The 55,782-nt window shown below is 62.7% G+C and carries 55 protein-coding genes and 2 pseudogenes (1 of these 57 only partly in view); 21 read left to right on the forward strand and 36 right to left on the reverse strand.

The window, feature by feature from the left end:
- Positions 1–329: 329 nt before the first annotated feature.
- Positions 330–458: a hypothetical protein gene (locus tag ACODNH_RS16035; RefSeq protein ID WP_306705901.1), complete on the reverse strand. Its 129-nt coding sequence runs from the start codon at positions 456–458 to the stop codon at positions 330–332.
- Positions 459–680: 222 nt separating this feature from the next.
- On the opposite strand from ACODNH_RS16035, the gene ACODNH_RS16040 reads away from it, so the two are divergent.
- The 3 genes from ACODNH_RS16040 (at position 681) to ACODNH_RS16050 (ending at position 3,648) form a co-directional block, all read left to right on the forward strand.
- Entirely contained in the window at positions 681–1,931 is a 1,251-nt protein-coding gene (locus ACODNH_RS16040) for an alanyl-tRNA editing protein (RefSeq protein ID WP_434530559.1), read from the forward strand.
- 116 nt (positions 1,932–2,047) lie between these two features.
- Positions 2,048–2,965 carry a GAF domain-containing protein gene (locus ACODNH_RS16045; RefSeq protein WP_434530560.1) on the forward strand — a complete coding sequence of 306 codons (918 nt, stop codon included), beginning with the start codon at positions 2,048–2,050 and terminating at the stop codon, positions 2,963–2,965.
- Entirely contained in the window at positions 2,962–3,648 is a 687-nt protein-coding gene (locus ACODNH_RS16050; RefSeq protein WP_434530561.1) for a DUF7504 family protein, read from the forward strand. The genes ACODNH_RS16045 and ACODNH_RS16050 overlap by 4 nt, the downstream gene beginning before the upstream one ends.
- A gap of 11 nt (positions 3,649–3,659) precedes the next feature.
- Here the strand turns inward: ACODNH_RS16050 and ACODNH_RS16055 are convergent, their stop codons facing one another.
- The 4 genes and pseudogenes from ACODNH_RS16055 to ACODNH_RS16070 form a co-directional block, all read right to left on the reverse strand.
- Complete coding sequence (locus tag ACODNH_RS16055; RefSeq protein WP_306707472.1) at positions 3,660–4,583, reverse strand: DMT family transporter; 924 nt, start codon at positions 4,581–4,583, stop codon at positions 3,660–3,662.
- 41 nt (positions 4,584–4,624) lie between these two features.
- A pseudogene (surE, locus tag ACODNH_RS16060) lies at positions 4,625–5,401 on the reverse strand (5'/3'-nucleotidase SurE); the annotation flags it as partial.
- Positions 5,402–5,437: 36 nt separating this feature from the next.
- Complete coding sequence (locus ACODNH_RS16065; protein ID WP_306705911.1) at positions 5,438–6,898, reverse strand: small ribosomal subunit Rsm22 family protein; 1,461 nt, start codon at positions 6,896–6,898, stop codon at positions 5,438–5,440.
- Positions 6,895–7,629 (reverse strand): prephenate dehydrogenase/arogenate dehydrogenase family protein, encoded by a 735-nt coding sequence (locus ACODNH_RS16070; RefSeq protein ID WP_434530562.1) that lies wholly within the window; start codon positions 7,627–7,629, stop codon positions 6,895–6,897. Before ACODNH_RS16070 ends, ACODNH_RS16065 begins: the two co-directional genes overlap by 4 nt.
- Positions 7,630–7,792: 163 nt before the next feature.
- On the opposite strand from ACODNH_RS16070, the gene ACODNH_RS16075 reads away from it, so the two are divergent.
- Positions 7,793–8,566 (forward strand): fumarylacetoacetate hydrolase family protein, encoded by a 774-nt coding sequence (locus ACODNH_RS16075; RefSeq protein WP_306705915.1) that lies wholly within the window; start codon positions 7,793–7,795, stop codon positions 8,564–8,566.
- A gap of 24 nt (positions 8,567–8,590) precedes the next feature.
- On the opposite strand, the gene ACODNH_RS16080 is transcribed toward ACODNH_RS16075, so the two are convergent.
- Complete coding sequence (locus ACODNH_RS16080) at positions 8,591–9,409, reverse strand: halocyanin domain-containing protein (RefSeq protein ID WP_306705918.1); 819 nt, start codon at positions 9,407–9,409, stop codon at positions 8,591–8,593.
- A 316-nt stretch (positions 9,410–9,725) separates the two neighbouring features.
- Between ACODNH_RS16080 and ACODNH_RS16085 the strand changes: the two genes are divergently transcribed.
- Together ACODNH_RS16085 and ACODNH_RS16090 are read left to right on the forward strand one after the other, a co-directional pair.
- The gene (locus ACODNH_RS16085; protein ID WP_306705920.1) at positions 9,726–10,088 is read left to right on the forward strand and encodes a winged helix-turn-helix domain-containing protein; all 363 of its coding nucleotides are present in this window, start codon (positions 9,726–9,728) and stop codon (positions 10,086–10,088) included.
- Positions 10,085–10,387, forward strand: a complete 303-nt coding sequence (locus tag ACODNH_RS16090) for a DUF7521 family protein (RefSeq protein WP_434530563.1) — start codon at positions 10,085–10,087, stop codon at positions 10,385–10,387. Before ACODNH_RS16085 ends, ACODNH_RS16090 begins: the two co-directional genes overlap by 4 nt.
- Before the next feature lie 22 nt (positions 10,388–10,409).
- Here the strand turns inward: ACODNH_RS16090 and ACODNH_RS16095 are convergent, their stop codons facing one another.
- Positions 10,410–10,982 (reverse strand): halocyanin domain-containing protein, encoded by a 573-nt coding sequence (locus ACODNH_RS16095; protein ID WP_434530564.1) that lies wholly within the window; start codon positions 10,980–10,982, stop codon positions 10,410–10,412.
- Between the two features lie 170 nt (positions 10,983–11,152).
- Here ACODNH_RS16095 and ACODNH_RS16100 point away from each other — a divergent pair, with 170 nt between their 5' ends.
- Entirely contained in the window at positions 11,153–12,679 is a 1,527-nt protein-coding gene (locus ACODNH_RS16100) for a cryptochrome/photolyase family protein (RefSeq protein ID WP_434531447.1), read from the forward strand.
- A 34-nt stretch (positions 12,680–12,713) separates the two neighbouring features.
- Here the strand turns inward: ACODNH_RS16100 and ACODNH_RS16105 are convergent, their stop codons facing one another.
- The 3 genes from ACODNH_RS16105 to ACODNH_RS16115 form a co-directional block, all read right to left on the reverse strand.
- Complete coding sequence (locus tag ACODNH_RS16105; protein WP_434530565.1) at positions 12,714–14,468, reverse strand: ABC1 kinase family protein; 1,755 nt, start codon at positions 14,466–14,468, stop codon at positions 12,714–12,716.
- Positions 14,469–14,520: 52 nt separating this feature from the next.
- A complete protein-coding gene (locus tag ACODNH_RS16110) occupies positions 14,521–17,157 on the reverse strand; it encodes a heavy metal translocating P-type ATPase (RefSeq protein WP_434530566.1) in 2,637 nt (878 codons plus the stop codon).
- Between the two features lie 129 nt (positions 17,158–17,286).
- On the reverse strand, positions 17,287–17,877 hold the full coding sequence (locus tag ACODNH_RS16115; RefSeq protein ID WP_434530567.1) for a winged helix-turn-helix transcriptional regulator: 591 nt from the start codon (positions 17,875–17,877) through the stop codon (positions 17,287–17,289).
- Between the two features lie 154 nt (positions 17,878–18,031).
- On the opposite strand from ACODNH_RS16115, the gene ACODNH_RS16120 reads away from it, so the two are divergent.
- Genes ACODNH_RS16120 through ACODNH_RS16130 form a run of 3 tightly spaced genes read left to right on the forward strand, consistent with a single transcriptional unit; the run spans position 18,032 to position 20,894 of the window.
- Positions 18,032–19,117, forward strand: coding sequence for a metal ABC transporter substrate-binding protein (locus ACODNH_RS16120; RefSeq protein WP_434530568.1), 1,086 nt, complete (start codon positions 18,032–18,034; stop codon positions 19,115–19,117).
- Positions 19,118–19,119: 2 nt separating this feature from the next.
- Complete coding sequence (locus ACODNH_RS16125; protein WP_434530569.1) at positions 19,120–19,923, forward strand: metal ABC transporter ATP-binding protein; 804 nt, start codon at positions 19,120–19,122, stop codon at positions 19,921–19,923.
- Positions 19,920–20,894: a metal ABC transporter permease gene (locus ACODNH_RS16130; protein ID WP_306705951.1), complete on the forward strand. Its 975-nt coding sequence runs from the start codon at positions 19,920–19,922 to the stop codon at positions 20,892–20,894. Before ACODNH_RS16125 ends, ACODNH_RS16130 begins: the two co-directional genes overlap by 4 nt.
- A gap of 74 nt (positions 20,895–20,968) precedes the next feature.
- Here the strand turns inward: ACODNH_RS16130 and ACODNH_RS16135 are convergent, their stop codons facing one another.
- The 13 genes from ACODNH_RS16135 to ACODNH_RS16195 form a co-directional block, all read right to left on the reverse strand.
- Positions 20,969–21,106, reverse strand: a complete 138-nt coding sequence (locus ACODNH_RS16135) for a hypothetical protein (protein WP_434530570.1) — start codon at positions 21,104–21,106, stop codon at positions 20,969–20,971.
- An 18-nt stretch (positions 21,107–21,124) separates the two neighbouring features.
- The gene (locus ACODNH_RS16140) at positions 21,125–21,367 is read right to left on the reverse strand and encodes a hypothetical protein (RefSeq protein WP_434530571.1); all 243 of its coding nucleotides are present in this window, start codon (positions 21,365–21,367) and stop codon (positions 21,125–21,127) included.
- A gap of 64 nt (positions 21,368–21,431) precedes the next feature.
- The gene (locus ACODNH_RS16145) at positions 21,432–22,139 is read right to left on the reverse strand and encodes a TMEM165/GDT1 family protein (protein WP_434530572.1); all 708 of its coding nucleotides are present in this window, start codon (positions 22,137–22,139) and stop codon (positions 21,432–21,434) included.
- Complete coding sequence (locus ACODNH_RS16150; protein WP_434530573.1) at positions 22,136–22,828, reverse strand: metal-dependent transcriptional regulator; 693 nt, start codon at positions 22,826–22,828, stop codon at positions 22,136–22,138. The genes ACODNH_RS16145 and ACODNH_RS16150 overlap by 4 nt, the downstream gene beginning before the upstream one ends.
- A gap of 82 nt (positions 22,829–22,910) precedes the next feature.
- Complete coding sequence (locus ACODNH_RS16155; RefSeq protein WP_004515676.1) at positions 22,911–23,060, reverse strand: hypothetical protein; 150 nt, start codon at positions 23,058–23,060, stop codon at positions 22,911–22,913.
- A gap of 129 nt (positions 23,061–23,189) precedes the next feature.
- The gene (locus ACODNH_RS16160) at positions 23,190–23,438 is read right to left on the reverse strand and encodes an MTH865 family protein (protein ID WP_306705958.1); all 249 of its coding nucleotides are present in this window, start codon (positions 23,436–23,438) and stop codon (positions 23,190–23,192) included.
- Between the two features lie 155 nt (positions 23,439–23,593).
- A complete protein-coding gene (locus ACODNH_RS16165) occupies positions 23,594–23,764 on the reverse strand; it encodes a hypothetical protein (protein WP_306705963.1) in 171 nt (56 codons plus the stop codon).
- 2 nt (positions 23,765–23,766) lie between these two features.
- Positions 23,767–23,994 (reverse strand): zinc ribbon domain-containing protein, encoded by a 228-nt coding sequence (locus tag ACODNH_RS16170; protein ID WP_306705968.1) that lies wholly within the window; start codon positions 23,992–23,994, stop codon positions 23,767–23,769.
- Positions 23,995–24,176: 182 nt separating this feature from the next.
- Positions 24,177–24,767: a DJ-1/PfpI family protein gene (locus ACODNH_RS16175; RefSeq protein WP_306705970.1), complete on the reverse strand. Its 591-nt coding sequence runs from the start codon at positions 24,765–24,767 to the stop codon at positions 24,177–24,179.
- Positions 24,768–24,833: 66 nt separating this feature from the next.
- The gene (locus ACODNH_RS16180) at positions 24,834–25,628 is read right to left on the reverse strand and encodes an HAD-IIA family hydrolase (RefSeq protein WP_306705975.1); all 795 of its coding nucleotides are present in this window, start codon (positions 25,626–25,628) and stop codon (positions 24,834–24,836) included.
- A 36-nt stretch (positions 25,629–25,664) separates the two neighbouring features.
- Entirely contained in the window at positions 25,665–27,050 is a 1,386-nt protein-coding gene (locus tag ACODNH_RS16185) for a response regulator (RefSeq protein WP_434530574.1), read from the reverse strand.
- An 80-nt stretch (positions 27,051–27,130) separates the two neighbouring features.
- Positions 27,131–27,805, reverse strand: a complete 675-nt coding sequence (locus ACODNH_RS16190) for a DUF2071 domain-containing protein (RefSeq protein ID WP_306705985.1) — start codon at positions 27,803–27,805, stop codon at positions 27,131–27,133.
- 21 nt (positions 27,806–27,826) lie between these two features.
- Positions 27,827–28,531 (reverse strand): YqjF family protein, encoded by a 705-nt coding sequence (locus ACODNH_RS16195; protein ID WP_306705987.1) that lies wholly within the window; start codon positions 28,529–28,531, stop codon positions 27,827–27,829.
- 119 nt (positions 28,532–28,650) lie between these two features.
- Here ACODNH_RS16195 and ACODNH_RS16200 point away from each other — a divergent pair, with 119 nt between their 5' ends.
- The gene (locus ACODNH_RS16200; protein WP_306705989.1) at positions 28,651–29,151 is read left to right on the forward strand and encodes a macro domain-containing protein; all 501 of its coding nucleotides are present in this window, start codon (positions 28,651–28,653) and stop codon (positions 29,149–29,151) included.
- A gap of 7 nt (positions 29,152–29,158) precedes the next feature.
- Here ACODNH_RS16200 and ACODNH_RS16205 read toward each other — a convergent pair whose 3' ends face one another.
- From ACODNH_RS16205 to ACODNH_RS16225, 5 genes are read right to left on the reverse strand one after another with little or no spacing between them, the layout of a single operon-like run.
- Complete coding sequence (locus ACODNH_RS16205; protein WP_306705991.1) at positions 29,159–29,452, reverse strand: hypothetical protein; 294 nt, start codon at positions 29,450–29,452, stop codon at positions 29,159–29,161.
- A 57-nt stretch (positions 29,453–29,509) separates the two neighbouring features.
- On the reverse strand, positions 29,510–30,487 hold the full coding sequence (locus tag ACODNH_RS16210; protein ID WP_306705994.1) for an aldo/keto reductase: 978 nt from the start codon (positions 30,485–30,487) through the stop codon (positions 29,510–29,512).
- A gap of 43 nt (positions 30,488–30,530) precedes the next feature.
- A complete protein-coding gene (locus tag ACODNH_RS16215) occupies positions 30,531–31,619 on the reverse strand; it encodes an ABC transporter permease (RefSeq protein ID WP_306705999.1) in 1,089 nt (362 codons plus the stop codon).
- Complete coding sequence (locus ACODNH_RS16220; RefSeq protein ID WP_306706001.1) at positions 31,612–33,486, reverse strand: PrsW family intramembrane metalloprotease; 1,875 nt, start codon at positions 33,484–33,486, stop codon at positions 31,612–31,614. The genes ACODNH_RS16215 and ACODNH_RS16220 overlap by 8 nt, the downstream gene beginning before the upstream one ends.
- Positions 33,487–34,389, reverse strand: a complete 903-nt coding sequence (locus ACODNH_RS16225; protein ID WP_306706003.1) for an ABC transporter ATP-binding protein — start codon at positions 34,387–34,389, stop codon at positions 33,487–33,489. It abuts the gene before it with no gap.
- 60 nt (positions 34,390–34,449) lie between these two features.
- Between ACODNH_RS16225 and ACODNH_RS16230 the strand changes: the two genes are divergently transcribed.
- Entirely contained in the window at positions 34,450–34,881 is a 432-nt protein-coding gene (locus ACODNH_RS16230) for an SRPBCC family protein (protein WP_306706005.1), read from the forward strand.
- A gap of 20 nt (positions 34,882–34,901) precedes the next feature.
- Here the strand turns inward: ACODNH_RS16230 and ACODNH_RS16235 are convergent, their stop codons facing one another.
- From ACODNH_RS16235 to sucC, 5 genes are all read right to left on the reverse strand, one after another.
- Entirely contained in the window at positions 34,902–35,972 is a 1,071-nt protein-coding gene (locus ACODNH_RS16235; protein WP_306706007.1) for a sensor histidine kinase, read from the reverse strand.
- 262 nt (positions 35,973–36,234) lie between these two features.
- Positions 36,235–36,471, reverse strand: a complete 237-nt coding sequence (locus ACODNH_RS16240) for a hypothetical protein (RefSeq protein ID WP_004593153.1) — start codon at positions 36,469–36,471, stop codon at positions 36,235–36,237.
- A 245-nt stretch (positions 36,472–36,716) separates the two neighbouring features.
- Positions 36,717–37,709 (reverse strand): ATP-binding protein, encoded by a 993-nt coding sequence (locus ACODNH_RS16245; RefSeq protein WP_434530575.1) that lies wholly within the window; start codon positions 37,707–37,709, stop codon positions 36,717–36,719.
- A gap of 43 nt (positions 37,710–37,752) precedes the next feature.
- Positions 37,753–38,625: a succinate--CoA ligase subunit alpha gene (gene sucD, locus ACODNH_RS16250; RefSeq protein ID WP_434530576.1), complete on the reverse strand. Its 873-nt coding sequence runs from the start codon at positions 38,623–38,625 to the stop codon at positions 37,753–37,755.
- Positions 38,622–39,770 carry an ADP-forming succinate--CoA ligase subunit beta gene (gene sucC / locus ACODNH_RS16255; protein ID WP_434530577.1) on the reverse strand — a complete coding sequence of 383 codons (1,149 nt, stop codon included), beginning with the start codon at positions 39,768–39,770 and terminating at the stop codon, positions 38,622–38,624. Before sucC ends, sucD begins: the two co-directional genes overlap by 4 nt.
- A 229-nt stretch (positions 39,771–39,999) precedes the next feature.
- On the opposite strand from sucC, the gene ACODNH_RS16260 reads away from it, so the two are divergent.
- Positions 40,000–40,782, forward strand: a complete 783-nt coding sequence (locus tag ACODNH_RS16260; protein ID WP_434530578.1) for an NAD-dependent protein deacylase — start codon at positions 40,000–40,002, stop codon at positions 40,780–40,782.
- 15 nt (positions 40,783–40,797) lie between these two features.
- Here the strand turns inward: ACODNH_RS16260 and ACODNH_RS16265 are convergent, their stop codons facing one another.
- Positions 40,798–41,223 carry a DUF5793 family protein gene (locus ACODNH_RS16265; protein ID WP_434530579.1) on the reverse strand — a complete coding sequence of 142 codons (426 nt, stop codon included), beginning with the start codon at positions 41,221–41,223 and terminating at the stop codon, positions 40,798–40,800.
- A 102-nt stretch (positions 41,224–41,325) separates the two neighbouring features.
- On the opposite strand from ACODNH_RS16265, the gene ACODNH_RS16270 reads away from it, so the two are divergent.
- The 7 genes from ACODNH_RS16270 (at position 41,326) to ACODNH_RS16300 (ending at position 50,542) form a co-directional block, all read left to right on the forward strand.
- The gene (locus ACODNH_RS16270) at positions 41,326–41,826 is read left to right on the forward strand and encodes a TIGR04206 family protein (protein WP_306706023.1); all 501 of its coding nucleotides are present in this window, start codon (positions 41,326–41,328) and stop codon (positions 41,824–41,826) included.
- Between the two features lie 133 nt (positions 41,827–41,959).
- The gene (locus ACODNH_RS16275) at positions 41,960–43,582 is read left to right on the forward strand and encodes a type II/IV secretion system ATPase subunit (protein ID WP_306707474.1); all 1,623 of its coding nucleotides are present in this window, start codon (positions 41,960–41,962) and stop codon (positions 43,580–43,582) included.
- Between the two features lies 1 nt (position 43,583).
- A complete protein-coding gene (locus ACODNH_RS16280; protein ID WP_434530580.1) occupies positions 43,584–46,031 on the forward strand; it encodes a type II secretion system F family protein in 2,448 nt (815 codons plus the stop codon).
- Positions 46,032–46,069: 38 nt separating this feature from the next.
- Positions 46,070–47,734 carry an ATP-dependent DNA ligase LigA gene (gene ligA / locus ACODNH_RS16285; RefSeq protein ID WP_434530581.1) on the forward strand — a complete coding sequence of 555 codons (1,665 nt, stop codon included), beginning with the start codon at positions 46,070–46,072 and terminating at the stop codon, positions 47,732–47,734.
- A gap of 64 nt (positions 47,735–47,798) precedes the next feature.
- Positions 47,799–48,545 carry an MBL fold metallo-hydrolase gene (locus ACODNH_RS16290; protein WP_306706030.1) on the forward strand — a complete coding sequence of 249 codons (747 nt, stop codon included), beginning with the start codon at positions 47,799–47,801 and terminating at the stop codon, positions 48,543–48,545.
- Between the two features lie 98 nt (positions 48,546–48,643).
- A complete protein-coding gene (locus tag ACODNH_RS16295; protein ID WP_306706032.1) occupies positions 48,644–49,123 on the forward strand; it encodes a hypothetical protein in 480 nt (159 codons plus the stop codon).
- A gap of 135 nt (positions 49,124–49,258) precedes the next feature.
- Positions 49,259–50,542, forward strand: a complete 1,284-nt coding sequence (locus ACODNH_RS16300; protein ID WP_434530582.1) for a PQQ-binding-like beta-propeller repeat protein — start codon at positions 49,259–49,261, stop codon at positions 50,540–50,542.
- 27 nt (positions 50,543–50,569) lie between these two features.
- Here the strand turns inward: ACODNH_RS16300 and ACODNH_RS16305 are convergent, their stop codons facing one another.
- Together ACODNH_RS16305 and ACODNH_RS16310 are read right to left on the reverse strand one after the other, a co-directional pair.
- Positions 50,570–51,676, reverse strand: a complete 1,107-nt coding sequence (locus tag ACODNH_RS16305) for a DNA topoisomerase IV subunit A (RefSeq protein ID WP_306706036.1) — start codon at positions 51,674–51,676, stop codon at positions 50,570–50,572.
- A 1-nt stretch (position 51,677) separates the two neighbouring features.
- Positions 51,678–54,069 (reverse strand): annotated as a pseudogene (locus ACODNH_RS16310) (DNA topoisomerase VI subunit B).
- 138 nt (positions 54,070–54,207) lie between these two features.
- On the opposite strand from ACODNH_RS16310, the gene gyrB reads away from it, so the two are divergent.
- Positions 54,208–55,782, forward strand: the 5' portion of a protein-coding gene (gene gyrB, locus ACODNH_RS16315) for a DNA topoisomerase (ATP-hydrolyzing) subunit B (protein WP_306706040.1). 354 nt of this gene lie beyond the right edge of the window; 1,575 of the gene's 1,929 nt are visible here — the first part of the coding sequence; it begins with the start codon at positions 54,208–54,210; the stop codon falls past the right edge of the window.

The raw sequence follows: 55,782 nt of genomic DNA on the forward strand, positions 1-55,782 counted from the left end.
GTTTTGAAGACGGAAACAAGCAGAATGGCCGGCCGAGACCGCGGTCAGAGGTCGTACCGCACAATATCACTGGAGCCACAGGCCGGACAGGATGTTCCGTCCGTTTCGAGGGTGGTTCCACAGCGTCGACACTCCAGATGTGACTGCTGTCGAGTCCCTACGACCCGGCGTAATCGCTCCATCATATTGCCAGACAGAACACCGAGACTCTTATAATCGGCTAATTCACGGTGAAAGTGAAAACCGCACGACTCGACGCCGACACTGATTGCCCGTCAGCCGAGCGTCAGACGCACCGGTCACACCGTTCGGCTTGCACAGGCACTCACTTACGCGCGGGCCTGCTCACGCCGGTCTCGCCTGCCGGACGCGTACAGAAGCGCCAGAAACAGCCCAACTGCGAACAGCCAGCCCACCACCAGCCAGAGCAGTATCGATTGGACCCCACTCCCAAGCATGAACTGTAAGCGTCACTGTCCGTACTTAATTAGTAGCACTATATCGGGAACGGATACAGTGACACACAGTGGATTATGCCACCGATAACTGTGAAGGCGGCGTCAGTCACCCACTACTGATTCGATACACACGAGGGCTGCGCGCTTGTCGGCCGGTTGGCCCCAGACGACCGTCCGGGGTTCGCCTAGACGTTTTTGTGCACGCCGACGTAGCCACGCCTGATGACGGGAACAGCCGCAGCCGAGCCCACTGTGACGAACTTCACGTCGACCGTCGACCGCATCGAGACGACTGCCGTCGTGCTAACGGAGACGTACTTCTACGCCGAAGGCGGCGGCCAGCCGGCGGATCGGGGAACTCTCGGTGGCGTTGAGGTCGTCGACGTCCAGCATCGAAACGGCGATATCGTCCACGAACTGGCCGAACCGCCGGCCTTCGACCCGGGCGAGACAGTCGAGGGTCAGATCGACACGGCGTTTCGAACGTACTGCATGCGTGCCCACACGGCCAGTCACGTCCTCTATGGCGCTGGTCGCCGGCTGCTGTCGGATCTCGGCTACGGCGGCTTCGACATCAGCGCGACGGTTCCAGAAGACGCCGGTGATGACGACTTTGGGCCGGCTATCACTGGGAAGGTGCGGGTAGATTTCGAAACGACGACCGAAATCGACGACGAGACACTCACTGAACTCGAGCGGCTGGCCAACCGCGCCGTCTGGGAATCTTACGACGTGACCTGGAAAGAAATTCCGCGCGACGAGGCACTAGGTCGCGACGATATCGCGTTCAACACGAAGACCGAAGAGGGAACCGAGGGCGAGACGGTCCGTGTCGTCACCATCGAAGACTGGGACGTAGCCGCCTGTGGGGGGACACATGTCAGGAACACGCGAGAGATCGGGCCGGTGACAGTCCTCGGTCGGTCCAACCCCGGCGAAGGCCTGACGCGCGTTGAGTTCGCTGTCGGGCCGCGAGCGATCCGCCAGCGCGCGACTGAGCACGAGCGGGCGATGGCTGCCGCCCAGTCGCTGGATACGAACGTTACTGAACTCCCGGATGCTGTCGACGCACTCCAGTCGGAGTGCGACGACCTCCGGAACACGGTATCGGACCTTCAGGAGCGTCTGGTCGATTCCCGTCTCGCGGAACTGCGTGATGCTGCCGTCGAAGTAGACGGACAGCGATGGCTCGTCGGGACTGTGGCCGGCCTCGACGCAAACGCGCTTGCTGACCGGGCGGAGTCCGCCGTCGACGACGACATCGACGTGGCCGCGCTGGTGGACGCCGATGGCCAGTATCTGGGTGTCGGTACGACCGGCGGCGTCGATGCCGGCGAGGTGGTCGATCAGGTGACCACAGAGTTCGGTGGCGGCGGTGGCGGGCGACCAACAGTCGCACAGGGCGGTGGACTCAGCGCTGATGGCGATAACATCGTCGCTTTTCTCAAAGACATCCCTGGAAACGTGGATTGACGGGTGAAACAGGCGTCCAGGCCATTCGCTTCGCAATCGGCTCTGCTCCCGTTTTCGCGGTTGATAGCTGGGCCAGTACGTACATCCCTGCCGGCAGGAATCTCACACCAGATACGATGGTACATCGCATTCTCTGTGTGGACCCGGACGAGGACGTCTGCGAGGAGACGGTCGACAAGATCCAGTCGGAGTTGGCGGACCAGGACCTCCGCTTCGAAACGGCTGGGTCGCTGGCCGACGCAGAGGCCGAGCTGACAACGGACACTGCGGCAATTATCACCGAGTACGAGCTCCCCAACGGCACCGGGTTTGACCTCATCGGGGCGGCACAGACGGCCTGTCCAGACGCCGGGTGTATCCTCTACACCGACACCGACCCGGACACCATCGATACTACGGAGCTTCGTGGCTCGATTACGGAGTACGTTGGTAAGAATTCGATTTTTGGATCGGAGCGCCTCTCGCAACTGCTGGGGAAGACTATCGAGACGCGGGTTCAGGCGACGTATCCCGTCCCACAAAACGAGACCGAGCGGTTGGCGGCGCTCCGGTCGTATGACCTCGACAGCCCGGATCTGCTGGCATCGCTGGACCGAACTACCAACCTCGCGGCTGACCACTTCGATGTTGATCGGGCCTCGATAAACATCATCAACGAACACAGCCAAGATTTCTTGGCCTGCTACGGCGACGCTCAGGACTGGGAGTCGATGGACCGCGAGGACTCTATCTGCACGTTTACCATTCTCGAAGACGATGACGTGATGGCCGTCGAAGATGTCACGGAAGACCCTCGCTTTGAGACCCGGAGCGAGACGCTCCTCAGCATGGGTATCCGGGCGTACATGGGAGCAAACCTGATCACGTCGAATGGGCTGGTCATCGGGCCGCTGTGTGTGTATGATGACAATCCACGGGAGTTCTCGGCAGCCGACAAGGCGTACCTCCGTGATCTCGCCGATGTCGCGATCGACCTCATCGAACTCCACTCGCGGCTGGATAGCGTCGCCGGCGACACGGGGGGAGCGCAATGACCACAGAGACTGGTGGTGATTACGAATTCGCCGACGGTATCCCAATCAACCCGATCGATCCGGGGACCATCGTCCTTGTCGCTGGGCCGGCCCTCAGTCGGGCGGAGGCCGTCGCACGAACGCTCGTCGCCGGCGGGAGCGACGCCGAGGAGGGGATGCTATACATTTCGACGAATATGACCGCCGAAAAGCTGTTGAACGCCTGTCGGCAGACCCAACCGTCGTTTGACGACACCAGAATGGGGGTCATCGACTGTAGCGGGCAAGACGCCGCGCAGTCCGTGCTGGGCGAGCGCGTGAAGTACGTCTCGACACAGAGTGATCTGACCGGCATCGGGATGAAGTTCTCGGCACTGTACGAGGGGCTGTACGGCACCGTCAAACACGGTCGTGTCCGGACTGGGCTGATAAGCCTCTCATCGCTGTCGATGTACGTCGACCTGCGGGCGCTGTTCCAGTTTGCACAGACCGTCTCAGGTCGCATCGACAGCGCCGGGGGCCTCGGTGTGCTCGCTATCGATCCGACGACCCATGACACGAAGGCGGTTAACACGCTGAGCCAGGTCGCAGACGGGCGTATCGAGGTCAGAGAGTCCGAGAGCGGCACGGGTGATGGAGAACTCCGGGTCCGCGGTTTGCCAGACCAGCCCAGCGGCTGGCAGCCGTTCACCCTGTCCGAATAGCAACGCGGGACTCAATCGCCCCGGTTCGGCGTCCCGTTGAACCGTGCAACCTCGTTTCGCAGTGCGTCCCGTTTCAACAGCCCGAAGCCGATGAGAATGCAGATAAATCCGACACCCGTGTAGACCGTCGGCGTCTCGCCGAGGAACAGCAGTCCGGTGGCGGCGGCGACGACCGGTGCGGCGTAGGAGACGAGATTGATCTCGATGGGGCCCAGCCGCTCCAGAAGGTCGAAGTAAATGAGGAAGCCGAGCGCACTGGCGACGACAACCAGATACAGCAGGGCCAGCACGGCTTCAGCAGTCCACTGAACATTGGCAACCGATTCGGAGACACCGAAACTGATGCCGTGCATGAGCACCGCACCGAGCAGCATCGACCACGCCTCCATCGTCTCTATCTCCAGGTTGTCGTCGAACCGGCGGGTCAGCACGCTCCCGAGGGCAAAGGACGTGGTCGCAAGGAAGACCAGAAACAGCGACACAGTTCGGGGGTCGAGGAGGTTCCCCGGGTCGGGGTTGCTGAGAACGCCGACACCGACGAACCCGACGAGGAGACCAACGATGCCCAGCGTTGTGAGCCGTTCATCCGGGAGGAACGCACGCGCGAACCCGGTCGTAAGAATCGGTGAGAGGCTGACGACGATAGCGGCAGCGGCACTGGTGGTTCCCTGTTCACCGACGAACAGGAAGATGTGGTACGCGGCGATCAGGAGTGACCCACCGATACCCACGACGATCCAGTCGGTCCGGCTCTTCGGGACCCACTGGTCGGTAGCGTACACCGCGTAGCCGAGCATCAACAGGCCGGCGAGGTCGTACCGGAACGCCGCAAACAGGATTGGTGGAAAGTACTCTAGCCCTGCCTTGATCGCGGTGAAGGCGCTGCCCCAGGCGACTGCGAGCGCGACGAAGAGGATGGCGTTGCGGAACCGCATCGTCCGCTCGAGTCAGCCGCCCCACTGTCGTCGCCCGGTTCGTACGTCTCTGCGATGGCGTCGAGTGCTTCGTGGTGTTCCGTCGTGTGGGGGGCGGTCAGCGGCGAGACGCTGATCTTTCCGTCGACGACGGCACGGCGGTCGGTCCCCTCGGGGTCGGGGATGTCGCCCTCGGCCATGTGTTCCCAGATCCGGTCGTGGAGCGTTACAGCGTCACCATCCTGCACAGCGTCCATCTCGTAGAGGTGGGACGGTCGTGTGACCGCCATCTGTGCGTCGCCCCACTCGGCAACGGGGGCGTTGATGTTCAGGTAGTCGCACTGCTCGAACACACCGGCGTCGACAGCGTGGTCGGCCAGGTAGGTCGTCGCTTTTGCTGCCTCGTCGTAGCTGTCGCCGTTGGCTTCGATATCGGCGAAGGCGGCGTCCTCGCGGACCGGGATGTACATCGAGACGGCCATTGCCGGCACGTCGAAGAAGGTGGCCTCAACAGCGGCGCTGACGGTCCCTGAGCGGCCGAGAACGTACGCGCCGAGGTTCGCCCCGCGGTTACAGCCCGCGACGACGAGGTCGGTGTCGGTGACGAGCGCTTCGAGCCCCGCCACAACGCAGTCCGAAGGCGTCCCCTCGACGGCATAGCCGAGTTCGTGCTCGTGGACGGTCACTTCGTGGGAAATAGCCCGACCAACCGCGCTCTGGTCCTCCGCCGGGGCGACAGCGGTCACGTCGCCGACTGTCGAGAGACCATCGTACACCGCCCGGAGGCCGGCGCTCTCAATGCCGTCGTCGTTCGTCAGCAGAATCGTCGGCTCGTCCATACGCTCCGTGGGGCCGTCTGCGAGAAAAGCCCACCGCTAGCGGGCCCGGTCGACGACTGTCTCGCCGTCAACGACGACGTTGTACGCTTCCTCGTCGTCGTTCCACAGCACCAGCGCGTTCTCGAAGGACAGCAGGTCGCCGTAGTCGGCTTTTCGGATGTCCTCGTTCAGTATCGACGCCTCGGTGAGCACGGCGAAGTGATCGACCTTCTGACTCCCGTCCCCAAGCAGATACAGCGGATTTGCGCCCTCCCGCTCGGCGAGGTCGTGGCTGAGTTTGACGCCGAGGAAGTTCACCCGGTCAGTGACGTAGTTCTCGGCGTCGGCCATCGGTGCGTGGATGCCCCGGTCCGGCGTCACGTCGTGCTCTCGCTTGCCGTCGGTTCGCAGAACGCTGTAGGCGAACTGCACGTCCGTGTTGACGAACTCGCCCGTCCCGCCCGCGGGGTCATCGAGACGTTGCTGCATGGTCGGCACCTCAATGTCCGGTTTCCGGTCGAACGACCACGACTCGCTGTCGGGAGACTGGTGGGGCCAGAGCCGCACCGTCGGCCCGTACACCGTCGCCGGGCCGCCGTCAGCCACCTCGCGCTCGACGGTTCGGAGCTGTATGGCCGTGTTCCGGTCGGCCGGAGCCAGCGCCAGCAACGTCCCGTCGTCGGCAAGCGCCTCGACGTACCGGTAGAGGGTCGCCACCGCGTCGTCGAGTTCGCTGAGGACGTTGCCGAAGATGATGAGGTCGTAGCCCTCGGTGTCGGTGTCGCTGTCATCGGCACCGCCACCGCTGTCGTCGCCGACAAGTGGCGACGACGGGTCGAATTCCTCGGCGAGCGTTCGGTGGATCTCCCAGCGGACGTTCTGGCCGCTGTCGTCCAATAGGCTCTCTAGCACGTCCGCAGCGGCACTCGGCTCGACGGCGTGGTAGTCCAGCAGGGCGTCGTCGGGGAGCAGGTCGCGCAGGGCGAGCGCCGGGCCACCGACGCCGGCCCCCACGTCCAGCACTCGGAGCTGTGACGGGAGCAGGCCGTCAGCGGCGAGGTCTGCGAGGACGTACTTCGCCACGGCGTAGTAGTCTGGCAGGTGGTAGACGGCGTAGCCAAGCGCGCTCAGCTCGTCGTATTCGACGGCTTGCCCCTGCAGGTACCGCTCCTTGATGTCGCGGATGCGTTCCCTGAGTTCGTCACCGCTGTCACCGCTGTGCCACTCCAGCCCGCCCCACTCTGTCAGCAGGTCGATGACCTCCTGTTCGTAGCTGTCGGGGAATTGGTCGACGCCGTCGAAGTCCACCGAGAGCCGTTCCTCGGGCGCCGGGACGAAGGTTCCGTCTTCCTGTTCGACGATGCCAAGGTCGAACGCCTCCTCTCGAAGTACCTGCTTGACGACGGCGGGGTGGGGCTGGCCCTCAACATATTCGTGTAGCTCCTCTGGGTCCAGCGGCCGGACGTTCCGGAGGTACTGGGCGTTGTCGCGTATCTGCTGGCGTGTGTCCTGGTTCATGAGAGTTGCTCGTAGAGCCGCTCGAAGGTATCTGCGTCGGCGTCGGCGAGTTCGCTGGCGGCGTCGGCGACCGCGTCCGCGCCGTCGAATGTCCGCTGAATATCGGAATACACCCGCGGGTCGCCGCCGGTGACCTGCTCGACGAGGTCGAACAGGCCTGCCGAAATCGGCGTCTGAAACCGGTCAGGCACGTCGGCGGCGGCCATCGCGAACGCGAGTACGGCGGCATGGGCGCTGGCCTGTACCGTTTCCATGGCTTCGTCGTGCTCTGCCGCCGTCGTCTCGAAGCAGTTGTTCCCGGCTGCGGTGAGTGCGTCGACGACAGCCTCGGCGTCGGGACCCGACGCGTCGGCGACGACGGCGACGTTCCCGGGCGCATTCTCGGGGGCAAACAGTGGGTGCAGGCTGAGTCGTTGGCCATTGGGCATCGCGTCCCGCATTGCTGCGACAGGGCCTGCCATGCTCCCCGTTACGTCAACGATTGCATCCGTAGCACACGGCGCGAACTCGTTGATAGCCGTCTCGGCGACGGGCATCGGCACCGCGATACAGACAACATCGAAAGTCTCAGCCGCGTCGCTGGCGACAGCGCGCCCGCCGACCGCGTTCGCAGCGGCTTCAGCGGCCGACTGGTCAAGGTCGGTGAAGGCGACGGTCACGTCGGCGTGGGTTTGGACCGTACGTGCGAACCACTGGCCCATCGCGCCGGCGCCAACGACGAGGACGTTCATCGGCCCAGCGTAGCCCGTCCCGTCTCAAAAGCCGTTCGGTCACACGCCTGCTCGCCGCGACACCGCAGGTGACGATAGTCGGGTAGACAGCCGTCGAACAGCCCGCTGTGGTCCGGTTTCCCCCTCCTAAACGCTTATCCGTCGGCCCTGAGAGAACGGTGACATGAAGCGCGTTCGATTCCGTGATACTGGGGGGAACGTTCGCGGCGGTCGCTGGACCGTCGAGGACGGCGAGCCCGTCGTCACCGCCGCCGCCGGACCGTACGGCCGTATTGCGTTCGGCGACGAATCCTATGACCCCGACGAGGTAGACATCCTCCCGCCCTGCGAGCCGACGAAAGTCGTCTGTATCGGGCGCAACTACGCCGACCATGCCGAGGAGATGGACTCGGACGTCCCGGACCGGCCGATGCTGTTTCTCAAAGCCCCGAACGCCGTCGCGTCCCACGGCAAGCACCTCACGATGCCCTCGGGGAAGGAACGCATCGACTACGAGGCCGAACTCGGCGTCGTCATCGGCGAGCAATGCCGGAACGTCAGCGAATCGGGCGCGATGGACGTCGTCGCGGGCTACACCTGCGTCAACGACATCTCCAACCGCGACGACCAGCGGCGGGAACAGAACTGGGTCCGCGGGAAGGCCTTCGACAACGCCTGCCCGATCGGCCCGCTCGTGGCCACACCGGAGCACGTCCCGGAGGACGCCAGCATCGAACTCCGACTGAACGGCGAGACGAAACAGTCCTCCTCCCGCGAGCACCTCATCTTCTCCGTCCCCAAGCTAATTGCGGAGATAACTTCGTACATGACCCTAGAGCCCGGCGATGTCATCGCCACAGGGACGCCAGAAGGGGTCGGCCCGATGGAGGACGGCGACAAAGTCGAAGTCGAAATCGAAGGTATCGGGACGCTCAAACACAGCGTCAAAATTCCATAGGCGGCCAGTCGGTTGGTTCCGACGCTATTCCACGACGATTGCGCCTCTCATCCCCAGGCCCTTATGCGGTTTACACGAGTACAGGTGGGTTCCAGTTTCCTCGAAGGTGTGCTCGTAGGCACTCCCCTCGTCGGTGACGAGTTCCGAGTCGAGCGGGCCATCGCCTTTCGAGACGATATTGTGAGGACCACCGTCACCTGTCCAGTCCCAGCGGACGGTCGTCTCAGTTGATATTTTCAGGGCAGGGGGGTCGAATGCGAACTGACCACCATTACCCTCGGCACCGACTGTAACAGTTGTAGTATCAGTGTCGGTACGGTCGGCAATGGTGCCATCGAAGTTACTCGCCGCTGCGAGCCACTCGTCGACAGTGTCGTTACCTGAGGACGGTGGCTCTTTCACAATAATCGCACCCTTCATCCCATCGTCGCGATGGGGTTCAGAGACGTAGCGATACTCGCCGGTCTCCTCGAAAATGTAGTGATACATTGTCCCGGACTGCGCGTTTGTCCGGCCGCTGTCGAAGGTACCATCGAGTGCGACGACGTTCTGCTGGCCACCGTGGCCAGTCCAGTCCCATCGAACTGTTGTCATTGGTGGAACCTCAATGACAGGCGGGTCGAACGCCAGTCCGCCGTCCGTTTCCTGACCAACCCAGATCGTTGGCCGGGACTGGGGGCCGAACCTGCGGGGTTCGCCGTCGTAGCCGTTGGCATCATCAAGCCAGTCGTCAAGCGACTCGGGCGTCGATTCAGGTGTTTCGGTTGGTGTCGCAGTTTCAGTTGCCGTCGCGGTTTCGGTTCCGGTTTCGGCTGCTGGTTCTGAACTACTTCCCGAAGACACGCACCCGGCGGTAACGGCAAGCGCTGTCAACCCTGTGCCTGTAAGAAACTGTCTGCGAGTGGAGGGCCGTTGCATAGCAAGCTAGTTGTTGTTATTCGGTGATAGAAAAGTGGGTGTGCCCTTTCCAGATTCTGGAAACAAACAGTCGCCCTTTATCTAAGGGTAGTTTATGTTTCCGACACTGACTGGAAGCGGCTGTCGGGGCACCGCGGGATATCGTGGGCGCAATATCCCACAGGTTTCACATCGCTGGCCCGTCATATCGAGATCGAACCGCCCGCAGAACTACCTCCACACGTCCCCTGAAGGGTCCGCCGTGGCACACAACGACTCGAGCAAGACACAGGCGCTGTTCGACGCCCTCGCCGACCCTGACTGTCGCGACATACTCAGGGTGCTCGACGAGCCGTTGCCAGCCAAGGAGGTTGCCTCGGTCTGTGATCTGCCCCAGACAAGCACCTACCGGAAGCTCGAACAGTTGAGTGAGGCTGAGCTGGTCGCCGAGGAAACAAAGGTGCGTCCCGATGGCCATCACGCGACGGCGTACGTCCGGGACTGTGACGGTGTGTTTGTCGGTGTCGACGACGATGGCGTGCTCGAGGTTAACGTTCTGCCGGCTGAGGAACGGCCGAGTGACCGGCTCGCACTCCTATGGTCACGCGTCAGTGAGGAACTATGAACGGAGATATCCCACTCATTGTCATCGGATTCAAGACTGTGACAGTGTTGCTTGGCGGGCTTATTACTTACTTTGCCGCTCGCGCAGCGTTGAGAACGAGGGCGACCGGACTCACATATCTCGCCGTCGGGTTCGCGACCATTACTGTCGGGTCGCTCATCGCCGGCGTCGCGGACCAGCTGTTCGGTCTGAGTACCAACGCTGCACTGATCTTCGAGAACGCGCTCACCGCGGTCGGCTTCGCGGTCATCGCGTATTCGCTGTACGTCACCAGTCGCTCCGCGCTGGTGACCCAATAAAAATCTGCCGGACAGCTATCCGTTATTCGACGACGACTGCGCCGACCATCCCGAGCGCCTTGTGCGGGACACAGTTGTAGAGGTAGGTGCCGGTTTCTTCGAACGTGTACTCGTAGGTGTTTCCTTCCTCTGAGACAGCTGAACCCGAGTCGAGCGGGCCGTCGCCCTCGGACTTGACGTTGTGGCCGGCCCCCTGACCGGTCCACTCCCAGACGACCGTCGTTCCGGTCGAGACGTTAATTGCCGGCGGATCGAAGGCGAATGCGCCGCCGTTGCCTTCGGCCCCAACAGAGACGGAGACCTCGTCTTGGTCGGTCATCACGACCATGGAGCCATCGAAGTTCGACGATTCGCCGACGTAGTCCGCGACCTCGCCCGGCGCTTCGACAGTCTCCATTCCACCGCTGCCCTCGGTGTCCATCTCCTCGGCCTCGGTGGACTCCATTTCATCGCCTCCGGTGGCCTCCATCTCTTCGGCTTCCGTTTCGCCGTCGCCACCATCGCCGCCGGACCCGCCACAGCCAGCAAGGAGTCCAGCGCCTGATACGGCCGCCGTCGTGCGGATGAACGTCCGTCTGTCGAGGTCGTCTGTCATGCATTTAAAGTTATGACTGTGCACGTATAAGCGAGTCGTTTCTGTCGCTTGTCAAGAAACAATTATTGAGGTTTTGACCGCCCTGCTGTCCCGGGATACCAACACAGTTCGGACGGGGATTGATGCTGATACAGGTCCGTACTGGAACTAATGGGAGTGTCCGTCTACCGATGACTGTCTGGCTTCGCGGTGACCACCTCATCCGGCGATCTGGACCCGTCGCTCAACGGCCTGACGAACCGGTGCTTCTGATAGAATCGGAGTCGTTCGCCCGCAAACTACCGTACCATCCACACAAGCTGATTCTGCTGTTCAGTGCAATGCGGCATTTCCGCGACGAACTTCAGGACGATGGCCGAACAGTCCACTACCACCAGACAGAGAGCTTCGAGGACGGACTGACGGCACATTTTGAGGCCCACCCTGACGACACGCTCGTAACCCACCGTCCACAGACTGAGTCTGCACAGGCGCGTCTCGAATCGGTTGTCGCCGATGCCGGCGGAACCGTCGAGTTTGTCGCCGACGAACGCTTTCTCTGCTCACCATCCCAGTTCGACGAGTGGCGTGGCGACGGTCGCTACCGTCACGAGGACTTCTACCGGTTCATGCGCCGGGAGACGGGTTACCTGATGGCGGACGGTGACCCCGTCGGCGGCGAGTGGAACTACGACGACCAGAACCGTGAGACCCCACCCGACGAGTGGACGCCACCGGAGCCACCGCGGTTCGAGCCGGATGCCGTGACCGAGGACGTTATCGAGTGGGTCGATTCGACGTTCGAGGGAAGCTACGACGAGCGGCCGTACGGCGGTGACTGGACCGACCCCGAGCCGTTCCGCTGGCCCGTCACTCGCCGGCAGGCCGTCCGCGCGCTGGACCACTTCATCACGAACCGCTTGTCGGAGTTCGGCTCGTATCAGGACGCGATGCTGGACGACGAGTGGGCGATGAGCCACAGCCTGCTTTCCACGTCGCTCAATCTGGGACTTCTCGGTCCCGACGAGGTCATCGAGCGCGCTATCGCCGCCTACGAGGACGGCGACGCGCCGCTGAACAGTGTCGAGGGGTTCATCCGACAGGTGCTTGGCTGGCGTGAGTTCCTCCGGCACGTCTACCGCCGGGAGATGCCGGACCTAGCCGAGGCGAACCAGCTCAACGGGAGCGAGGCCCTACCGGACTTCTACTGGGACGGCGACACCGACATGGCCTGTCTCTCCGACGTGGTGGACGGAGTCCGGGAGCGGGGGTATTCACACCACATCGAGCGGCTGATGATTCTCGCGAACTTCGGCCTCATCTACGGCGTTGAGCCGGCACAGCTGAACCGCTGGTTCCACGCTGGCTACGTCGATGCCTTCCACTGGGTGACGACGCCAAACGTCGTCGAGATGGGGCTGTACGGCGCGGGCGTGTTCGCCACCAAACCCTACGCCTCCTCGGCGAACTACGTGGACAAGATGAGCGACTACTGCTCGGGCTGTCCGTACTACAAGACGAAGACCACCGGCGACGGAGCCTGCCCGTTCAACGCGCTGTACTGGGACTTCCTCGACCGCAACGAAGACACGCTTCGGTCGAGCCACCGGATGGGACTGATGTACAGCCACGTCGACAACAAAGGCGACGAGGAACTCACGGAGATACGTGACCGGGCCGAAGAGATCCGCAAAATGGCGGCCGAAGGCGAACTCTGAGCGCCGCTGTCTCGTGGGAGACCGTAGGCACTGGTTACTCGTCTCCGTCCGCGGCGTCAGTTGCCTGCCGCTGTTGCATCTCGTGACGGGTGAACTGTGGCGAGGACAGTGCCGGCCCGCGGCGTCGGCGGAACGACCAAGCGAGAATTCCGATCACGACCGCGCTCCCGCCCAGTGCGAGGGCAGCAGGCTGGAGTCCGCTCACGGTGTAGAGATAGGCACTCACCGGCACGCCGGCGCTAGCGACGATACCGAGCAGGAGCCGCTTGGCGAGCACCCGGCTCAGTCCGTCGGAGTCTTCCAGGACGGTCTTGACAAGCAGTTCTTCGCGCTCGACTCTGTCGAGTGCGCCCTCTAGCTTCGGCGCTGCTCGCACCGCTGACCGGGTCCCGTCCGTCACCGTCTCTTGGATTTCTGTCTTGATCTGCTCCCGAACGTCGTCCCCGGCGCCTTGCTCCATGACGTACTCCGAGATGATCTCGATGAAGTCGAACTCGGGGTCGAGCGTCCGACAGACGCCCTCAAGTACTGTTGTCACACGGACCACCAGCGCCAGGTCCTGTGGCAGTCGCATCGGGAACTCGTACAGTTGCGCCTCGAACTGGCCGACGAGCTGTTCGATGCGGTACTCACTGATATCCTCGCCGCGGAACTGCTCGATGACGATGTCGAACGCTTCCCGCATCACGTCGCGGTCGGCCATCGGGTCCAGCGCGCCCATCTCGACGAAAGCGTCCATCACGCGGTCCACGTCGTCGGTCGCCAGTCCGACGTAGAACTCAAGCAGCTGGTCCTGTGTTCGGGGACCGAGGTAGCCAGTCATCCCGAAATCATAGAAGACGAGCGTCCCGTCTGGCTGGACCGCCAGATTACCGGGATGGGGGTCGGCGTGGAAGAGGCCGTCCTCGACGATCATCTGGATGTACACCTCTTCGAGGCGGCGGACGAGCGCTGGACGGTCGATGTCGAGTTCGTCCAGCCGCTCCACGTCGTCGATTTTCACCCCGTCGAGGTATGTCATCGTCAGTACGCGGTCCGTCGAATGACTCTCGACGACATCCGGGATGGCGATGTCGTCGTCGTTTGCGAAGTTGTCGCCGATTTCGCGGAGCATTCGCGCCTCGTGGCCGTAGTCCATTTCCCGGCGGACAGTCGTTGCGAACTCCTCGGTGAGATTTTCCAGCGTGAACGCCTGGCCCGGGTCCGCGCCGTAGGTGAGCACCGGCAGCAGCGTCGACAGCACGCGCAGGTCGGATTCGACACGCGTCCTGATATTGGGTCGGAGCACCTTCACAGCGACCCGCTTGCCGTCGATCTGCGCCTCGTACACCTGCCCAAGCGAGGCCCCGGAGATGGCGGTCGTGTCGAACGCCCCGAACAGCGTGTCAATATCGTCGCCCAGTTCCCGTTCGATGACTGGCTCGATGGTCGCCCAGGCGTCCGGCGGAACGTTGTCCTGCAGTTCCGAGAGCACGTCGACGTACGCCCGCGGCAGGGCGTCGGGCCGGGTCGAGAGCATCTGCCCGAGTTTGATGAACGCCGGGCCGAGGTCGACAAAGGTGTCTTTCAGGTAGCGGGCGCGCCGCGTCCGCGTCTCGGGGGCCACTGACCGGGACCGACCGAACAGGAGGAACCGTTTCCGGTCCCGGCCCCACTGCCAGAGCAGCGGGACGAACTGCCAGACGATGACGAGCGCCCGCCAGAGCGCCCGGAGCCTGACGCCGACACCGCCCGGCTGTGACACTGTCCCTCCCGTCGGTTCGTCGGCGACACGCTCCTCAGCAGTCACTGTTCGTAGATGAGGCCCGGCGACAAATGAGTCTGCTGGAGACGGTCCCCACTCAGCGACGGAGGAAGCCAAACAGCCGGTACGCTGAATCCGGCGTGTATCGGCGGAACGCGAGGCTGTTTGCGAGCACCGACACGGACGAGGCAGCCATCGCCGCGGCGGCAAGTGCCGGCTGGAGGAGTCCCAGCGAGGCCAGCGGAATCATCACGGTGTTGTACCCGAGCGCCCAGAAGAGGTTCTGCTTGATTTTCTGAAGCGTGGCCTCGGATATCCGGATGGCCTTCACCACGTCGGCGGGGTCATCCCGAAGCAGGGTCACGTCCCCGGCTTCGATCGCCACGTCGGTCCCCGAGCCGATGGCACAACCGACGGTCGCGGCCGCCAGCGCCGGCGCGTCGTTGACGCCGTCACCGACCATCATCGCCTGGTCGCCGTCGCTCTGAAGGTCGTCGACCGCGTCGGCCTTGTCTTCCGGCAGTACGTCGGCCATCACGCTGTCGGGGTCGATACCGACCTCCTCGGCGACGGCGCGGGCAGTCCGCTCGTTGTCACCGGTGATGAGCCAGACGCCGAGTCCGCGTTCGCGCAGGCCGCTGACGGCGGTCTTCGCGGACTCCTTGACCGTGTCCGCGTCGGCGACGATACCGATGAGACGGTAGTCCGGGTCGCTGTCGCCCTCGGTGCCGTCACCATCCGCATCCTCGGCCAGCGCGACTAGCATCGCCGTCTTGCCCTCGCGTTCGAGGGCGTCCATCTGCTCCTCTGCCGGCGCGGTGTCGACACCGGCCTCGGACAGCAGTTTCCGGTTGCCGACGAGGACGTGACCGTGACGCGTCGTCGCTTTCACGCCCTGTCCGGGGACGTTCTCGAACTCGTCGGGGTCGTCGACCTCGATACCGCGGTCGCGTGCGCCGTCGACAATGGCCTCGGCCAGCGGATGCTCGCTGGCGTGTTCGGCATTTGCGGCGACTTCGAGGACGAACGCCTCGGTCCGTTCGCGCTCGGGCTTGAGCGCCCCGCCGTCCGCGGCAGGGCCGACGACTTCCACATCCGTGAGTTCCATCTCGCCTTTCGTCAGCGTTCCCGTCTTGTCGAAGACGACAGTGTCGACCTCGTGGACGCGTTCGAGCACGTCGCCGCCCTTGAACAGGACGCCGTTGCGCGCGCCGATTGCTGTTCCGACCATCGTCGCAGCGGGCGTTGCCAGCCCGAGTGCGCAGGGACAGGCGATCAGGACAGCGGAGGCGAACACGACGACCGCGAACTCGGAGACGCCAACGCCGGCCGGGCCGCCCGCAGCGAGCCCCCACAGCGGGAGCGCGTCAACGACGGCGGCCAGCGTCTCCGGCGCGACCGCCCACAGCACCGCCCAGAGGACGGCGTTACCGATGACTGCCGGGACGAAGTACGCCGAGATGCGGTCGGCGACGTTCTGGATGTCCGGCTGGCGCGACTGGGCCTGCCGGACCCGCTCTGCTATCTGCTGGATAGTCGTCTCCGAGCCGACCTTCGTCGCCTCGACTTCGAGGACACCGTTCTGGTTCACCGTCGAGCCGATGACCTCATCGCCCTCGCCTTTCTCGACCGGGACGGACTCGCCGGTCACCATCGACTCGTCGACCGCCGAATCGCCGTCCATGACGACGCCGTCCGTCGGAATCTTCTCTCCGGGCCGGACCTTCAGCCGGTCGCCGACCCCGACCTCGTCGATGGGGATCTCCTCCTCGCTGCCGTCGTCACGGACGACCGTTGCCGTGTCAGCCTCCATCTCAAGCAGTTGCTGGATGGCGGCCCCGGCCTGACTCTTCGAGCGGGCTTCGAGATAGTTACCGAGCGTAATGAACACGAGGATCAGCGCGGCCGTGTCGAAGTACAACCCCGTGCTCGCAATCAGTCCGGACAGCGCAGCCACTGAGTAGACGTACGCTGTCGAGGAACCCAGGGCGATGAGAACGTCCATGTTCGCCCGGCCGTTGTTGACCAGCGCCTTGTAGGCGTTCTCGTAGAACGGCCTGCCAAGCAGTATCTGGACCGGCGTCGCCAGCGCGAAGGCAACCCAGCCCTGTGGCACGCCTAGAATCGTCTGGCCAACGAGGCCGAGCGAGAACAGGTGGTCCGCCATGAACAGCAAGAGCGGGGCCGACAGTACCGCTCCGAACAGCGTGAGTCGGAGCTGTCTGCGCGTCTCCTCGTTGCGCGCGGCAGCACGGCGGTCAGCGCCGGACTGCTCACCGCTGTCGCCGTCCCCACCGTTTGCACTCCCGCTGTTCTCCCTTACGGGGGTGTAGCCGGCAGATTCGATAGCGTCGTAGAGGTCTGAACGCGACACGTCGGCCGGGTTGTACGTGACCTGGGCCTCGTCGGTGGCGTAGTTCACGCTGGCGTCGATGACGCCTGCGGTCCCTTCCAGCGCCTCCTCGTTGGCCTCTGCGCAGTTCGCACACGACATATCGGTGATGCCGATAGTCACCGTCTCCGTTGCGACGCCGTAGCCGGCGTCCTGTACGGCGGCGACGATATCGGCCAGTGACACCACGTCAGGGTCGTACTCGACGCTCCCCTCGTCGGTGGCGTAGTTCGCGTCGACGGACGAGACCCCGTCCAGCTCGCCTACCGACTCCTCGATAGTGCCCGCGCAGTTGGCACAGCTCATCCCCGTCAGTTCGAGCCGAGTGGTCCGGTTACTCATCTTGTCTTACTCTACGCCCCCCTTATTCATGCGGTTTGTCCCTTCGATTCAAATCTCAAAATAGACTATCAGGTCGATATCCAAACTCATGCCGCCGGAAAGTCAGCAATCAAAAGGAGGTGTCGTGGTTCAGGCACCATCTTTCAGTGACTCGTACTGGTCGACGAACCGCTCTGCACAGGACCCACAGCAGAAGTAGTACCGCTCTCCGTCGAGCGTGCGTTGCTCACCTTCTTCATCGACGGTGTTGCCACACTCCGCACAATCGGGCGCAAACTCCGCCGCACCAAGCCCGACGGTCCACTCGCTGTCCGCAATCATCCGCACCTCGTAGCGGTCCACGTCCCCGAGGTCGACGTGTTCGGCGAGGAGTTCGCTCGCGTCGGACTGCGGAACGGTCGCCGCCAGCACGACCCGGCCGCCGGCAGTCCGATAGACCCGCTCAACGGCGTCGGCGTCGCTGACCGCTCCGGCGATATCGGTAGCCCGACCCGGTTTTGCGTCTATCTCGATCAGGACCGGCACGCCGGCCTGTAACAGTGAACGGTCGACATCGACGGTAAAGCCCTGTATCAGTCCCATTTCGACGAGCCGGTCGACTCGGTCGGAGACTGCCGGGGCCGAGAGGTCCACCCGCTCGGCAATGTCACTGTAGGGCCGCCTAGCGTCTTCGAGCAGCAACCGGAGGATTTCGTGGTCTGTGTCGTCGAGTCCGGGCATATCGGACCAACTTCGAGCGCCGGCTTATGTGTTGTGTCCGCCCGTCTCTGTGACACAGAGCGGATTTCAGGCATGGGTGCCTCGAAGGATTAGACAAGTCTAATTCTATAGTTAGATGAAAACTATTATATTCTTCTCCGATAGCAAGCAACACATGGAAACTAACCAACTCTGTGGCGATAAGCCGTATAGAGTCACCCGCAGGCAGGCACTCAGTGCCGGAGCTGGAGTTCTTGCGTCCGGCTTTGCCGGCTGTCTGACCGGCGGCGGGACGGAAGCGGGATCGAATAGCAGCGACAGTCCCAGCGATGCGGACGGACCGGTCGCAGTCGCGTCGTTCTTCAGTTTCTACGACTTTGCCCGGAAGGTCGCACGCGGGACGCAGATAACGGTCAAGAACCTCATCCCGACCGGACTGCACGGCCACGGCTGGGAACCGGACGCTAGCATCACGCGGGAAATAATCGACGCGGACGCGTTCATCCACGTCGGCCCAGACTTCCAGCCGTGGGCCGACCGCGCGATTCAGACGCTCGAAGACGACAACGTCGATACCGAACTCATCAACGTCCGCGAGGGTATCGAACTCGAATCACTCGCGGCGAGTCTTGACCGCGACGAAGAGGGCGTCGGACAGAACAGAGCCAGCGACCCCCACTTCTGGCTTGACCCACAACGCGCCAAACAGTCGGTCGACAATATCACCGATGGGCTGGTCGCGCTCGCACCGGACGCCGAAGCCACGCTTCGGGACAACGCCGAGACGTACAACTCGGACGTTCTCGACCGCATCGACGCGGACTACGCCGATATTTTCGACCGGGCCGACAGGAACGTGGTTCAGCTCGCGGCGCACAACGCCTTCCAGTACATCGGATCGCGTTACGGCGTTGAGATGCGCCCACTCGTGGTCAATCTCGCGGCCAGTGGTGATGTGAAGCCCACGGACATCACCGAGGCAAAAGAAGTCATCGCGGATAACGACATCCGGTACATCGGGGCCGGCGTCTTCGAGACGCGCAAGCCTGCAAAGCAGCTACTTGCCGAGACACCAGTCAAAGCCTACTACCCTGTGACACCGTATGCTGGCGTCCGTAAGGAGTGGGTCGCAAACGGCTGGGGGTACGAGGAAATCGCCTACCGAATAAACATGCCGACGTTCGAGGTTGTTCTGGGCAACACGGCACCTGAAGACGCGGGGCCCGACGGCTGGAGCGAGGACTGGCGGAACTTCGAATGAAAATGACAACGCGTTCATCCCACCGAGACGGTGCTGACGAAGCAACGACCGAATCAAACGAGAGCGGGCCCTCCGTCGTTGAGCTCGCAGACGTGTCGTTCGGGTACACGTCCACGCCCGTTGTCGAAGATATCAGTGTCAGTATCGATGCCGGAGAGTACGTCGCCGTGGTCGGCCCAAACGGGTCCGGCAAGTCGACGCTCATGCAGTTGCTGCTCGGGCTTCTGGAACCGGACAGCGGGACTGCAGAGCTGTTTGGCGTCGACGCGACGGCGTTCGACGACGGAGCCAGAGTCGGCTACGTTGCACAGCGTGCCGGGACGAGCCGAGAGATGCCGATAACGGTCCGCGAAGTGGTGAAGATGGGCCGGTTCCCACACGTCGGGTTCGGGCGTCTCTCCGCGGCCGACTGGCGTATCGTCGACAGGGCCATCGACACGGTCGGGATGTCGGCGTTCGCCGACCGGCGAATCACACAGCTTTCCGGCGGGCAGCGCCAGCGCGCGTTCATCGCCCGGGCGCTGGCGGGTGAGGCCGACCTGCTCGTTCTGGACGAGCCGACCGTCGGCGTGGACACTGAATCGGTCGACGCCTTCTACGGACTGCTCGAATCGCTCCACGACAACGGTATTACCGTCCTGCTCATCGAACACGACCTCCAAGCCGTCACTGAACACGCGGAGCGCGTCATCTGCCTGAACCGCGAAATATACTTCGACGGGCCGTCGGCGGAATTCACCGACAGCGCGGCGCTGTCCAGAGCGTTCGGGACAGGTGCGCGGTCGCTGACCGGAGGTAACCGATGACGCTCGCGGTTGCCGCCGGCGGTGTCTACGAGGCGTTCGTCCCGATCTTGGAACTGTGGTACTTGCTCCTGACACAGCTCTACCATCTGACCGGGCTGGAGCTCATCAACCCCGAGTACACATTCATGTACCGGGCGATACTGGTCGGGCTGTGCGTCGGCGTCATCGCGCCGCTTATCGGGACCTTTCTCGTCCACCGCCAGCTCGCCCTCATCGGGGACGCACTCGCCCACACGGCCTTTGCCGGCGTCGCTGTCGGGCTGTTTCTCAATGCCGTTCTTGAACTGAGCATTTCGCCGTACCTCACCGCCGTCGTCGTGGCCGTTATCGCGGCGTTGCTCATCGAACTCATCTCTGAGGCAACCGACGCCTACAACGACGTGTCGATGGCGATTGTCCTCTCGACGGGGTTCGCGCTGGGGACGGTCCTCATCAGCCTCAATGCCGGTGGTCTGGCCGTCGGTATCAATCAGTACCTCTTTGGTAACCTCTCGACGGTGTCCGCCGAGAACGCGGTCATCATGCTCGGGCTGTTCAGCGTCATTGTCGCAACGGTCGCACTCACCCGCAACCAGTTGCTGTACGTCACGTTCGATGAGACCGCCGCCGCCGTCTCCGGACTGCCGGTCGCCTGGTACAACCGGATTATGGTGATGCTGACGGCGCTCGTCGTCGTCGGTGCGATGCAGATCATGGGCGTCATCCTCGTCGCGGCCATGCTGGTCGTCCCGGTCGCCGGCGCGACGCAGGTGTCCCGGAGCTTCTCGGAATCGCTGCTAGTTTCGATTGTACTGGCCGAACTGGCCGTCCTGATCGGCATCGGTATCTCGTACTACGCCGGTGCGACAGCCGGCGGCGTCATCGTTCTCGTCGCAGTGGGGATCTACGTCCTCTCGGTCCTTGCCGGGAAAGTCCGACAGACGGGCGCTCCGGATGAGACGCGGGAACTCGACAGCATCAGCCAGGACTGAACAACGACCCTAGTGGGTTCGCTGGTCGCGACTGAGAGCCATTGCTGGCGACTAAACGCTGGCCTCTGGGCGAGTCACTGGAATGCATCACAGTCGCTGCTCCCGCTCTGCCAGTGGACGACGTTGTCACCGGTGTACTCAACAATGACGTCGTAACAGTTGTCGTCGTCGAACGTCGTCTCCTCCGAGATATCGGTCCCGGCGATGGTCATCGCGATCGTTATCGTGCCCTATCTGTCCGGAAGCGAATCGTCCAGTTCCACGGTTGCACCGTCCTCCGCAGCCCTGACAGTATGTGTCTCCTCGTACACCGTTTTGCGGTCGACCGTGACTGTGAATTCGAACTCTTGTGTCGCCGAACCGGTGTTCGTTAGCCGCACGCCGGCGAGTCGAGCGCTCGCAGGACTGAGTGCTGCACAGCCCGAGAGTGCAACGAGTGTTCCTGCTGTGAGAAGGCTACGTCTGGAGGGCATTATCCGGTACTGTCGGGCGTTTTGCAAAAGTCTTCTGTCGCTCAAATCAGCCAGGCCGTTCGTCTCAGGCACCCATCTGCGCCGCGATGGACGAGACCATCGTTTCCCACAGCGAGATTCCCATCGTCACGCTCAGGGCGAAGTCCGCGGCGAAAAACAGGAACAGCCCTGCGCCGACGAAGTGCGCTTTCCGCAGGTTGAAACGGTGGGCGAACCGGTGGAAGAACAGCGCGTTGGCGAGGCTCACTGGAATGATGGCGAGCATCTCACCGGTCCAGATAGCGCTGGCGTGGGCGCTGTACTGGGCGGCGAGCGTGATTGTAATGAGCTGGGTCTTGTCGCCGAACTCGCCGAAGGCCATCATCGCGAAGATGGGCAGGAAGCCGCCGAGTTTGTTCGGCACTTGCCAGTCGACAACGGGAACGCGAACGTCTAGCTGTCCGCCGTCAGTGGTGAAGCCGGACGCGGGCTCCTGTTGCTCTGCCCCCGCTGCCGGGGCACTGCGAAGCAGTAGTATCGCGAACAGCAGGAACATCCCGGCGGTGAGGCTTTCGAGGACGATTCCGGGCAGTATCGACGTAATTGCGGAGCCAAACCAGACCTCCAGCACCGTCCAGCCGGCGAAGGCACTGCCTGCGGCGCTGACGACGAGAAACGGATTGAACCGCGTCGACAGGCCGGCGATGATGAACTGGACTTTCTCGCCGGGGAGCACCGCGAGCTGTGCACCGGCCGCTATCGCAACTACTGTCAGCCACGTCGCGTCGCTCACGCCTGACTCACTCCGTCTTCGCTCTGCATATCCGGGGCACGGACTTGAATCGCATCGGCGATGTGGTCCGGAAGCGACACTGACGACCCGCTCTCGAGCTGGACCGTCACCATCCCGATGGGAGCGACTTCCTCGACAGTCAGCACGGTCCCCGGCGTGATGCCGGCGTCGGAGAGATACGTGAGTTCGTCGGGATCACGGTCCCGGACTCGTGCAACTTCAAGTCGCCCCCCTTCGCCGTGTTCTGACAGCGCCGTCGCGGAGTCGTCGTCGATGGGGTCCAGCGAGTCGCTGGGAATCGGGTCGCCGTGGGGGTCGAACTCAGGTTCGTCGAGGACAGCCGCGACCCGGCGCTCGAACTCCTCGCTGATGTGGTGTTCGAGCACCTCCGCTTCCTCGTGGACCTCGGCCCAGTCGTACCCCAACTGCTCGGTGAGAAACGTCTCAAGCAGGCGATGGTGGCGGATAATCTCCAGCGCCACCGTCTCGCCTTCCGGCGTTGTCTGCACGCCCTTGTACTTCTCGCGCTCGATCAGCCCGCGGTCAGCCAGCTTCTCGACCATACTGGTGACCGTCGGTGCCGTAACGTCCAGCATCTCGGCGATAGTAGACGGAGCAATCGGCGGGTCGCCGTCCCGCTCAAGGCGATAGATGGCCTTCAGATAATCCTCCATCTTGGCACTCAGCATACACCAAATTAGACGGATCTAACCCAAAAGATTGGCGATTCCAACAAACTTGTGCGCGACGACCACATCCAACCCACCGCTGTCACTCGTCGGCAGCGTAGGTTTCGCGTCGGTTCCGGGTCAGGAGCCACAGGAACAGATAGCCGATGGCACCCAGAACGAACAGCGTTGCGGGGATGAGAAACGGTCCGAATGTCCGAACGAGCGTCTCGATCCCCGGCAAACCGACCATGTACTGACTAGGGACGTTGCCCTGATAAACCTCAAGGATATGTGGGAACGGCTACCGACTCGTTCGTCCGAGGCTCTCACGAGTTATCTCGCGAAACCAGTGAAGCGGCCGGGAGCCAGTGTGGCCCGCTCAGATGAGGTCCTGATCTTCGAGCGAAGCCATGACGTCGTCGACGAAGTCGTCGACACTCTCGTATGGGAACTCCCCGTTGAGCTTCGTGTTCAGTTCCATCGCTGTCATCGAGAAGTCGCCAGACTCGAACTTCGTCGACGGGCCGCCCGGAAGTGCTGGGACGAGGTCCATCGGACTGGAAATCGGATAGTCTGCTTCCCCGAACGCATCAACGAACTGTGAGCGGAGGTCTTCTTTGTCAACCATGGTCGGACGTTGTGCGAGTATTATGATAAAAGGTTCGACATCGGTACACTTTCCCATTGTTTGGAGTTTATTCGAGGAGTGCGATGTTCTGGACGTGGTGCTGTGCCGATGTATGAACGACTCACCCCGACCCCAACGCGACGGGCCCGGGTAACTCACCGGACTCGACTTTCGTCGTCCGTATCGCGCCGGGCAAGCCGTTCGGCAGTCTCACGGTCCGTCTCGACGTGCTGGTCGTGTTCGCTTCGGACCAGCGCGTACAGGGCCAGCGGTGCGGCCACCGCGAGCAACATGACTACGAGGAACAGCCCGGTCGTGGCAGGCATCGTTAGCCGAGGAAGATGTCTGCCAGGTCGCTCCCGCCAGACCCGGTGTCACGGTACAGCTCCGAGTAGCCGCAGTTTGTACACGTGACGACCTGAAACTGGTTGGTCTGAATATCGAACATCTTCGAGAGGCCGCCGCCCGTGGTCGAGATGCTACCCACGTCAGTGCCGGTGTGACCACACTTCGGACAGCCGCGGTCGCCGTCCTGTGGTGAAGTGTTGGAGGGCATTGCAGTCGACGTTTTGTGCCCCTGTGTAACAAATCTGGTGCTACCCTGTCGAGAGTTACGATGACCGCTGTAAAACGAGGCGGGCGAACGTAATGGTGCACTATGCCAGTTCCCACCCGCCTCAACGGAGGGAAACGCCCACGTTATTTGTTTGTTATGAATCCCTCCAAAACTGTGTGACCTCAGTCGTCAGCGGGAATCGGCTCGCCGTGGGACACCTCGTCGCCGAGCAGGGCCATGAACTGCGCAAGCCACTCGGGGTGGTCGGGCCAGGCCTGCCCGGTGACGAGGTTGCCGTCGGTGACCACCTCGTCGACCCACGAACACCCGCCAGCCTCACACTCGGCGCGACAGGCCGGGTACGACGTCATCTCGTAGCCGTCCAGTACGTCGGCGGCGGCGAGAATCTGCGGCCCGTGACACAACGCTGCGACCGGTTTGTCCTCTGCAAAGAAGTGCTGTACCGCGTCTAGCACCTCGTCATACGTCCGGAGATACTCGGGGGCGCGACCGCCGGGGACGACGAGTGCGTCGTAGTCGCTGGGTGTCACGTCGGCCATCGTCGCGTTCAGGACGAAGTCGTGGCCGCGGGACTCCATGTAGGTCTGGTCGCCGCGGAAGTCGTGTATCGCTGTCTTGACTGTCTCTTCGGCCGCTTTGTCGGGACATACCGCGTCGACCTCGTGGCCAACCATCTGCAGCGCCTGGAACGGCACCATTATTTCGTAGTCTTCGACGAAATCGCCGGCGATCATGAGGATGTCTTTGCCCATTGGAAACACCACTGAAAGCTACAGTCGCCGTCAAAATAAAGTCGCAGGTGAATTACCAACTCTGTGTCACGCGTCGAGCGACGCCAGCACTTCTTCGATGTCCCCCAGCGAGTCGATGACGTAGTCGGGCGTCACAGCGCTCCGCTCCAGCGACTTCTCGTTGGAGACGCCAGTCCGGACGAGAACGGTCGTCATCCCGTTCCGCTCGCCCATCGCGATATCTGTCTCCAGTCGGTCGCCGACGATAACACACTCTGCCGGGGCACAGTCCAGCCGTTCCAGCGCCGCCTGAACGGCAATCTCTGATGGTTTACCGAGTATCCGGTCTGGATCCCGCTCGATGACGCCGGCGACGGCGTTGATTATCGCCCCGGAACCGGGGACGGGGGCGCCGTCTTCTCCAGGGAACGTCCGGTCCGGGTCAGTCCCGAGGAAGACGGTGTCGTCGTCGACGGCCCGAAGCGCGTCGACCATGTCGTGGTAGTGGAAGCCGTCCGTCCAGGAGGCCAGTAACACGTCAGTCTCGGCAGGGTCTTCGACCAGTTGTGCCTCTGTCCCCATGACCATATTGCGGAGCGGGTCACTCCCGATGACGAACACGTCGTCACCCGCATGGGACGTGTTGAGGTACTCGCGAGTGACGACGCCGGAGGAACAGGCCTCGCCCTCGCGGGCGTCGACACCCATCCCCCGTAGTCGTTCGACGTACTCGCTCCCGTCGTGGATAGGGTTGTTCGAGAAGAAGCAGATTCCCAGGCCGCACTCTCTGAACACATCAATTGCCGACGCCGCACCCGGCAACAGCGTGTCTCCGTGGTATACCGTTCCGTCCAGGTCGATGATAGCCCCCGAAACTGTCATTACCACTACTCGGAACCCGGCAGTGAAAAGTCCGTCTCAGTTGTACAGTTCGACGCCTGTCACTTCAAATCGCGCCCCGCCGCTCTCGCTCTCGACCAGTGACACTTCCCAGTCGTGGGCCTCAGCCACTTGCTCGACGATAGCTAGACCGAATCCAGTCCCGTCCTTCGTCGAGGAATAGCCCATCTCGAACACGTCATCAGCGTCGCCTTCGACACCTTCGCCGTTGTCTGCGATGTAGAAGCCGTCGCCGGAGTCCAGTAGTCCGACCATTATTTCGACGTCGCCGTCGTTGTGTTCAATGGCGTTCCGAAACAGGTTCGCCAGCAGGTCTTGGACGCGCCCGCTGTCGGCGGCGAGTTTCGTACTCGATTCGACCGACATGGAGGCCTGTTCCGCCTCGATCCAAGTCCACGCGGTCGACGCCAGCGTTGACAGCTCCGTCTCCTGTGGGTCACTGACTGTCTGGCCTTGCCGTGCCAGCGTGAGTACGTCCTCAATGATACAGCCCATCCGGTCCAGCGACCGGTCGATCTTGGCGACCAGTTCGGCCTCCTCGCTATCGTCTGGCTCCGTGAGCAGGTCAACAGCGCCCTGAGCGACGTTCAGCGGGTTCCGCAGGTCGTGACTGACGACGCTAGCGAACTCTTCGAGTCGCTCGTTCTGGCGTTCCAGTTCGCGCTGGCGTTCGACACGTTCAGTGATATCGCGTGAGACCAGTTGGAAGGTATCTGACTTGCGATGGCTGTCGACGGGGATATACTGATTGTGATAATGTCGGCCGCCGACGGCGTCCTCAGAGCGTGTCGCGGTCCCGTTTTCGACCGCGCTTTTCCCGGCTTCGAGACGCTGGCTGGCCGCCTCGCTGTCCATCACTGCGCTCAGTTTCTGGCCGACGAGCGCATCAGGGTCGGCACTCAGTCTGCGTGCCATCGAGGGATTCACTGAGAGGATGGTTCCGTCCGTCGTCAGGTGGACGATACCGTCCGGTGAGTCCGAAACAAGTGACTCGAACTTCTTGCGGGTACGTTCCTGCGAAACGACGTTTTGGATCCGGTTTGCCAGCCGACCGTACTGTTTGTCTTCGACGACTTCGAGCTTCAGGAGGTAATCGGCGACGCCCGCCGCAATAGCAGCGCTCGCCGTCTCTTCGTCCCCACGCCCGGTCAGTAGGATGAACGGGATAGACGGGTTTGTCTCTCTGATCTCCTCAAGGAGTTCCAGCCCGTCCATTTCGGGCATTTCGTAGTCACTGACGACGCAGTCGAACCCGCCCCCGTCGAGCCGTTCCAGCGCTTCCGCAGCGCTGTTTGCCGCGACGGACTCAATGCCGTGTTGTTGCGTGAGCGTATCAGCGGTCATCTCCGCGAAAAAATCGCTGTCGTCAACAACAAGCGTTCGTATATTAGTTTCAGATGTCATATGGGCGGCAGGGTCCTTGTTCCCCAAACGGTCTGTCCGTACTTATATTTCAAGGGAGCTAGGTTGCCCGCTGGTCCCGGCTAAAGCGGTACCGGTGGGGCAATCGAAACGCGGAGGCCAGGACTGTGATGGACCAGTGGGGCCGAGTTACAGGCTGATATATCAAACAATTTGAGCATAGAGCCGGTTACAGTTGCGTCAACACGGTCGAGTCGCCACGGGTCATGGCCGACGCTGCCCACGAGCTGTGTCCCAAAGCGCCCCGTTGTGAAGTAACGCTGCCGGTCGACGAGGAAGGAGGCCAGCGAGTCCGGTGGAATCGCTACTGGTTCACCATCAGTCGTGTACCGACACTCGAACAACCGGCGGTCGCCAGCGTCGAGGACACGTCGGCGGTCGGCCGTCGGGAGCGTTCGCGGGACAGCATCACCAACCGTGATGCGAAACAGTTCCGAGACCGCTGTCGCCGTCCGCCTGTCGTCACCGAACAACCCGAGCACGCAGACCCCGCGTTGACCGGTCGGGCCGCGGACATAGGTCCGAACCGTGAGCAACTCAGACGGCCCAGCGACCTCGATACCAAACGTCTCGACGCGGTCGACAGTTGCCACAACGGCCGACACCCAGGCGTCGCCGTCGGTCGTCTCAACGGTGAGCCAGTCGGGGACTGCCGCCTGCACCGCTGCTTCGGAGACCGGCCAGTGACAGAAGCACACGTCGTCTAACGGGACCTGTAGCGGACGGAGGGCAACCACATCCTCACTGGGGCCGACACGCTAATCAGTGTACTGGGCGACCCCGTCAAGCCGGTGGAGCCGCCCCGCAGTCACCGGAATCTCGGCGCAGTAGTGGACGAGTGGGTCGCCGTCGGGTCTGTCGAACCCCGACGCGGCGAACAGACCGTTTGTCTGGATATCTGCCTGTCCACGCTGGAGCGGCCACGGTTCGTGGTCGATGTCGGCGTAATACACCGTCCCGTTGTCACTCGCGGCGTAGAAGCGGTACCGCTCCACCAGGAACGACTCCACAGAGCCCGGTTCGGGTGTCGACGGCGGCTCAGTCGGCTCGTAGGTGGCGTGGAAATCCGCCGACGGTGCCCGTGAACTGGTTCGACGGCTCCGGAACTCGACGCTGTCGCCGCCTGTCCGGACCTGCATCGACGCTTGGTAGTAGGACAACTGGAACAGCCGCCGGGCCAGCGTCACGCTGAGACGGTCGTCGGCGTCAAGGTTGTAGAAGTACACCCCCGGCGTCCCGTCGGCGATCACGTAGGTCCGGAGATTTAGCTCGCCGAAGGACCGCCCGATCGGACTGCCGCGCGGTCTGATGTCCGCCATCTGGAATGGGACCACACTGAGCCAGGCCTGCCCGTCGTACGTGTCGACATCGAGCCCGTCCGGCAGTGTCCTCTGGACACTGTCAGGCTCGACTGGCCAGTGCATGAACCCCACGTCCCGCCATGTCATCGTCAGCAGGTCCATGTCTATCTGTAGGGACTAGACCGGTTTCTGCCTGTCGTGGGGTGCGGTGACAGATACCAACAGAAGTGGCCGGCCGCACCGGCACTAAAACTTTGTCAGTCCCACTCCCAGCATCGCGTATGGAGTTCGAGGTAATCCAGGGCGACATCGCTGCACAGTCGGCGGACGCACTGGTCAACGCGGCGAACACCAGCCTACGAATGGGCTCCGGCGTTGCCGGAGCGCTCAAGCGCGCAGCTGGGTCGGGCCTGAACGACGAGGCCGTCGCGAAAGGGCCGGTCAACCTCGGTGGTGTTGCCACGACCGACGCCTATGACCTCAACGCTGAGTACGTCATCCACGCCGCCGCGATGCCACCGGGCGGCCAGTCGACTGCCGAGAGCATCCGGAACGCAACCCGAAACGCACTGACGGAGGCGGACGCGCTGGACTGTGAGTCAGTCGTTTTCCCGGCCATCGGGTGTGGCATCGCTGGCTTCGACTTCGAGGAGGGGATCAGCATCATCTGCGCTGTTATCGACGAGTACCAGCCTGACTCCATGACAGACGTGCGACTCATCGCCTACTCCGACGACGACTTCGAAGGGATGCAACGAGTCGCGGCTGGCGTTCGCGACTGACTGTCCGCTACAGCAAGTGCACGCGCCCGGCACGCCATTCCCAGGCGACTTCCAGTGCGATCCAGCAGACGAGCCATATGGCGGCGAGGCTAAACACCAGCCACGTCGACCCGAGATACGCTGTGGTATCGGCGGCAGACTGAAGCCACGGATACGCCTGCACACCGACGACAAGCGTCGCGACGAGCCCCAGTATCCCGGTCATGTAGTGTTCGACCGCGGTGCCTATCGAGCAGACGCAGGTGCTACTGTCCGTCGTCTCCTCAAGTGTCTCACTGCTCGGCCCCCGAGCGTTGGTCATTGTTACCTTTCCTCAAGCTAGCAATTAATCATACAACATATTAACCGTTTCGGCGGCTTACTCGTGGCCTGATACCCGAACTGGCTCGTAGGGGGCTTCCAGCCACTCCACGTCGCTCTCCGAGAGGTCTATTTCGAGCGCCGCCACGGCTTCTTCAAGGTGTTCGAGGCTACTCGTGCCGATAATCGGTGCGTCAACCCACTCCTTGTCGAGCACCCAGGCCAGCGCTATCTGTGCCATTGAGGCGTCGTACTCGTCGGCCAGTTCCTGCACGCGCTCGTTGACCTCACGGCCGTTGCCCTCGTAGTAGGGGTGTTCGCGGGCGTAATCGTCCGTCTCACCTCGGACCGTCTCCTCGACCTGCTCGTGTGGACGGGTGAGATAGCCCCGGGCCAGCGGACTCCACGGGATGACGCCGACGTTCTCTTTGTCACACAGCGGCAGCATCTCGCGCTCCTCCTCGCGGTACAGCAGATTATAGTGGTTCTGCATCGTCTCGAACCGTTCCAGCCCCTCGCGTTCGCTCGTCCGAAGCGCGTCTGCGAACTGGTGGGTCCACATCGACGACGCGCCGACGTAGCGCGCCTGGCCCCGTCTGACGGCGTCGTCCAGCGCCCGGAGCGTCTGCTCGATGGGCGTGTCGTAATCCCAGCGGTGGATCTGATAGAGGTCGACGGTGTCCATTCCGAGCCTGTCCAGCGAGTTCGACAGTTCCTGCTCGATGGCTTTCCGCGAGAGCCCCCCGGAGTTGGGGTTGTCCTCGTCCATCTGGAAGTACCCTTTCGTCGCCACGACCTGCCCGTCGCGGTCGTAGTCGTCGAGGACGGTCCCGAGGACGCGCTCGGACTCGCCCATCGAGTACATATTGGCCGAGTCAAAGAAGTTGATGCCGAGGTCGATGGCCCGCTCGATAACCTCGCGACTCTCGTCTTCGTCGAGCACCCAGTCGCGCCACTCCGAGGTTCCGAAGCTCATACAGCCCAGACAGAGCCGGCTGACCTCCATGCCAGTCGACCCGAGTGTCGTGTACTCCATACTCAGGTTCGCGTTCGCGCTGGCGAAAAAGGTTCGCCGTCGGTTACAGTGACTCAGCTGCGAATCGCCCGATGTACACTCTGGCGGCGGCGTAGCCGGCGACCGCAAGCAGGACCGCCCCGCCGACGTGGCTGTAGGTCAGTAGGGTTGGACTATCGACCGCAAGCTTCGCCACCGTCGTTGCCGGGTGTTCCGGGAGGAGCACGGCTCCGCCAAAGAGCACGAGGGTAAGCACCGAGAACAGCAGCTGCGCCGGGCGACGGTTCTGGAGCGTGATGCCCAGCACGACCCCGAGCGTCACAACGACGACGGTGACTGCCGTGATGAATAGCAGAATCGCCGCCGGGTTCGAGACGGCGATACCGTTCGTCGACAGCAGCGCAAGCCACATGAGCGCCTGTGCGGGGGCAAGCAACACCATCCCGAGCGCCTTCCCGTCGATGATGTCAAGCAGCGACACCGGGGCCACACGGAGCAGTTCCATCGTCCCGCGCTCGATCTCCTCGGTGACGGTGTCGACGGCCACCGAGCCGCTGATGAACGGCGGGAGGAACAGCAACAGCGGAATCAGGATGGTGTAGGTGAACCCGAAGTACTGGCTCGCGCTGACAGTGTCTGGGAGCGGTACGGGCGGTTTGTCAAGATACGGCGTCCGCTCCAGTCGCTCCTGGCGCTCTAAGCCGCTGAGGACCCGGCGTACTTCGACGACGATGAGCGTCGACCGGATGCTTCCCTCGGGGACAACGGCAGTGACCTGTATCTGCTCCCCCGGCCCGCGTGTCGACGGCACGTACTCACCGCGCAGTATTGCATCTACCTGACGCTGGTCGAACGCCCGCTGTGCGGCGGCCTCGTTTTCGAAGGCCGTGACGCTGGTCCCGTCCTGTTCAGCGGCCGCGGCCTCCAGTTCCTCGCGGGCATCGCCGGTGACGGCCATCTCCACCTCACCGGCTGCGACCGAGCTTGGGTCGTACAGCGACGTGAGACCGACGACGAGGAACGATGAGAACCCCGCGACGAATAGCTGAATGAGCAACGCCAGCACGATCGTTTTCTCGCGGGAGAGCGACCGGATGTCCCGCCGGGCCACGACGACCCGTGGGTCGCGCCAGAGGGGGCGGTCCTCAGACAAGGGTACTCACCACCGTGAAGTTGTAGGCAAAGTGAATCACGATAGCCACGGTTAGCGCAGCGACGTAGGCCCGTCGCCCGCGACTCGCGCCGACGGATGAGATGGCCGCCGTCACCGTGTGCAACGCCAGCGGAAGCAGGAACAGGAGCCCAGCAACCCACAGCGGCAGGCCGGCGGGCAACGTTGCGCCCTGCAGAGCGGCTTCTCCAATGGGGAGACTTTCCAGGTCTGAGAGCCTAGCGATAAGCATCCCTTTTTCCCCGATGAAGAAGCCGAGTCCGGAGAGCGCACCGATGCCGAGTGCCGACCAGAGCGTCCGCTCGTAACGGGCGTGCTCGTAGCCGGCGTAGACGTGCAGGCTCTTTGCCAGTTCCTCGATGATGACGATGACGCCGAGCACCAGCACGATACCGAGCGACTGGTTCGTCCCGAAGACGTTCAGCGACACCGAATCGAGGACGAACAGGAACGCGATGGCTGCCAGTTCGGCGACGATGACCAGTGGCAACAGGACGATACTCATCTTCAGCGCGCTCCGGCGGGAGTTGATACCACCGGCCAGCGCATCGAGCACTTTCAGCGGAATCGGCCGCTGAGTGAACATATCTTCTTCCCGGTAGAGACCGGCTCCCAGACCGAATAGCACCAGTCCAGTCAGCAGCGGCGGGACCGTCGAGAAAACGAACGACGAGAGCCCGACCGACTGGCCAGTCAGGTCGAGCACGACCAGCGTCAGCGGCGAGATGAGCGCGATCGGTGTCACGTCGGTGAAGATGGCCGGGACGAACGCGTAGGATGTCAGCGTCACCGTTATCGTCACCGTTACGAAGGTGAGTTCCTTGAACGAGCGGGCGAACATCGCCCCACAGAACGTCGCCGAGAGGAAGAGAACGACGAGCGGGATCACTGCCAGCACCGCGACATAACTCCCTGCCGGCGCGATGTTCCCGAACCGCAGCGCAGCGGTGATGAGCGTCGCCACCCCGACAGCGCCCGCGAGGTACGGAAGCGTCTTGCCGCCGATGATGTCGCCCCGCGAGGCTGGCGTCACCAGCAGGAGTTCACCGCGGCGGTTCAACCGTTCTGAGAGCATCGATGAGCCGTAGGCCTGGATGACGAAGTTCATCGGCACGATGTAGAGGAAAGCGAGCACGAGCGATTCGAAGGGGAACGGCGGCGAAATGTCAGAGGGGGTGCCGCCCTGCACGTCGCCGGTCAATCGTGCGCCGATAGCGCCGAGGTTCGCACCGCTGCCGCCGGCGGTTCCGCCGTCACCCCCGCCGCTCGCGGCTGACCCACCAGAACCGCCCGTGTCCGAACCGTCACCACTGCCGCCGGTACTTGTCTCACTGCCGTCCGAGGAACTCGACCCATCGCTGCTGTCGTCACTCCGGGGGTCAAGCTGACTGCTTCCCGACTGTTGCTCGTAGACAAGCGTCACAGAAACGGGGAAGGCGGCGGTCTGGTTGTCATCCTGAGCGAGTGTACGGTCGTTGTACTGCGCCGTGCTGTCGCGGAGTTCAGTGAGTGCGGCCCGCTCTTTGGCCGTCCGTGGAACGCTCTGTAGCTGGGTCCCCCGGTACAGGAGTTCCTGTTGGTGTCGCTCGACGGCAGCAGGGTCTGGCTCACGGATATCGAACGTCGAGTCATCGGCTGCGACGCCGTAGTACGGACTGTCGTCGTCAACGCCGATCCGGTAGATGCCGTCGTCCATCCCCGCACCGGTGCCACCACTGACGGCTATTGCTGCGACCGCCCCCATCGCAACGAGGGAAAGCGCCATCACGACGATGGTTCGCTTGTCGACGCCACCAGCGTTTTTTGTCACCTCCCACCTCGCAACACGCAGGAGCTTATCCAGTTGCATCTACTCCGCGTCCTCCTCGACGTACCGCGTGCCGCGAGTGCCGGCCTCGGCGACGTTGAGGAACACCTCCTCCAGACTGGACTCTTCCGTCCGTATGTCCACCACATCACCGCCGTTTGACTCCGCCTGTTCCCGCGTTGCTTCGACGGCGTCCATGCTCTCGACGACCCGCTTGTACGATCCGTTCTCCTGCACTGCGTCGGGCACGTCGACTGTCGTGTAGACGTGATACCGCGTGTGGCCGTACTCGGCTTGGAGTTCGTCGAGATCGCCGCGAGCGACGATCTCCCCTTCGTTCATTATGACGACCCGGTCACAGATCGATTCGACGTGAAAGAGGTTATGCGCCGAGAAAACGATGGTTTTGCCCTCCTTCGCTAACTGTTCAGTGAACTCGATGACGTAGTTCGTCGTCAGCGGATCCAGCCCCGACGCCGGCTCGTCGTAGATGAGCACGTCGGGATCGTTGATAAGGGAGCGGGCGATGGCGACCTTCCGTTTCATTCCTTTGGACATGTCGCCGAGCTTCCGGTCGCGGTGTTCGAGTTCCAGTTCGTCCAGCGTGTCGTGCATCCGTTCCTCGGCCACATCTGGGTCCACGTCGTACAGATCGGCGAAGAATTTCAGGTAGGAGATCGGCGTCATCTCCTCGTACAGCGGTGATTCCTCGGGCAGAAAGCCCAGCTGCTGGCGCATCTCCGCGGTTTCAGTATCGAGCCCCGCTATCTCGGCGGAGCCGCTCGTTGGCTCCAGCAGGCCCGCAAGCATCTTCAGCGTCGTCGTCTTGCCGGCCCCGTTTGGCCCGATGATACCGAACACTTCGCCGCGGTCGACCGAAAACGAACTGCCCTGTACAGCGACGAAACCGCCGTACTCCTTCCGAATATCACGGGCGTCAATCATCTGCCGATTGATTATGAGTGAACTAACCTATACCTTGGCTCCGGCCTATTGCTTCTGATAATGGCACTCGAACTGGGAACGAGCAGCGTTTCGTTTGAGAAAACACCGGACGGACGACGCCTTCTCGTCCGGCACGACGTCGACGCGTCGGTCGACATTGTGTGGGACGTCCTGACCGACACCGACTGCTGGGCAGACTGGGGGCCATCTGTCACAGCCGTCGAAACAGTGACCCGGTATATCGACGACGGGACGACCGGCCGCGTTCGCGTTGCTGGTGCGGTGTGGCTCCCGTTTGAAGTGACAGCGTGTACGCCGTACCGCTGGACGTGGAACGTTGCACGGCTCCCAGCGACTGGTCACTTCGCTGAGGAACGGGCTGGCGGCTCCGTCGTCGGATTCGAAATTCCCCCGCTGGCGACTGGCTACGCCCCGGTGTGTGCCCGAGCGTGCCAGCGGATCGCCGCTCTGGCACAGCAACGCGAGGCATAGGCAGCGACCGCGCTGACTCATCAGGGCTGTATCGGTGTCTTCGAGCGCGTGTAGGCCTCTCCGTTGAATCCATCCGTCTCCGTGACGTTCGTAATCTCGAAGCGTGTCCCGCCCCCGTCGCTTTCAGTCACGTCGATCTCCCAGCCGTGGGCTTCAACGATGCGCTGGACGATTGCCAGCCCCAGCCCACCTTCGCCGTCGGTGGTAGTGTAGCCGTCGTCGAGTATCGCATCACGCTTTTCCGACGGGATTCCGGAGCCGTTATCGGCAACGTAAAATCCCTCAGGCATCTCGCCGACACGAATCGTCAGGTCAGCACTGCCACGGTCGAGGGTGTCCGCTGACGGTGACTGCCCGCCTGTGGACCCGTACTCGACACTGTCATCGGACCCCGTTTGACTGCCTGTAGAACCATGCTCCACAGCGTTCCGAAACAGGTTCTCGAACAGGTGGCGGAGCCGATCCGGGTCGGCGTCGATGACGGCTGTCACCTCGTTTTCTAGCGTCGCGCCCATCGTCGGCACGGCCTCCCAGCAGCTGTCGACCAGTTCCCCGAGAGCAACGGTCTCCGTCTCGCTGATGACGTGCCCGCTCCGGGCCAGCGTTAGGGTCCGGTCGATGAGTGTCTCCATTCGGTCCATCGCTGTTGCAGCCGCCTTCAGGTGCTTCGAGTCGCGGTCCATTCGCTCGAGTTCGACCTGCCCGGACGCGACGTTGAGCGGGTTCCGGAGGTCGTGTGCCACAACGGCGGCGAACTCGTCGAGCCGTTCGTTGCGCTGCTCGATGGCCTCCCGGTGGAGTCGATGTCGCTCGGCCTCGACAGCCCGGGATATCGCTCGCGCCTCGAAGATACCCATCATGAGGCCACCAGCGCCGCCGACGTCAGCCGCGAACAGTGCCCAGCCGATGTCTTCACCCAGCGACCCTGTCGGCCAGGTGAAAATCATCACCACATTCAACAGTAGAAAAGAGACGAGTCCGCCAGCGAACCAGACCCCGATACGTCGATACCGATCCGGACCGATCTTCGAGTTGCCGAGCCAGAACCCGCCGACGATGATCGCCGCTGCAAACGGCACGATTACCAGCATACTGACCACAAAATCTGCAGTAAAAAGGACTGGCAGTCCAGCGTCAGAGAAATAAAAATAGGTACCCACGCCTCCGAGCAGGAGGAACCACCCAACTCCCTGAATAAGGGCTGGCAGGCGATCTGAGCGGCGATCTGGGTCTGTCACTTCCGCATTGGTTTGTTAGGCGTGCATTTACCGCTGCTGGCCAACTGAACGGGCGTTCGACATCTGCTCCGGCGTTGTCGTCCGACAGTTGCCGTCCCGGCCTGTTCTTTGCCAGCTACTGCTTGGTCACGCGTGCGTCCGATACTTTATGAATGTCGTCGTCGATGCCGGTGCCGTCACAGTCGTCATTCGGACATCGATAGTGCCAGCCATCTTCCGTGGCCGCTCGTTCGGTGAATCGGTCGCCACATTCGTCACAGTAGAGCTGTCCGTCCGAACATGTGTCGCGGTGGAGTTCGAGTTCGAGTTCTGTACCGAAGGTCCGCTTACAGTTCCGACAAATATGAGGCATATTCGGAAATACTGATTCATCCCTTATAGCGATACCGGAACGTTCACGGCCGCTTCTTTCCGTTGACGGAAGGTTCGGGCCGGCCGCCGTCCGTCGGTTTTCGGCATCACATACATCTCACATCTTGGACAGTAATGGTTGACAGAACTGACTAGCGATGTACACATCTCGGCAACAGCCAGTTCGGTGTCAGACACCGTAGCCACTGTCTCCAAGAGGTCCACATGTCTTTCATGCCTCGACGGCTAGGCTGTCGTCAGGTCGATCCGCGTGCCGCCAGATTCGCTCTCGCCGACCGACACGGTCCACCCGTGGGCTCTCGCCGCCGTGTCGACGAGGAACAGTCCGTATCCCTCTCCTTCCCGCGTTGTCCCGAAGCCTTGGTCGAACACTTCACTGCGGTCCGATTCGGGAATCCCCGGGCCGTCATCGGCCACGTAGAACCCAGACTCGGTGGCACCGATGGTGACAGTTACGGGTTCCTTGCTGTGTGTGACCGCGTTGTCGAACAGCTCGCGAAGGAGCAACTGTAGTCGGTCGTTTTCGGCGTCGACAGACACGTCAGTCACCACTTCCAGCGTCGCATTCTCGTAGCTCTCTGCGGCCCAGACTTCAGTGGCTACGTCAGAAACCGAGAGCGAGTCCGTTTCCGAGACGGGGCACGCGGTGCTTCCGATGCGGGAGAGGTCGGTAAGCAGCGTCTCGACTCGGTTGACGGACCGAAGTAATGCGTCTTCATGGGGCTCACCAATGTCCAGTAGCTCTAACCGGCCCATGACAACGTTCAGTGGGTTCTTCGCGTCGTGGGAGATGCCGCTCGAAATCTTGTCCCACTGTCCGGCACCGACCCGCCAGTCAGTCGGCCACCGGGCTGCGTACGCTTCAAGTTTCGCGGCTAGCAGGGATGCCGGCGCTTCTGCGGTCACATAATCAGTGACGCCGGCCTGGAGCGCCTCGGTGACCCGGTCCGGTTCGGGGTCGGTCCCGACAAGCACAATCGGAATCTCGGCCCCGCCTGCCCGCAGTTCCTCGAATACCGCAACCCCGTCGTATTCACCGTCGTCATTGAGGACGACACCCCTGACGTCCCCGTTGTTCAGCCGGTCCTGTACGGTGCTCGTGTCTCGGACGGCCTCGGCTGTTGCCTCATCTGTCGTCAGTGCTTCGGAGAGCGCCCTAGCCAGATCAGTCACTTCGGTACCGGCCACGAGATAGACGGTGCCACGAGCAGGCGTCATTTGGTAACACTACGAAAACTGGCGATAAGAAACCGACGGTGCCCTACAGCAAGTCTTCGACGTGGTCGGCGACTTCTTCCGGCGTGTCACCGACTGGGACACCGTTGTCCTCTAGCGCGGTAATCTTCGACTGCGCGGTCCCGGTACCGGAGCCGGAGACGATAGCGCCGGCGTGACCCATGCGCTTTCCGGGCGGCGCGGTCCGACCGGCGATGAAGCCAGCGACCGGCGTGTCCATGTGCTCGCCGATGAAGCGCGCGGCCTCCTCCTCGTCCTCGCCGCCGATTTCGCCACACATGACGACGGCGTGAGTGTCGGGGTCGGCCTCGAACTGTTCGAGCGCACCGATGAAGTCCGTCCCGATGATCGGGTCGCCGCCGATGCCGATGGCCGTCGACTGACCGATGCCACGGTTGGTGAGGTTGTCGACAACCTGGTAGGTCAGCGTCCCCGAACGGGAGACGAGACCGACGTTCCCCTCGGAGAAGATGTTCCCCGGGAGGATACCGAGCTTGGCGACGCCGGGCGTGATGACGCCGGGGCAGTTCGGACCGACGAGATGCGTGTCGGTCTCCTGCAGTTTGCGGTAGACCCGGGCCATGTCCTGTGTCGGGATGCCCTCGGTAATGGCGACGACGAGGTCGATACCGTCCGCGTCGAGCGCCTCGAAGCAGGCGTCGCCGGCGAAGGCCGGCGGCACGAATACGACAGCGGCGTTCGCGTCAGCCTCGCGGGCCGCGCCCTGGACGGTGTCAAACACCGGCACGCCGGCGACTTCCTGCCCACCGCGGCCGGGCACTGCGCCGGCGACGACGTTTGTGCCGTACTCCAGCATCTGTTCGGTGTGGAACTTCCCTTCACCGCCGGTGATTCCCTGTACAACGACGCGCGTGTCTTCGTCGACTCGAACACTCATGCTTCCACCCCCTTTGCGTACTCAACCGCACGCTGGACGGCGTCTTCCAGCGTATGCTCGACTGTCACCAGATCCTCGTTCAGGATCTCCATTCCCTCCTCTGCGTTGGTCCCTGCGAGTCGGACGGTGACTGGCTTTGGAATCTCGTCGAACTGCTCCAGCGCCTGATTGATGCCGTTGGCGACCTCGTCGCCACGGGTGATACCGCCGAAGATGTTGAACACGACTGAATCGACGTTCTCATCGGAGAACACCATATCGAGCGCGTTTGCGATGCGGTCGGCCTTCGCGCCGCCACCGACATCGAGGAAGTTGGCGGGCTCGCCGTCGTAGTAATCAACGAGGTCCAGCGTCGTCATCACGAGGCCTGCGCCGTTGCCGATGATACCGACGTTGCCGTCGAGTCGGACGTAGTCGAAGCCGTACTCGTCGGCCTTCTGTTCGAGTTCGTCGCCTTCTGCTGCTTCCTCGCCCATCTCCGCGATTTCGGGCTGGCGGAACAGGGCGTCACCGTCGACGTTCATCACTGCGTCGGCCGCGATGACCTCGTCGTCGCTGGTAATCATCAGCGGGTTGATTTCCGTGTCAGCGCCGTCACGGTCGTCCCAGAGCTGGTACAGCGTCGTGAGAACGCTCGCAACGTCGTTTGCGACCTCGCGGTCGACGCCGGCCTCGTAGACGACTTTCCGGGCCTGGAACGGGTGCATCCCGAACGCGGGGTCGATGTGCTCTCGGGCGATGGCGTCGGGGTCCTCCTCGGCGACCTCCTCGATGTTGACGCCACCTTTCGTCGAGACCATTGCGACCGGGCGGCCCTCGCCGCGGTCCATCGTCACGCCGACGTACAGCTCGTTAACGAAGTCGACGGCTTCCTCGACGAGCACCGTCGAGACGTGGTAGCCCTTGAGGTCCATCCCGATGATGTCCTCGGCGGCCTCGCGAGCCTCTTCCTTTGACTCGACGAGCTTGATGCCGCCGGCCTTGCCGCGGCCGCCCACGTGGACCTGTGCCTTGATGGCGACCGGATATCCGATTTCCTCGGCCGCGTCGACGGCCTCATCTACTGTCTTGGCCAGCTGCGAGGCGGGCGTCGGGATGCCCGCGTCAGCGAAGACTTGCTTCGCCTGGTATTCGTGCAAGCGCATGTCATGCAGAAAGGCGGGCGGTGGCGATTTAAATCCGTCCGTTTCTCTTCCTGCGACCAAGCGGGGCCAGTCCCAGGTCCCAGTTTACTGTGGGTGGCGAGAGCGAGCTGTGCGTACGCAGTGCCATGGATGCAGTACGGAGACTCAGAACACGAGGGCGCGTCCGCGGGTGTCCTCGCTGTCGGGTTCAATCCGATAGACCCACAGCCTCAGACTCCGAAGCGAGCACATGGCCGACGACAGGCACGGAATCGACGATATTGATGGCGATACGCTTGATGCTGTGGCTAATGCGCTTCGCACCGCCGAAACTGCTGTCGCGCTCACCGGTGCAGGCGTCTCGACCGCATCGGGCATCCCCTCCTTCCGCGGCGACGACGGTATCTGGGAACGCCACGACCCGGCCGACTTCCACCGCCGTCGGCTCGATGCCGACCCAGCGGGCTTCTGGGCGGACCGGCTCTCGCTTCGGGAGGCTATCTACGGCGACATAGATCCCGAACCTAACGCCGCCCACGAGGCACTGGCGACACTCGAATCTGCGGGGCACCTCGACGCCGTGCTCACGCAGAACATCGACGGGCTGCACGACGCCGCCGGGACGGACCGGATCGTCGAACTGCACGGAACCCATCGGCGCGTGGTCTGTGACGACTGTGGCCACCGACGGGACGCGGAAGCGGTATTCGAACAGGCCGCCGAAAGCAGCGACTTGCCGCCACGCTGTGACTGCGGCGGCGTCTACCGGCCCGATGTGGTGCTGTTCGGCGAACCAATGCCCGACGTGGCGATGAACGAAGCCCAGCGCCTCGCACGGGACAGTGACGTGCTTCTGGCGGTTGGGTCGTCGCTGTCGGTCCAGCCGGCGTCGCTCCTGCCGAAAATCGCGGCAGAAGCGGGCAGCACGCTGGTCGTAATAAACTACGAGGAGACGCCGCGTGACACGAATGCGGCGCACGTGCTTCGTGCGGATGTCACGCAGGTTCTTCCGGCGATTGGTAAGCGGGTCTAGCAGCGCGGAGACGGCTTACAGCTCAACGCTGCCGGGTATCAGGCTCTGCCCGCGCAGGAGGCTCCCATCGTGGTCGTAGACGAGCAGCGTCCGTAGCTCGTAGGTCCGCGACTCGCCCTCGCCGTCGGTGAGGCGGACTGTAAACTGTGGGTCTTCTTGGGCGTCCGCAGCGGAAACAAGTGCGTCGATGTCCGCCGTCGGTGCTGTCGCCTCGAAGACGTACTCGCCGGTGAGTCGGTTCGTCAGCGAGAGCACGCCGTCGCTCTCTGGCTGGCGGCGGAAGGTCACGTCGATCTCCTCGCCATCGAGTGTGCCGCCGTCTACTTTGCTGAGGCGTTCACGGAGCTCTCCTGTCGGCCCATCGTATACAATCGCGACCGTGGGGTCGTCGTTGTCGGTGGCCGAAGCTTGGATGTCGACGGTGAAGTAATCACGCCTCATTCCGGTGTTTACAGGTACGTGGCCCGGCCAAATGAACGTAACGGCGCACCGACTGTTGGTATCGGTAGCTTTTACCGGACCGGCCTACCCTCTGACAGTAGTATGGCCTGGGTGAAATCAGAGTACGCGGGCGAGTTCGCGGTGCTTGCGACGTGGCTCGTGGGACTGGCTCCGTGGTCGGTGTCGCTGTTCGAGATCGAGGGGGTCACTGTCGTCGGGCTTCGCTTTCTCCCGTTCCGGTTCCAGTTCATCTTCGGAGCGACCCTCCCCGGAGAGCGGCCATTTCTCTGGGCGTGGCAGGTCGCCGCGTTCCAGGAGTCGGACCCGCTCACGCTCGCCGGAACACTCGGGGTCGCAGCCCTGTTCGTTTTCCTGTTCCCGCTCGGTCTCAGCCTCTACTACTACGCCGCTGAGGACCGCGTTGAGGCCGCCCTTCCTGTGGACCCGGTACGAGTGTTCGGCGGGCTACTCGGGCTTGTTGGCGTCCTCACGCTCGCTGCCAGCGGGCTGTTCATCACGTCGTTTCCCGGCATCACCGTCCCCATCGGGGCGCTTGTCGCGCTCGTGTTCGCCTATCTGCTGCTGACCGTCGACCGCGCGTGACAGCCAGTCCGGTCCCGTTCGTCCGACCGCTGGCGATTATACTCCTGATAATTTGGCGAGCGAATTTAAGTAGGTGGATACGATAGCAGAGGTATATTCCGCGGAGCACCGTGTGCTCCCCACTGACCCACCAATGTCGAACCCAGAATCTCCCGAACCCGGTGACTTCGTTTCGGACCCGCTCGGCCACATCCAGTCGTGGCTCTCGCGGACCGCGACGGTGCTGAGCGGGTCAGCAGTTCCGACGGCGAACTACGACCCCAGTCGCCACGGGACACTGGTCGAGTTCGACGGGCTGGACGGCTACAACGAGGTCGACCGCTACTGGCTGAATGCTCCCTTCGCCTTCGCCTCTATCAACCACGACCCCGACCGCGACGAACACCTGTATCACGTCGTCGAGCCGTCGCTGAGCAACATCGAGCGAGAACTGCTCGACCGCCTGTTCGAGGATATCCGCATCCCGCTCATCTACCGCGACGATGTGGACACCGACCCGGAGCGCGTCCTCGCCGAGGAACTCGAAGCAAGACTGGAGGAGTATGGCGTCGTCATCGAGCCAGAGACGTTCTACCGCCTGTTTTACTACTTGCATCGCTCCTTCCAGGGCTACGGACACATCGACCCTCTGATGCACGATCCGGACATCGAGGACATCTCCTGTGACGGGGCGAACCTTCCCATCTTCGTCTACCACGACGGCTACACGGACATCGAGACGAACATCGTCTACGACGCCGACGAACTGAACGACTTCGTCATCCAGCTGGCCCAGCGCTCGGGGCGACACGTTTCCGTTTCGGACCCCGTCGTCTCGACGACGCTCCCGGACGGCTCCCGTATCGAACTGGCGCTTGGCGAAGAAGTGACCCCGCGCGGCTCCGCGTTCACCATCCGGAAGTACGCCGACGAGCCGTTCACACCTATCGAATTGCTGGAGTACGGCACATTCTCCGTCGAGATGCTGGCGTATCTCTGGCTGGCAATCGAGTCCAACAAGTCGCTCATCTTCGCCGGCGGCACGGCGGCCGGCAAGACCACGTCGATGAACGCGCTGGCAATGTTTCTCCCGCCCCGGTCGAAAGTACTCTCAATCGAGGACACCCGTGAGCTATCCCTGTATCACGATAACTGGCTTTCCTCGGTCACCCGTGAGCGACTGGACGATTCGGACATCACGATGTACGACCTACTACGGTCCGCGCTGCGGCACCGTCCCGAGTACATCATCGTCGGCGAGGTTCGTGGCGAGGAAGCTATCACGCTGTTCCAGGCGATGAACACTGGCCACACGACCTTCTCGACAATGCACGCGGACTCGGTCCAGACGGTCATCAATCGGCTGGAGAACGAGCCGATCAACGTCCCACGACCGATGGTTCAGAGCCTCGATATCCTCTGTGTGCAGGTGCTGGCCCGCTCGGGTGACGAGCGCGTCCGCCGTGCAAAGACGCTCGCCGAAATCGAGGGCATCGACCAGCGGACCGGTGAACTGGACTACTCGACGACGTACAACTGGCGAGCCACCGAGGACCGCTTCTCCGAGAACAACAGCGAGCTACTGGACGAAATCAGGGAGGAGCGCGGCTGGACGCAGTCGGAACTCCTGACCGAACTCCGCAACCGCCAGCGGTTCCTCCGCTATCTCCAGTCCGAAGGCATCACCGACTACCGGAAGTTCACGGCGATGGTCAACAAGTACTACGCGGACAAAGAGCAGGTCATAGCAAACATCGACGACGACGCGATAGCCTGACATGGCGCTGAACCCGCTCGGTCTGGCACCGCTCGCCGTCGTCGTCGGAATTCTTGGGCTGGTCGGCTACAGCACTGTCAACGAGCGCTTCGACCGCAACGTCACGCGGCTGTCCCGACGGCTCTTCGGCCGGTACGTGGGCCAGTCGTCAAAACGCGAACGCCAGCTCGAAGCCGCATACGTCGATGAGACGTACCGCGGCTACGCCGCTAGGACGCTGGTGTACGCCTGTGTCGGAGCCGTTGGGGGCGCTATTACTGGCGCGTACGCTATCGGCGGCTTTCTGCTGATTCTGCCGGCACTGGTGAACCTCGCACAGGGACTCCCCTCGACGATGGTGACTGCCTTCGGCCTGCGCACGTTCGAGCTCGTGTTGACGCCGACACAGACGCTCTACATCCTCATCGGCGGCGGCGTGCTTTCGGGTGCAGCAACGGCCGGACTCACGTACCTCTACCGCTGGGAGCGACTGAAAAATCAGGCGGACGTGCGGAGCCGGAACATCGACGAGGGGATGGCCCGCACCATCGCCTTCATGTACGCGCTCTCCCGCGGTGGAATGTCCTTCCCCGACGTGATGCGTGTGCTGGCCCGAAACCAGGAAATCTACGGCGACACGGCGAAGGAAGTCGGTGTCGCCGTCCGGGAGATGGACCTGTTCGGCCGGGACATGATCACGGCGCTCGAACACGTCTCCCGGCGGACTCCCAGCGAACAGTTCAAGACGTTCACCGAGAACCTCTCCAGCGTCCTCCAGAGCGGCCAGTCGCTGGCCCCGTTCCTCCGCGAGCAGTACGAGCGCCATCAGGAGCAGGCCGCTGAGCGGCAGGAAGACCTACTGGAGCGGCTGGCCACGGTCGCCGAGGCGTACGTCACCGTGTTCGTCGCCGCCGTCCTCTTCCTGATGACGATTCTCCTTGTGTTCGGCCTGACGACGACGGACACGCTCTGGCTGTTGCAGTCGATGGCGTATCTCGTCATCCCGCTGGCTAACGTCGGCTTCATGGTGTATCTCGATAGCAAGCTCCAGTCGCTGGGCATCGGGAACGGAGGGACGACAGATATTCTGGACCGGTACGAAACGGCGACGCTGGGGAAACCCAGTCTGGGGTCTGGCCCTCTCAGCCTGACCGACGGCGGCGTCGTCCCAGCCGACGAGGCGAACTGGCACCGGCTCAGGTTCCATGACCGCGTGAAATCGCTTCGCGAACTGCTCAGCTCTCCGATTCAATCGCTGGTCTGGAACCCGGTGTACGTCCTCTATCTCACCGTGCCCGTCGCAGTAGTGTTGCTGGTCGTCCGCGCCCCGGCGGCGTTTCAGGCGTCGACGGTCAACATCCGTCTCCTCGACGACCTCGTCATCCAGTCAGTCCTCCTTATCCTGGGGCCGTTCGCGCTAGTTCGGTTCATTTACACCCAGCGGCTGTCCCGTATCGAGGACGCGACGCCGGATCTGCTTGAACGGCTGGCGAGCCTGAACGAAGCCGGGATGACCGTCGTGGAGAGCCTCCGCCGTGTTCGTGGCAGTGACCTCGGCGTGCTCACCGAAGAGATGCACCGCATCTGGGCTGACATCAGGATGGGCGCGAACGTCGATGACGCGCTCGTCCGGTTCGGTCGCCGGGTCCAGACGACGGCGATTACGCGCATCGTGACACTGTTGACCCACGCGATGCACGCCTCGGGCCAGCTCGGCCAGGTGTTCCGCATCGCGGCGACCCAGTCGCGGGCCGACCTCCGGCTGAAACGACGGCGACGCCAGCAAATGCTCACCTACCTCGTCGTCATCTACGTCGCCTTCTTGGTGTTTCTGGTCATCATCGTCGCCGTGCAGGAAGTGCTCGTCCCGAGTTTGCCCTCCAGTGTGCCGACGCCGGCCGGAGAATCGAACCGTCTCGGCGTCAGCGTCGACCAGTTCGCTCGCTTCGGCCGCGTCGATAAGGCCGCGTACACGCTTGTTTTCTTCCACACTGCCCTCATTCAGGCAGTCCTGACCGGCTTCATTGGCGGCCAACTCGGTGAGGGCACGCTCAAGGACGGCGCGAAACACGCCGCAATTTTGCTGGGTGTCGCGTACATCGCGTTCATCCTGCTGTCCTCGCCGGTCGCGTCGATGACGGTCACCAGCCCAGCCGTTTCCGGTGACCAGATAACGGTCGAATCAGCGTCTCTTTCGGAGGGCGGATTCATCGTTGTCCGCCAGTTCGAAGAGGATGGAAGAGTGCTTGGAACTTCCGAGTATCTCTCCTCAGGGTCCCACAGCGACGTACAGATAACGCTTGACAGGCCGCCGTCAACCGGCCAGTCGCTCGTACTCGTCGCCCATCAGGACACCAACGAGAACCAGCAACTCGACTACCGCTTCGGCGACAGTTCGGGGACCCCGGACCGGCCATATGCGTCGTCGACGGCTGGCGAGAACGTCACCGTCGAGTACACGGTCGAGTGACGCTGGATTTACAGTGCCCAATCGGGTAGGAGGCGCTGATGGAGTTCGCCGCCTTCGCTGACCGCGCCGAAGCAATCGAAGCTGAGAGTGCCGACACTGCGATAACCGAGGCGGTGACCGACCTGTTCACCGACGCAGGGCCGGACCTCTCGACGCTCGCTCGCTTCGTACAGGGCCGGGTGTTTCCGGCCTACGAGTCCCGCACGCTCGATATCGGGCCGCGGCTCTGCTACGAGGCGATTGCCCGGGCAGCGGGTCAGAACGTCAGTGCCGACGACGTTGAGAAGCGCCTGGCCGACATGGGTGAGATCGGAGCCGTCGCAGCCAGCTACGATCTCGGCGGTCAGCAAGGACTCGCCGCGTTCGGCGCTGGTGGCGGAGGAGACGACGCGCTGACCGTCGCGGAACTCGACGCCGAGCTACGGGAGCTGGCCGCTGTCGACGGCAGCGGAAGCCAAGGGACAAAAGTCGACATCCTCTTTGGCCTGTTCTCGCGGTGCTCGTCGACGGAGGCCGGCTACCTCGCCCGCCTCGTCCTCTCGGAGATGCGTATCGGCGTCGGCGAGGGGACGGTCCGGGACGCCGTCGCGGCCGCCTTCGACGTGCCGGTCGAGGCCGTCGAGCGGGCCGTACAGGTGTCGAACGACTACGGGATGGTTGCCGAAGTGGCCCGCGACGAGGGCGAGCCCGGATTGGCGACCATCACGCTGGAAATCGGTCGCCCCGTTCAGGCGATGCTGGCACAGGCGGGCACGGTCGCTGGCGCGCTCGAAGACTGGGACCGCGCCGCGGTCGAGTGGAAGTACGACGGCGCTCGCGTGCAGGTCCACTTCGACGGCGAGGACGCGCGGCTGTTCTCTCGGAACATGGAGGAAGTCACAGACCCGCTCCCGGAGGTCGTCGATACCGTCGAGTCGACGCTGGACGCACCAGCAATCCTCGACGGTGAGGTGGTCGCAGTCGACGCGGACGGCGACCCACTCCCGTTTCAGGAGGTCCTTCGGCGCTTCCGCCGGAAACACGACGTGGCTGCGGCACGCGAAGACGTGGCCGTCCGCCTGCACGCTTTCGACTGCCTGCATGCGGACGGCGAGGACCTGCTCGACGCCCCACTGGAGGCCCGACATGACCGCCTCGAATCACTGTTCCCGGCTGACAGCGATGTCGTTTCCCAGATGTGGCTGTCCGACGACCCCGACGAGATTGAGGATCTGGAATCGGCGGCCCTCGCCGCCGGACGGGAGGGCATCATGCTGAAAGACCCGACCGCAGCCTACTCGCCAGGGAAGCGGGGCAAGCACTGGCGCAAGCGCAAACCCGACGTAGAGACGCTTGACTGCGTCGTCACCGGCGCGGAGTGGGGCGAGGGTCGCCGGGCGAACGTGCTCGGCTCATTCGAGCTTTCTGTCCGAACTGACGACAGCTACGCCACCGTCGGCAACGTCGCGACCGGTATCACCGACGAGGAACTGGACGACCTGACCGAGCGGTTCGAAACCCACATCCGACGCGAGGATGGCCGCGACGTAACTCTCGAACCGGCGGTCGTCTTCGAGGTGGGTTACGAGGAGATACAGGCTTCGCAGTCCTACGCCTCGGGCTACGCGCTTCGGTTCCCGCGGTTCCTCTCGGTCCGCGCGGACAAGACGCCTGACAGCGCCGACTCGCTGGCGCGGGTCGAGCGGCTAGCCGAGTCACAGTAGCGCCACTGGGGCTGTTTCGAGACGGACCGACACGCGTAATGGGCGTCTCCAAGAACAACCGTTCATGACAGTCAGACACGACGGCATCACTGCGGAGTGGCTCGGCTACGCGACCCTGCGGCTGGAAGGCGAGGACACGGTCGTCTACTTCGACCCCGGTCGGTACGGCGTCCTCACCGGAGAGTGGGAGCCAGACACGCCCGGCATCGGCCACCCGCCGACGCAGGACTACGCCCCCGAGGACGGCGACATCGTCTGTGTGACTCACATCCACCACTACGACCCCGATGGCATCCGCCGCGTCGCGAGTGAGGACGCCACTGTCGTCGCGTTCGAGGGTATCAACGTCCACGCCACCGACCGCGACCTCGACCGCCTCGCCGATCTCGACTACGAGGTCCGCAAGGTGTCGATGGAGGCCGACGTGCTGGTCGATGATGTCCCAATCTGGACCATGCCGGCGTACAACCACGAAGACGGCCGGAATGTGAAAGACGACGGCAGCCCCATCCACCCGAGGGGCATCGGCTGTGGCTTCCTCGTCTCGCTGGACGACACCCGCGTGTTCTGGCCCGGCGACACCGACGTACTGGACGGCCACGCCGAACTCGACGTGTCGCTGTTCGTCCCCACTATCGCCAAGAACTACACGATGAACCGCCACGAGGCCGCTGATCTCGCCGAAGAGATGGACCCTGACCTCGTGTTGCCGATGCACTACAACACGTTTGAGTCGCTGGAAGCGGACTCCGGTGCGTTTGCCGAGGACGTCGCCAAACGCGGGGTCCCGGTCGTCTTGGACGAAAGCTAGCTGGTGCAACAGCCAGACCACGTGACCTGAGACGACGGGCACCCAACTTCACCTGTCAGTCAAAACAGTATTAAATCGCTCATAGGAACACGACTGTGATGGAGCGCTCCAGCAAACGAGCAGGAGAGGCACGGTCCTCGACTGATCGAGCGCCCTCATTTGGGCACCTACTGCTAGTCTGGGTCCTCACTGGGTCGTCCCTCTGGTCTCTCGGCGCTACGGTGGCTGATGCGATTCAGGTCGAACTTCCGCTATCGACAATGGGGACAGGCTTGCTGTTCGGAACGGTCGTCGTCGTGCTGTTCTGGATAGCCGGCTTTCAACCCTCACTCGCGGCCAGTTTCGGGTATTTCGTTACTGAACAGGTCATCAACATAGTCCTGCTTTTCGGCACCATCTTTCTCTTCGTTCCGCCCTCTACACCGTGGGCCACGGCTGTGCTCCAGTTCAGTTCGATCTGTCTCGCTGCGACGCTGGTGTTTACGCCCGTCGGGAAGCAGATACGGAACTCTTTCCAGCGATCTGTCCGTTCTTTGCTTAAACTACCGCCCCAGAAGCAGTCGGCCAATCACGATTGATTCGTCGCCACGCAGAATCAGGCCAAACACAATCGGGTTCGCTGCTACTCAGATAGTGGATCGATCATACGCCTCCGACTGCACTGATTTCACTCGACAGAAAGTACTTACCGAGCGACTGGAGTTAGATTGTCAATGCCCTCCTCTCGTCGGCGATACCTTCGTGGCTGTGCCGCGACCCTCGGACTGGCAACCGCTGGCTGCCTCGGTTCGAACGAGTCTAGAGAGACAACACCGACAGAAACCGAGGCAATGACGGAATCAAAGACTGAGACTGCCACCCCCACACAGAGCAAGGAAACGGAATCGTTTGTCGCCTGGCAGCAGTCGCTTGAATCTAAAGTCACGGCCCAACCAGCCAGTACGGACGACAGCGTCTACGTCGGCACAAAGTCGGGAACCGTCAAATCGCTCGCAACTGCAGGCGGGAGCCAGCAGTGGTCGTACGACGCGAGCGATGGCATCCGCTCGCAGCCGATACGCGTCGGGAACAGCGTATTCGTCGTAAGCGGGAAAGAGGGGCTGTACAAGGATCACATCGTCGTCGCACTCGACACCGAAACTGGTTCGAAGCAGTGGACGTTCGCTCCCGGAGAGTGGTGGCTGGAGCTGCTTGGCGCGACCGAGGATATGGTGTACGTCGGGACGAACACCGACGCCCCGTCGAAGCAGGGGCGAACGCTCTACGCGCTCGCTGTTTCTGATGGGTCGGTACAATGGTCCGGCGAAGTCGGTGACCAATACGGGGCAGTTTTGGATAACGGGACGATATACGTGGCCTCGCGCGGCCAATTCTACGCGTACGACACTGAGACCGGTGAGCAACGGTGGGCCACTGACGTTTCGGATTACTACTCCCAGACGATGGTTGCCACCGACGGCACCCTCTGTTACGCCGCTGATGTGGACGAGACCCACGGCACGCTACTCGGTGTGGCCGCCGACACTGGCGAGACGCTCTGGACCCACGGAGAAGGGTCCATCGCATCGACGACGCTCCACGACGGGACGCTCTACGTTGGTGGGACACACGTCGCCGCGCTCGACCCGACGACTGGCGAGCAACGGTGGCGAACGGACCAGTCTGGGTACGTCCAACAGGCCCCGGTTCAGAACGGGACTCTCTATACGGGTGGCGACGTGGTTCGCGGTCACGACAGTAGTACCGGCGAACTGGACTGGACGTGGAGGCCGGAGACGAATGTTAAAGGGGTAGTGCCGGCGGCAGTCGTGTCTGATACACTGTACGTGGACTCATGGGCGTACGGCGATCCACGGAATCGGTTCAAGTTTGCGCTCGATATGAACGCTGAGACGAAACAGTGGGCGTTCGATGTTGAACGCGAGCTGACCGACCTGTCTTTCGGGAAACAATGGGCGTACGTCGCTGCAGAAGACACTGTGTACGCGCTAGAATAGCCGGAAAGCCGTCCGCCGATGCCGCGTCTACAGCACGCCCATCTCGTCCAGCCGTTCGGGCAGGTACGTCTCCGTCACGAAGTCGAGCCCCCGAGACGCGAGCGCCTGCTGCTCGGCCTTCTTGTTGATGTCGAGCTGGAGTTCGATCTGCTCCTCCCAGAAATCGGTCTGGAAGCGCGGGTCCTCCAGTTCGCTCTCTAAAGCGTTGACATCGGAGTCCGCCAGCGGGTCCGTCGGCAGTTCGTACTCGACGATGTCCTCCGGGCGGATGCCGATGAACTGCGCTTCGGGCGTCGCCAGATACTCCGAGAGATGCGCGCTCTTGATAGAGCCATAGGAGACCGACCCGAAGATGCGGTACGACCACGGGTCACCGTCAGTGAACACCGTAACCGGGAGGTCGAGTTCGTCGTGGAGGCGCTTGATGAGCCGTCGGGTCGCCCGCGCTGGCTGACCGCCGAGGTGGACGACCAGCGCGTCGTACTCGTCGTCGAAGCCGTTCTCGACGAGTCGGTCGCGCATGCCACCGGTCTCTACGCAGAGGACGAACTTCGCGTCGTTGTCGAGGAACTCGATGGTGTCGGGGTTGTTCGGGATCTGGTAGCCGCCCTGCCCCACGTCGTCCTGACAGTGGATTTCGCGGTCCCCGCGGTTGGTCTGCTCGCGGAGGAGCAGTGGCCCCATTACCTTCGCTCCGGATTCTTCCGGGCGCATGTGGAAGTCCTCACGCTTGACATCGGAGACGATTTCCAGATCCTCGATGAGGTTGTTCGACTCATCTTGCGTGTTGAACTGGGCCTCGTCGAGGTCCCAGGACTCAGAGAGGTAGTACAGTTCACGCAGGGTCGATGAGCGGTCTTCCTCCAGTTGCTGGGAGAGGAAATCGATGGTGTAGACGGCCTTCAGAATCTTCTCGGCCCCGGATATCGTCTTTGCCGACCGGGTGGAGTTCCGGTCACCGTACACCCAGACCTGCTCGTCCTCGTCGAAGACGATGTTGGACTTGGTCCGGGTCGGGATAGTCATTGTCGGGACCTCGCCGTCGGCGAACTGGTCGTAGAAGTCCGCCGCGAGGTCGATGAGTTGCTCGCGCGCTTCCTCGGTGTCGGGTGTGGTGTCTGAGTCGGTGCTCATATCAGGCGTTCACCGTGAGTTTCTCCTCTTCGATACCGTCGACCGAGACGGTGAACTCGGCCTCGTCGGTCACGCTGTATTCAAGGACAGCGGTCTCGCCGGCTGCCACTGTCGGAGACCACTTGACGAACCACTCGCCGTCCATTTCGACGACCGATGCGCCGTTGGTGACCTGTGGTTCGGCGGTGACGATGTCGGTCAGTTCCACGTCCGCGTTCGTGTCGTCGTTGTTCTCGATGCGGACCCGGACCGTGTCGTCCTCAACCTCGCGCTCGACGAGGACGTTGTTCATGATACGGGCCAGCGAGTCGTCGATGTGCAGCTCGTCGTTGTCGGTGACTTCGGTGAGCTTATCGGCCATCTCCGGCAGGATGGTCGCGAGCTTGTCCTGCTTCTCGCGGCGCTGTTGCATCGAGCGGCGCTTGTTCAAGTAGCTCTTGAGTTCGCGAGCGGCCTCCCGGATGGCGAGTTCGATCTCGTCTTCCATCTCGGGGACGTTGGCGATGGCGTCCTTGGACTCGCTGGTGAAGGGCACGTTTGTCGAGGCGACGTGAACCATGATGACGGCCGGTCCCTTCGGGATGCCGGAGCCGCCGGGCTGGTCAAGATTGTAGTTGCGCCAGCGGATGGACTTCACAACGTCAGTCGTCGCACAGGCCCCGCGCTGGTATACCAGCGGTACGCGGTTGGCGAACCGCATCACGTCGACGGTTCCCTCGCTTTCGAGTTCACCGCCGTAGGCGATACCCGCCTCGACGATGAACGGGTCGCCGCCGTGGACCGACGCATCCCGCGTCGAGGCGGCATAAAAGTCCGCGTCGAACTCCTTCCGAAGTCCTTCCTCGACCAGTTCCGCGCTGATGGGGGAGAGACAGTCCGTCGGCGGTGCGATAATGTCCGTCTCGCGCATCGCCGACAGAAGTTCACTCGCGGTATCGCGGTCGTCGGCGATATCGGAGACCTTTGGCGGCTCCTCCGGGACACCCTCAGCGGCCATCCAGAGCGCTTCGAAGACGTTCTCGCGGGCCGTCTCACCGAAGGTGGCGTCATCTTGCTCCTCGGTCATGTCGGCTGCGCGGTCGATGTAGTCACGGAGTTCGTCGCGGGTTAGCCGGTGGCGGCCGTCGTCGTCGAACTTGTCGGCCAGTCGGCTCGCCAGCCCCTCGATTGCGGCGTCGTCCTTACGTTTCGTTGTCACTTCATCAACGAGGGCGTAGAGGTCGCTCGATAGAGTATCGCTGACGGCATCCCAGGCGGCTTCGACGGCGTTTTTTCGAACTGTCGCACCGAACGTCGTGTCGCCGTCCGCTTCGGCGTCTTCGGCCGCCGAATCGACGATGGATTCGACCTCGTGGTACGCGACCCGGTCGCGGTCGTGGATAGCATCGGAGACGGCGGCGGCGAACGTCGCAGTAGTCTCAGCACCCTTGTTCGCCACGGCATCCTCGACAGCGCTCTCGATGTCGGCGTCCTCGTTGACCTTCGGCGGCTGCCAGGCCATGCCGCGGCCATAGTGGCGGTCGTTGAAGTTCGCGATGACGCTGTCGGCCGTCTTCCCGCCGACGCGGGTGAACTCCTCTTGCATGAAGCCAGACACGGAGTACGAATCGGTGGCTTCGAGCATCTTCAGGAGTGTCCCCAGTTCGACGCCGTGGGGGTGCGGGCGGATCTCTTCTGTCTCGTCCGGGAGTTCCGCGCGCTCGGCCCGCTCGAACTTCAGGGACTCGCTCTAGCCCCGGTTCGTCGAACTCAACGCGGGCGTGGGGATTGACAACAGCGGTGTCCTGAATGTAGTCCCGCAGCGTCGACCGGGCCCGCATGTTGGCCTCCATTTCCAGTTCGATTCGCGTCCCGTGGGGGCGCTCCCACGTCGTCGTCTCGTCGACGCTGATTTCGGGTTCATTGGTGTCCGTGTCGACGATGAGTTCGAAGTACTGCGCCTCGTCCTGCCCCTTCGGCCGGGACGTTATCTTTGCGGGCTTGCCCGAAGTCAGCTGAGAGTAGAGTACAGCCGCGGAAATCCCGATCCCCTGCTGTCCGCGGTTCTGCTCTCTGGCGTGGAACCGGGAGCCATACAGGAGCTTCCCGAAGATTTTCGGCGCCTGTTCCTTCGTAATCCCGGGGCCGTTGTCCTCGACGACTAGCTTGTAGTAGTCGCCGGACTCCTGAATCTCGACGTAGATATCGGGGAGAATACCGGCCTCCTCGCAGGCGTCAAGCGCGTTGTCGACGGCCTCCTTGACGGCCGTGACGAGCGCCCGGGCCTCCGAGTCGAAGCCCAGCATGTGCTTGTTCTTCTCGAAGAACTCGGCGATGGAGATGGCCCGCTGGGATTCGGCCAACTCCTCGGCGATCCCTTCGCCCTCGCCGAGTCGCGACTGATACGAGGTCATTGTCGTGCGGTACGTACCCGCGTCGGGCTTAAAAGGTAATCGCCACCAGAGTGAAAGTGAACGCTGCCCCCGAAATCGCAGTCCCGCGCGCGTGCGGGAGCTTTATACGTCCCCCTCTATTAGGACGGGTAAGTTCCTATGTCAGGAGAGTCTGATGAGTACGGCGCAAAGTCGATCCAGACCCTCGAAGGGCTGGAAGCCGTCCAGAAGCGACCCGCGATGTATATCGGGTCAACGGACGCTCGTGGCCTCCACCATCTTGTCTATGAGGTGGTCGACAACGCGATCGACGAGGCGCTCGCCGGCTACTGTGACAACATCGACGTAACGATTCACGACGACGGCTCCGTCTCTGTCAGCGACGATGGACGGGGAATCCCCGTCGATACCCACGAAGAGCATGGCCGCCCGGCCGTTGAGGTCGTGATGACGATTCTCCACGCCGGCGGGAAATTCGACAACAAGTCCTACCAGGTTTCTGGCGGACTCCACGGGGTCGGGGTGAGTGTGGTCAACGCGCTCTCGAAGTGGCTCGAAGTCGAAGTCAGGCGCGACGGCGCGCTCTGGAAGCAGCGCTTCGACCACGGCAAGCCGGAGTACGACCTGAAGGAGGTCCGTGACCTCGAACCCGACGAAGAGACGGGCACAACGGTCCGCTTCTGGCCCGATGACGAGATATTCGAAACCGGCGAATTCAAGTTCTCGACACTCTCGTCTCGACTGCGCGAACTCGCCTTCCTCAACTCCGGTGTTGCCATCTCTATCCACGATGAGCGCGACGGCGACACGGAGACGTTCGCCTACGACGGCGGCATCCGTGAGTTCGTCGAATACCTGAACGAAACCAAGGACCCGCTCCACCGGGATATCATCTACTTCGAGGACAAGGAGGAAATCGCGGAGGGGCCAGTTCAAGTCGAAATCGCCATGCAGGGGACCGATGATCTGCAGGGCTCGATCCATGCTTTCGCCAATAACATCAACACACGCGAGGGCGGGACACACCTCACAGGATTCAAGACATCACTTACACGGGTCATCAACGATTATGCGACCGACAATAATCTGCTGAAAGATCTGGACGATACACTCAAAGGCGACGACATCCGCGAAGGGCTGACGGCCGTCATTTCTATCAAACATCCCGACCCGCAGTTCGAGGGTCAGACCAAGACGAAACTCGGTAACAGCGAGGTCCGTGGCATCGTCGAATCGGCGATGCACGACGGGCTGGCGACCTTCTTCGAGGAGAACCCCGATACGGCCGAGGCCATCGTCGGAAAAGCTGTCGAAGCCGCGAAAGCACGGAAGGCTGCACAGAAGGCCGAGGAGCTCACTCGGCGGAAGTCGGCACTCGACTCGACCGCACTGCCCGGAAAGCTGGCTGACTGCCAGACGCGGGACCCCGAGGAAGCCGAACTGTTCATCGCCGAGGGTGACTCCGCGGGCGGCAGCGCCAAACAGGGCCGCAACCCGGATTTCCAGGCGATCCTCCCGATTAAAGGGAAGATTCTGAACGTCGAGAAACATCGGCTGGATCGGATTCTAGAGAACAACGAGATACGGAACCTCATCACTGCACTCGGGACCGGTATCGGTGACGAATTCGACATCGAGGACCTGCGGTACGAGAAGATCATCCTGATGACGGACGCAGACGTCGACGGTGCACACATCCGGACACTCCTGTTGACGCTGTTCTACCGGCACATG

The organism is Haloarcula sp. NS06 (genome assembly GCF_051122755.1).
Lineage (GTDB): Archaea > Halobacteriota > Halobacteria > Halobacteriales > Haloarculaceae > Haloarcula.

What these genes read in the sequence shown, in the direction of transcription:
- ACODNH_RS16035 (WP_306705901.1), bottom strand. Translation starts at nt 458, where the DNA reads ATGCTTGGGAGTGGGGTCCAATCGATACTGCTCTGGCTGGTGGTGGGC.
- ACODNH_RS16040 (WP_434530559.1), top strand. Translation starts at nt 681, where the DNA reads ATGACGGGAACAGCCGCAGCCGAGCCCACTGTGACGAACTTCACGTCG.
- ACODNH_RS16045 (WP_434530560.1), top strand. Translation starts at nt 2,048, where the DNA reads ATGGTACATCGCATTCTCTGTGTGGACCCGGACGAGGACGTCTGCGAG.
- ACODNH_RS16050 (WP_434530561.1), top strand. Translation starts at nt 2,962, where the DNA reads ATGACCACAGAGACTGGTGGTGATTACGAATTCGCCGACGGTATCCCA.
- ACODNH_RS16055 (WP_306707472.1), bottom strand. Translation starts at nt 4,583, where the DNA reads ATGCGGTTCCGCAACGCCATCCTCTTCGTCGCGCTCGCAGTCGCCTGG.
- ACODNH_RS16065 (WP_306705911.1), bottom strand. Translation starts at nt 6,898, where the DNA reads ATGAACCAGGACACACGCCAGCAGATACGCGACAACGCCCAGTACCTC.
- ACODNH_RS16070 (WP_434530562.1), bottom strand. Translation starts at nt 7,629, where the DNA reads ATGAACGTCCTCGTCGTTGGCGCCGGCGCGATGGGCCAGTGGTTCGCA.
- ACODNH_RS16075 (WP_306705915.1), top strand. Translation starts at nt 7,793, where the DNA reads ATGAAGCGCGTTCGATTCCGTGATACTGGGGGGAACGTTCGCGGCGGT.
- ACODNH_RS16090 (WP_434530563.1), top strand. Translation starts at nt 10,085, where the DNA reads ATGAACGGAGATATCCCACTCATTGTCATCGGATTCAAGACTGTGACA.
- ACODNH_RS16095 (WP_434530564.1), bottom strand. Translation starts at nt 10,982, where the DNA reads ATGACAGACGACCTCGACAGACGGACGTTCATCCGCACGACGGCGGCC.
- ACODNH_RS16100 (WP_434531447.1), top strand. Translation starts at nt 11,153, where the DNA reads ATGACTGTCTGGCTTCGCGGTGACCACCTCATCCGGCGATCTGGACCC.
- ACODNH_RS16110 (WP_434530566.1), bottom strand. Translation starts at nt 17,157, where the DNA reads ATGAGTAACCGGACCACTCGGCTCGAACTGACGGGGATGAGCTGTGCC.
- ACODNH_RS16115 (WP_434530567.1), bottom strand. Translation starts at nt 17,877, where the DNA reads ATGCCCGGACTCGACGACACAGACCACGAAATCCTCCGGTTGCTGCTC.
- ACODNH_RS16120 (WP_434530568.1), top strand. Translation starts at nt 18,032, where the DNA reads ATGGAAACTAACCAACTCTGTGGCGATAAGCCGTATAGAGTCACCCGC.
- ACODNH_RS16125 (WP_434530569.1), top strand. Translation starts at nt 19,120, where the DNA reads ATGACAACGCGTTCATCCCACCGAGACGGTGCTGACGAAGCAACGACC.
- ACODNH_RS16130 (WP_306705951.1), top strand. Translation starts at nt 19,920, where the DNA reads ATGACGCTCGCGGTTGCCGCCGGCGGTGTCTACGAGGCGTTCGTCCCG.
- ACODNH_RS16135 (WP_434530570.1), bottom strand. Translation starts at nt 21,106, where the DNA reads ATGACCATCGCCGGGACCGATATCTCGGAGGAGACGACGTTCGACGAC.
- ACODNH_RS16140 (WP_434530571.1), bottom strand. Translation starts at nt 21,367, where the DNA reads ATGCCCTCCAGACGTAGCCTTCTCACAGCAGGAACACTCGTTGCACTC.
- ACODNH_RS16150 (WP_434530573.1), bottom strand. Translation starts at nt 22,828, where the DNA reads ATGCTGAGTGCCAAGATGGAGGATTATCTGAAGGCCATCTATCGCCTT.
- ACODNH_RS16155 (WP_004515676.1), bottom strand. Translation starts at nt 23,060, where the DNA reads ATGGTCGGTTTGCCGGGGATCGAGACGCTCGTTCGGACATTCGGACCG.
- ACODNH_RS16160 (WP_306705958.1), bottom strand. Translation starts at nt 23,438, where the DNA reads ATGGTTGACAAAGAAGACCTCCGCTCACAGTTCGTTGATGCGTTCGGG.
- ACODNH_RS16165 (WP_306705963.1), bottom strand. Translation starts at nt 23,764, where the DNA reads ATGCCTGCCACGACCGGGCTGTTCCTCGTAGTCATGTTGCTCGCGGTG.
- ACODNH_RS16170 (WP_306705968.1), bottom strand. Translation starts at nt 23,994, where the DNA reads ATGCCCTCCAACACTTCACCACAGGACGGCGACCGCGGCTGTCCGAAG.
- ACODNH_RS16175 (WP_306705970.1), bottom strand. Translation starts at nt 24,767, where the DNA reads ATGGGCAAAGACATCCTCATGATCGCCGGCGATTTCGTCGAAGACTAC.
- ACODNH_RS16180 (WP_306705975.1), bottom strand. Translation starts at nt 25,628, where the DNA reads ATGACAGTTTCGGGGGCTATCATCGACCTGGACGGAACGGTATACCAC.
- ACODNH_RS16185 (WP_434530574.1), bottom strand. Translation starts at nt 27,050, where the DNA reads ATGACATCTGAAACTAATATACGAACGCTTGTTGTTGACGACAGCGAT.
- ACODNH_RS16195 (WP_306705987.1), bottom strand. Translation starts at nt 28,531, where the DNA reads ATGGACCTGCTGACGATGACATGGCGGGACGTGGGGTTCATGCACTGG.
- ACODNH_RS16200 (WP_306705989.1), top strand. Translation starts at nt 28,651, where the DNA reads ATGGAGTTCGAGGTAATCCAGGGCGACATCGCTGCACAGTCGGCGGAC.
- ACODNH_RS16205 (WP_306705991.1), bottom strand. Translation starts at nt 29,452, where the DNA reads ATGACCAACGCTCGGGGGCCGAGCAGTGAGACACTTGAGGAGACGACG.
- ACODNH_RS16210 (WP_306705994.1), bottom strand. Translation starts at nt 30,487, where the DNA reads ATGGAGTACACGACACTCGGGTCGACTGGCATGGAGGTCAGCCGGCTC.
- ACODNH_RS16220 (WP_306706001.1), bottom strand. Translation starts at nt 33,486, where the DNA reads ATGCAACTGGATAAGCTCCTGCGTGTTGCGAGGTGGGAGGTGACAAAA.
- ACODNH_RS16225 (WP_306706003.1), bottom strand. Translation starts at nt 34,389, where the DNA reads ATGATTGACGCCCGTGATATTCGGAAGGAGTACGGCGGTTTCGTCGCT.
- ACODNH_RS16230 (WP_306706005.1), top strand. Translation starts at nt 34,450, where the DNA reads ATGGCACTCGAACTGGGAACGAGCAGCGTTTCGTTTGAGAAAACACCG.
- ACODNH_RS16235 (WP_306706007.1), bottom strand. Translation starts at nt 35,972, where the DNA reads ATGCTGGTAATCGTGCCGTTTGCAGCGGCGATCATCGTCGGCGGGTTC.
- ACODNH_RS16240 (WP_004593153.1), bottom strand. Translation starts at nt 36,471, where the DNA reads ATGCCTCATATTTGTCGGAACTGTAAGCGGACCTTCGGTACAGAACTC.
- ACODNH_RS16245 (WP_434530575.1), bottom strand. Translation starts at nt 37,709, where the DNA reads ATGACGCCTGCTCGTGGCACCGTCTATCTCGTGGCCGGTACCGAAGTG.
- sucD (WP_434530576.1), bottom strand. Translation starts at nt 38,625, where the DNA reads ATGAGTGTTCGAGTCGACGAAGACACGCGCGTCGTTGTACAGGGAATC.
- sucC (WP_434530577.1), bottom strand. Translation starts at nt 39,770, where the DNA reads ATGCGCTTGCACGAATACCAGGCGAAGCAAGTCTTCGCTGACGCGGGC.
- ACODNH_RS16260 (WP_434530578.1), top strand. Translation starts at nt 40,000, where the DNA reads ATGGCCGACGACAGGCACGGAATCGACGATATTGATGGCGATACGCTT.
- ACODNH_RS16265 (WP_434530579.1), bottom strand. Translation starts at nt 41,223, where the DNA reads ATGAGGCGTGATTACTTCACCGTCGACATCCAAGCTTCGGCCACCGAC.
- ACODNH_RS16270 (WP_306706023.1), top strand. Translation starts at nt 41,326, where the DNA reads ATGGCCTGGGTGAAATCAGAGTACGCGGGCGAGTTCGCGGTGCTTGCG.
- ACODNH_RS16275 (WP_306707474.1), top strand. Translation starts at nt 41,960, where the DNA reads ATGTCGAACCCAGAATCTCCCGAACCCGGTGACTTCGTTTCGGACCCG.
- ACODNH_RS16280 (WP_434530580.1), top strand. Translation starts at nt 43,584, where the DNA reads ATGGCGCTGAACCCGCTCGGTCTGGCACCGCTCGCCGTCGTCGTCGGA.
- ligA (WP_434530581.1), top strand. Translation starts at nt 46,070, where the DNA reads ATGGAGTTCGCCGCCTTCGCTGACCGCGCCGAAGCAATCGAAGCTGAG.
- ACODNH_RS16290 (WP_306706030.1), top strand. Translation starts at nt 47,799, where the DNA reads ATGACAGTCAGACACGACGGCATCACTGCGGAGTGGCTCGGCTACGCG.
- ACODNH_RS16295 (WP_306706032.1), top strand. Translation starts at nt 48,644, where the DNA reads ATGGAGCGCTCCAGCAAACGAGCAGGAGAGGCACGGTCCTCGACTGAT.
- ACODNH_RS16300 (WP_434530582.1), top strand. Translation starts at nt 49,259, where the DNA reads ATGCCCTCCTCTCGTCGGCGATACCTTCGTGGCTGTGCCGCGACCCTC.
- ACODNH_RS16305 (WP_306706036.1), bottom strand. Translation starts at nt 51,676, where the DNA reads ATGAGCACCGACTCAGACACCACACCCGACACCGAGGAAGCGCGCGAG.